The following is a 57497-nucleotide window of genomic DNA, read 5'->3' on the forward strand; positions in this document are numbered from 1 at the left end:
CTGCAAGGCTTGGGCCGATCAGCCCGAACGCTTCAAGCGTGATCCGCTCCAGCAAATGCCGGGACTAAACATCTAGGCGTCAGGCAACCTTGGCCATTTCCCGCAGTCGGAATTTCTGGATCTTGCCGGTCGAGGTCTTGGGGATTTCCGCGAAGATCACCGCCTTCGGCACCTTGAAGCGGGCAAGCAGCCCTCGGCAATGCTCGATGATCTCGGTCTCTGTCGCCGACTTGCCCGGTTTCAGTTCGACATAGGCGATGGGCACCTCGCCCCATTTGTCGTCTGCCTTGGCCACCACGCCGCACGAGGCAACGGATGGATGCTTGTAGAGCGCATCCTCGACCTCGATCGAGGAAATGTTCTCGCCGCCCGAGATGATGATGTCCTTGGAGCGGTCTTTGAGCTGGATATAGCCGTCGGGGTGCATGACGCCGAGATCGCCGGAGTGAAACCAGCCGCCGGTGAAGGCTTCGTCGCTCGCCTTGCGGTTCTTCAAATAGCCCTTCATGACGATGTTGCCGCGGAACATGACCTCGCCAATGGTTTCGCCGTCGGCCGGCGTCGTCCGCATCGTCTCGGGATCCATGACGGTCAGGCCCTCAAGTGCTGCATAGCGCACGCCCTGCCGTGCCTTCTTGGCGCTGCGCTCGCCCTTTGCCAGACCGTCCCATTCGCCGTGCCATTCATTGACGACCGCCGGGCCGTAGGTCTCGGTCAGGCCGTAGAGATGGGTGACGGCAAAGCCGGCATCGGCCATGCCCGACAGCACGGCTTCGGGCGGCGGTGCGGCCGCGGTGTTGAAGGTGACGGTCTGCGCGAAGGTGCGCTTGTCCTCGTCGCGGGCATTGATCAGTACCGACATGACCACCGGCGCGCCGCAGAGATGCGTGACGCCATGATCGGCGATGGCGTCGAAGATCGGCTTCGGCCGCACCCAGCGCAGGCAGACGTGGGTGCCGGCCTGCACGGCCAGCGTCCAGGGGAAGCACCAGCCGTTGCAGTGGAACATCGGCAGCGTCCACAGATAGACGGCGTGCTTGGCCATGCCGGCATGGATGGTGTTGGTGTAGGCCATCAGGGCGGCCCCGCGATGATGATAGACGACCCCCTTGGGATTGCCCGTCGTTCCGGACGTGTAATTGAGCGAGATGGCATCCCATTCATCATCGGGCATCGACCAGGCGAAATCTTCGTCACCGCCAGTGACAAGATCCTCATAGTCGAGCGCCCCGATGCGTTCGCCCTTCCGATAGGGTGCGTCGGCGGCGTAGTCGGGATCGTCGTAGTCGATGACCAGCGGCCTGACCTTGGCCAGTTCCAGGGCCTGTCCGACGACGCCAGAAAATTCGCGGTCGACGACGAGCACCTTTGTCTCGGCATGGTCGAGTTGGAAGGCGATCACAGCGGCATCGAGGCGCGTGTTCAGCGAATGCAGCACCGCCTTGGTCATCGGCACGCCGAAATGCGCCTCCAGCATCGGCGGCGTGTTCGACAGCATGACAGTGACGGTATCGCCCTTGCCGATGCCGCGCTTCTGCAGCGCCGAAGCGAGCTTCAGCGAGCGGTGCCAGAAATCGCGATAGCTGATGCGCTGGCTGCCATGGATGATGGCGATGTGGTTGGGGTAGGTTTTCGCCGCGCGCTCCAGATAGGTGAGCGGCGTCAGCGGCTGATGGTTGGCCGCGTTCTTGTCGAGATCCTGTTCGTAAGGATTGCCCATCCCGTTCTCCCCTTTTATCGAAGACTTCTAACCACAGGCTAGGCCCGCGTCACCACCAAGGATGCCACGTTAGAGCCCATTTGGCACAATGATCATCCAGATTCAGGGGCCGAGCAGGTATCCTGTACCTTCGCCCTGGTTTGACTTTTGTCGAGAGCCGTGAATAATGTCAGCCGAGGAGACGGCATGGCAATCCGACCGGCAGAACAGCTCATTCACAAGGCCGCCTGGCTCTACTATGCGCACGGTCTGCGACAGGACCAGGTTGCGAGCCAGCTTAACATTTCCCGTGCGTCGGTGGCCATGTACCTGCGCAAGGCGCGCGAGACCGGTATCGTCAACATCTCGACCTCGACGCAGTTGTTCACCGACGACGTGATGGCGCGCAAGCTCGAGGATGCGCTGGGTCTCGACGCCGTCTGGATCGCGCCGGAGAACGGCCATATCCCGGACCCATCGACCGACATCGCCGTGCTGGCGGCGAGCGTCTTTCTCGAACTGGTCAAGAAGGGCGACCGCATTGGTGTCGCCTGGGGCCGCACCGTCTACACGATCGCCGACATCATGTCCTATGCCGACCTGCAGGACGTCACCGTGGTGCAGCTCTGCGGCAATCTCGGCGCCCCCTATTCCTACCGGCCCGACCAGTGCACGATGGAAATCGCGCGGCGGCTCAACGCCAAGGGCCTCAATTTCTACGCGCCGCTGGTGCTGTCGACGGAAGAGCTGGCGCGCGCGCTGCGGGCCGAACCGGTGATCCGTGAGCAGCTGTCGGGAATCGGGGACTGCGACCTGGCGCTCTACTCGGTCGGCGCGGTCGACGCGGACAGCCATCTGGTCAAATGCGGTGCGCTGACATCGGGCGAGATGGCGGAGCTGCGCGACCAAGGTGCCGCCGGGGTCATTGCCGGACAGATCATCGACGCTGGGGGCAAGGTGCTCGACTGCAGCTATAACCGCCGGGTGATCTCGGCCGAACTTGCCTCGCTGCGCGCCATCACCAAGCGGCTGATGGTGGTGCAGGAGGACAGCAAGTTCGAACCGCTGCTCGCGGCGATCGCTGGGGGGCTTTGCACGCATCTGGTGGTCGGCGCCCATATGGCGCAGCGGCTGCTCGATCATGCCGGAGCGGCGCTACAAAAAGCATCCTGAGAAAACAACCTTTCGCCGGCGCATTGTCATCAAGGCGTCGCGGCATTCCTGTTTCACCACCAAAGCAACTGGACGAACCGAACATGAAGAATTTGTGGAACGACGACACGGCCGAGAAACTCGTTGCCGACTATGCCAAGAAGGGTGTCGGTCGCGACCTCGCCTTGCGTGTCTATACGACGCGGCTTTTGGGCGGCGTGCCGCAGTTGGTCCTGCATGGCGGCGGCAACACCTCCTGCAAGATCAAGGCGACCGACCTGGTCGGCGATGAATGGGATGTGCTGTGCGTCAAGGGCAGCGGCTGGGACATGGCGGTCATCGAGCCGCAGGGCCTACCGGCGGTCAAGATGGGCGCCCTGCTCAAGGCCCGCGCACTGGAAAAGCTCGCCGACGAGGACATGGTCGCGCTGCAGCGGGCGAACCTGATCGACCCCGCCTCGCCCAACCCATCGGTCGAGACGCTGCTGCATGCCTTCCTGCCGCACAAATTCGTCGACCACACCCATTCGACCGCCATCCTGGCCATCGTCGACCAGGAAGACTCGAAGCCGTTGGTGAAGACGGTGTTCGGGAGCAAGATGGGCTACGTGCCCTACATCATGCCCGGCTTCGATCTCGCCAAGGCGGCGGCCGACGTCTTCGATGCCGACCCGACGGTCGAGGGCCTGATCCTCGACAAGCATGGCATCTTCACCTTCGGCGACGATGCCAAGCAAGCCTATGACCGAATGATCCACTACGTGAATGTCGCAGAGGATTATGTGGCCAAGCACGCCAAGCCGAAGGCGGCAAAGGCCGCGCTGCCGGCAAGGCTCGCGACGCCGGCTTCCATCGCACCGATGCTGCGTGGTGCTGTTGCGTTTGCGCGCGGCGAAGGCCGCTTCGACCGCATGATCTCCGATTTCCGCACCTCAGACGCCATTGTCGATTTCATCAATTCGGCGGAGATCGCCGACTATGCGGGACGCGGCGTGTCGACGCCGGATCTGTCGATCCGCATCAAGACCGGTCCGATGGCGGTGCCGGCGCCCGACGCCGACAAGGCCGGCGACTACAAGGCCGTCATCAAGAGCCATGTCGACGCCTTCGCCAAGGATTACCGCGCCTATTTCGAGACCAATGACGCGCTCGACGACGTCAAGCGCACCATGCTCGACCCGATGCCACGGCTGACGCTGGTGCCGGGGCTCGGCATGTTCGGCCATGGCCGCACGCTGAAGGATGCCAGGATCGCGTCGGACGTCGGCGAGATGTGGATCGAGGCGGTGCGAGGCGCCGAAGCGGTCGGCCGCTTCCATCCGCTGTCCAAGGCCGACCTGTTCCCGCTCGAATACTGGTCGCTCGAACAGGCCAAGCTCGCCTCCAACAAGCCGAAGCCACTGACCGGCCAGGTGGTGCTGATCACCGGGGGTGCCGGCGCGATCGGCGCGGCGACGGCAAAACTGTTCGCCGACAATGGCGCCCATGCAGTCGTTGTCGATCTCGATGGCGACAAGGCCACCGATGCGGCGAAGAAGGCCGGCAACAATTCGATCGGTGTGGCCGCCGATATCACCGACCCAAGCCAAGTGCGTGCCGCCTTTGACAAGGCGGTCGCTGTCTTCGGCGGCGTCGACATTCTCGTCTCCAATGCGGGTGCGGCCTGGGAAGGCCGGATCGGCGAGCTTGACGACGCGCTGTTGCGCAAAAGCTTCGAGCTGAACTTCTTCGCCCACCAGTCGGTGGCGCAGAACGCGGTGCGCATCATGCTCGAACAGGGCACCGGCGGTGTGCTTCTGTTCAATACTTCCAAGCAGGCGGTCAACCCGGGCCCGAAATTCGGCGCCTATGGCGTGCCGAAGGCAGCGACGCTGTTCCTGTCCAGGCAGTATGCGCTCGACTACGGCGCCCACGGCATCCGTTCGAACGCGGTCAACGCCGACCGCATCCGCTCAGGCCTTTTGACCGACGCCATGATCGCCAGCCGCTCGGGCGCGCGCGGCGTGTCGGAGAAGGAATACATGTCCGGCAATCTGCTCGGCCAGGAAGTGACGGCGCAGGACGTGGCGCAAGCCTTCCTGCACCACGCGCTGGCCGAACGCACCACCGCCGACGTGACGACTGTCGATGGCGGCAACATCGCGGCGGCCATGAGGTAGGGCAATCACGTACAGCGCACGACAGTCGCTTGCATGAACACCATTTTGTAGCTACATTGTGGCTCGGATATCAAGGAGTCACAATATGGCAACGGATACGGTGGTGCGCGCTCGGATCGATACGGCGACAAAGGATCAAGCTACGGAAGCCTTGGCGGCCATGGGATTATCGGTTTCCGACGCCATTCGTCTACTGCTGGTCCGCGTCGCTGCCGACAAGGAATTTCCCTTTCCGGTGAAGGTGCCGAACGCGACCACTCGGAAGGCAATGGCCGAATTGGAAAAAGGCAAGGGCGAGCGTTTCGCCTCGGCCAATGAGTTGTTCAAGGATTTGGGCATCTGACGCCCGTTCGCTCCGGGCAATTCCGCAGGGATGTGAAGCGTATGGAGAAACGCGGCAAAGACCTTGCTAAGTTGCGCGAGCTGCTGGCCCTACTGGTCGCCGGGCAGGAACTGCCGGCGATTTACAAGGATCACCCTCTGAAAGGTGATTGGAGGGCTATCGTGACGCGCACGTGGAACCGGATTGGCTCTGATCTACCGCATTGCCGACGATGAACTGCGGCTTGCCCGCACCGGCTCCCACTCCGATTTATTCAACGAGTGAAACCAACAAAAAGCCGCCTGCAACAGGCGCTGCAAGCGGCTTTCGGTTCTAATTGTGAGCGAATCCAGGTATCGGATTTGGCCTACTTCGCGTTCGGGTTCGGCATCCAGGCGGGCATGGCGACATCGGCATGGGCGAACTGCGGCAGCTTGGCCGACAGGTCTTCCATGTTCTTGATGTCCTTGTCGATCAGCTCCTTCTGCGTGATCAGCGTCGGTGGCACGATGACGTTGTGGCCGGGATCCTCACCGGCGAGCAATTGCGCCAGCGCGCGCACCGAGACCTGGCCGACGACGGCCGGGTTGGTGGCGGCGGTTGCCGCCCAGGCGCTGTCGGACTCGCGCATCGCGGCGATATCGGACGTCGAAATGTCGGCCGAATAGATCTTGATGCCCTTGTTCAGGCCGGCTTCGTCGACAGCGATCTTCACGCCCTTGGCGAATTCGTCATAGGGGGCGAACATCACCTTGATGTCGGGGTGAGCCGACAGCACCGAGCGTGCCTGGTTGGCGACCGAGTTGGCGATCGGATTGTCCAGCGTGCCGAACATCGCGACTTCCTTGATGCCGGCATACTTCTTCTTCACGTCGACCCAGGTCTCGTTGCGGCGGTCGAGCGGCGCGATGCCGGCGACATAGACGTAACCGGCATTCCAGCTCTCGCCATTGTCCTTGACCGCCTGTTCAAGCGCCAGGCGCGCCAGATCCTTGTCGGACTGTTCGATCTGCGGGATCTTGGGATTTTCGACATTGACGTCGAAGGCCACCACCTTGATGCCGGCGTCGACCGCGCGCTGCGCGGCGTCTTTCATCGATTCCGTCAGGCCGTGCTGGATGATGATCCCCTGAACGCCAAGTGCGATGGCCTGGTCGACCATGTCCGATTGAAGCGCTGCATCCTGGCGGCTGTCGAGGACGCGCAGGTCGATGCCCAGCGCCTTCGACTGTGCCTCGACGCCCGAAAGATAGGCCTGGAAGAAGTCGCCGGTCGACAGGTAGCGCACCAGCGCGATCTTGACGCCGGGCTTGTCGAACGGCGCCGGCTTGTCGGCAGCCAGCGCGGGGACCTGCATCAGCATGGTTGCGCCGGCGAGCCCGAGCGCCACCTTCCCCAGAAGTCTTCTTGTGATGTTCACCTTGTTTTCCTCCACTCTTGTTGAACCCAAAATCCTGTCCGGTCTAAATTACCCCCTGCCCCTGCCCGACAGGGCAAAGGTGAAGACAAGGGCGACGACCAGAACCACGCCCTTGACGAAATCCTGCGTGTAGTAAGGCGCGTTCATCATCGTCAGGCCTTGCAGCAAGATGCCGACGAACAGCGCGCCGACAGCGGTGCCGAAGGCGTTCGGCTTGGCGGCGCCCAGCACCGCGTAGCCGATCAGCGCCGCGGCAACCGCATCGAGCAGCAGATTATTACCCGAGGCGATGTCGCCGCGTCCAAGCCGGGCGGCGAGCAAAATGCCGCCGATCGAGGCAAAAACTCCTGAAATAACGTAGGCCCAGATCTTGTATGCCTTGACAGGCGCGCCGGCGAGTTCGGCGGCGCGCTGGTTGGAGCCGACCGCATACATCATGCGGCCGAAACGGGTGTATTCGAGGAAGAACCAGATCAGCACGGCGAGCACCAGCAGCACCACGACCGACACCGGAATGAGGTTCGGAATGAAGAAGTCGAAGCGGTGGCGGCCGAGCGCCAGGAAGGCGTCGGAGAATTTGCCGTTGGCGACCGAGCCATCGGGCATGGTCATGCCGGTGGCGATCGAGCGGCCCTCCGTCGGGATGCGCTGCAGGCCGACGAGAAGGAACATCATACCGAGCGTCGCCAACAGATCGGGCACGCGCATATAGACGATCAGCCAGCCATTGATCAGGCCGACAATGGCGCCGATGAGCAGGCAGACGACGACCGCGACGACCACGTTTTGCTCCAGCACCACCATGACATAGGCGGCGGCCATCATGGCCGACGTGGCGACCGAACCGATCGAGAGATCAAAGCCGCCAACGACCAGCGTGGCCGTGACGCCCAGCGCCAGCACGCCGGTGATGGCGACCGACTGGAAGATGAAGACGGCACTTTGCGGCGAGACGAACCCGTCGGCCGCTATCGCGAAATAGGCGACCAGCCCGAACAGGAGGACGATGAATCCGTAACGGATGGCGTAGTCGCGAAGCGTCATTCAGCGCTTCCCCGCGCGGCGGCTATCTTCACCCAACTCGAACTCATGGTCTCTCCATTCCAATTCCCATTCGCCGCCACGCTCAGGCCGCGCTGTGCAGCGGTCCGCCGGCGACCTCGGCCAGCAGGCGATCGAGGTCGACATCGGCATTGCGGTGTTCGCCGACGATTGTGTGCTCCGACATCACCAGAATGCGATCGGCCGTCTCCAGCGCCTCGTCGATTTCGGTGACGAACAAAAGCGTCGCGCGGCCATTGGCGCTGGCTCTCAGCTTGGCGGCGATATCGCGCCTGGCCGAAATGTCGACCCCTTGGAATGGCTCGTCGAGAATGAACAGCGCCGCATCCTGCGCCATCCAGCGGGCGACCATCACCTTCTGCTGGTTGCCGCCGGACAGTGCCGACATCTCGTCCTTCTCGGAGCGGCAGACGATGCCCAGCTCCTCGATCTGCCGGCGCGCGGTGGCGCGTTCGCGGCGGCGCTTGAGCACGCTGAAGTTCGACATGCGCTTCAGGAACGGCAGGCTGATATTGCGCTCGATGTTGAAGCCGCCGACGATGCCGCTGGTGGCGCGGTCCTTGGCGACGAGGAACACGCCGGCGGCAATCGCATCGCCAGCCGAGCGCGGCATATAGGGCTTGCCGTTCATCGTCATGGTGCCGGCGAGCGGCTTGCGTACACCGAACAGCGTTTCGGCAAGTGCCGTCTTGCCGACACCGACGAGACCGGTGATGGCAACGACCTCGCCATCGCCAAGCGTCAGCGAGATTGGCCTGGCGCCGTTCGCGATGCGAAGGTTTTCGACCGTCAGAACCGGCTTAGCCGAACTCCTGGCAACGATCTGGTCGAGGCGGATCTTGCGGCCAAGCATGGCGTTGACGGCGCCTTCATAGTCGAGCGGCTTGGTGTCGAAGGCGCCCGAGACGATGCCATCGCGCATCGAGACGATGCGGTCGGCCAGCCGCCGGATGTCCGACATGCGGTGCGAGATATAGAGGATCGCCACGCCTTGCTCGCGCAGCCTGTCGACCAGCGCGAACAGCCGGTCGGCCTCGGCGCTGGAGAGCGACGAGGTCGGCTCGTCGAGGATCAGCACTTTCGGCTGGTGCGCCAGGGCACGCGCAATCGCCACCATCTGGCGATCGGCCAGCGAAAGATCGTTGACCCGCGCCTTCAGATCGATGGCCAATCCCATGCGGTCGGCAACCGCCTTGGCTTCGCGGCGCACGCGCACCGGATTGAACAGGGTCGGCACGCCCCGGCCGCTCAGCCTGTCGAGCGTCAGGTTGGTGGCGACATCGAGGTCGGCGACAACGCCATCGTTTATGTTCTGGTGTACGGTGACGACGCCGGCGCGGATCGCTTCCGCGGGCGTGTTCGGCGCGAAATCCTGGCCGGCCAGCGTCATGGTGCCGCCGCCGTTTTCGTAGACGCCGCTGACGATCTTGACGAGGGTGGATTTACCGGCGCCGTTGGCGCCCATCAGCACCGTCACTTCACCGGCGTGCAGGTCCAGCGAGACGCCGCCAAGCACCTCGTTGCGGCCAAAGGATTTCCTCAGTCCCTCTACGCGGAACACGGCATTCCCGACCATGCGTTCCTCCCTGACCGTGACGCTATGGTCTACATCGGCAATTGTCAACACGATTGACAATTGCCAGACAGCTTCCTAGCTTGGCCCAGCCGCTAAGGCTCCCCTATGATCGGAGCGCACAGGCGGGAGGGAGAAGAATGACCGGAGAATTGCCGTTCGAAGCACTGTCCGTGGAGACGCTTGCGATGCGCCTCGGCACCAACGAGGCGCTGTGCGCGAGGATCGGGAACGATACCAGCGCATGGAAGGTGCGCGAGGTTGGCGACGGCAATCTCAACCTGGTGTTCATCGTCGAGGGCGCCTTGGGCGCTGCCGTCGTCAAGCAGGCCCTGCCCTATGTCCGCCTCGTCGGCGACAGCTGGCCGCTGCCCTTGAAACGTTCGTTCTTCGAATACCACGCGCTGACGAGGCAGGAGGCGCGCGCGCCCGGCTCCGTGCCGGCGATCTACTATTTCGATGAAGGCCAGGCGCTGATCATCATGGAATATTTGGCGCCGCCGCACATCATTCTCAGGCGCGCCCTGATCGACGGTCGGCAGTTGCCGAACATCGCCAGGGATATCGGCCTGTTCATGGCCCGCACTTTGTTTCGCGGCTCCGACCTGTCGATGGTGACCAAGGACCGCAAGGCCGACCTGGCGCTGTTCGCCGACAATGTCGAGCTTTGCGACATCACCGAGAACCTGGTGTTCTCCGATCCTTATTTCGACGCCAAACTGAACCGGCATACCTCGCCGCAGCTCGACGCCCTCGTCGCCGAACTGCGCGCCGACCGAGACCTCAAGGTCGAGGCGCAGCGGCTGAAGCACTTCTTCGCCGCCAATGCCGAAACGCTGCTGCATGGCGACCTGCATTCCGGCTCGATCATGGTCACCGACCAGGAAACACGGATGATCGATCCGGAATTCGCCTTCTATGGTCCGATGGCTTTCGATGTCGGCATGCTGCTCGCCAATTTCTGGATGTCGTTCTTCTCGCAGCGCGGACAGGAGCAGAACGGCGAGCGCGATGCCATGCGCGCCTATCTGCTCGAGGTCACGACGGAGACCTGGGCCGTGTTCCGCGCCGAATTCTCGCATCTGTGGCGCACCGAGCGCACCGGCATGCTCTATCAAAAGAGCCTGTTCGAGGACCAGGGCGACATACTCGCCGCCGAGCAGGCGCTCGACCATGTGCTGCACCAGATCTGGACCGATCTGCTCGGCTTTGCCGGCATCGAGGTGCACCGGCGCATCCTTGGCCTCGCCCACAATGCCGATTTCGAGACCATTGCCGATGAAGATTTGCGCGCCAGTTGTGAGGCGAAGGCACTGAAATTCGGCCGCCACATCGCCGTCAACCGGCGGCAGATCCACAGCATCGACGAGGTCAACAAGCTAGCCGTGCTGATCGAACAGGAGAACGGAATTTGAACGTCGGCGATCGCCACTATCGGACCATCTGGCTGAGCGACGACGGGCGTTCGGTCGAAATCATCGACCAGCGCTGGCTGCCGCATGATTTCCGCATCGAGACAGTCGACACCGTCGCCGGCATCGCCACCGCCATCCGCGACATGTGGGTGCGCGGCGCGCCGCTGATCGGTGTCACCGCGGCCTATGGCGTCGCCATGCAGATGGCTGACGATGCGTCCGACCAGGCGCTCGATGCGGTATGGGAGACCTTGCACGAGACCCGCCCGACGGCGATCAACCTGCGCTGGGCGCTCGACGAGATGCGGCGTTTCCTCAAGCCACTTGCGCCGGAGCAGCGGGCCGCTGCCGCCTATCGGCGCGCCGGTGAAATCGCCGACGAGGACGTTGGGCTGAACCGCGCCATCGGCGAGAACGGACTTGCCATTATCAAAGCGATCGCCGCGCGCAAACAGCCTGGCGAGCCTGTCAACATTCTCACCCACTGCAATGCCGGCTGGCTGGCCACCGTCGATTACGGCACCGCCACCGCACCGATCTACCTGGCTGTCGAGGCCGACATTCCGGTCCATGTCTATGTCGACGAGACGCGGCCGCGCAACCAGGGCGCCCAGCTCACCGCGTGGGAGATGGCCGGCCATGGCGTGCCGCACACGCTGATCGTCGACAATGCGGGTGGCCATCTGATGCAGCGCGGCGCAATCGACATGGTCATCGTCGGCACCGACCGCACCACCGCCGACGGCGATGTCTGCAACAAGATCGGCACATATCTCAAGGCGCTGGCCGCCGCCGACAATGACGTGCCGTTCTATGTCGCCCTGCCCTCGCCGACCATCGACTGGACGGTACATGACGGGCTGGCCGAGATCCCGATCGAGCAGCGCTCGGCCGACGAAGTCTCCTTGGTATGGGGCAAGAACGCCGCCGGCGAGATCGCGCAGGTGCGCATCTCGCCGGAGGCGACGCCGGCGGCCAACCCGGCCTTCGACGTGACGCCGGCACGACTGGTGACCGGGCTGATCACCGAACGCGGTGTCGCCAAGGCATCGCGCGACGGCCTGAAGGCGATGTTCCCCGAACGGGGATAGCGCAAGCGCGGAATCCAAACTTCCCGGTTCAGGAAGCGCTGTTGCCCGCGATCTCCAGCGCGTTCACGAAATGCAGCGAGCGCTGCAGGGCGCGACGAATGATTGCCATGTCGACAGGTTCATTTCGTCGCTGGGGATCGCGGCGCTGCGGGCGCTCCAGGCGCAAGGGCAGTTCGATGCTGACCGGCAGCGTCGGGGGAAGCATCGCCCAGTACGGCTCGTAATCGATCGAGCCGTCGCCGACGGCACAGAATGCCCACCCCGAACCGGCACTAACAATGTCCTTCAAATGGGCATGGCCAACGGCTTGGAGAGCCGTCGCGATGTCTTCCGCAGGCTGCGTGGCCTCATCGCTGTAGGTGAAGACGTTGCCGGCGTCATGGTTCAGGCGGACATGCCGCGATCCGATTTCGCGGATGAAGCTCGCCCCGGATCGGGCGTTGCCAAGCAAATCGTCCTTGCCGTGACCGGGGTTCTCGAGTGCCAGGACGATACCAGCCTGTTCCAGTACCGGCAGAACAGCATCGATCGTCCGGCGGATACTCGCCCGGTTCGTCATTGGGCCGGCATTGGTGATCAGGAACGATGCGCCGAGACCGGAGACAAAGGCGACACGCCGCAACAGCGCGTCCACCGCATCAGGTCCCGACAGGTCGAGATGAGCCGAGACGGCATTGATGCCCAGCCCGGCACTGCCAGCCGTCTGGCGAAGCTTCGAGCCCTTGGTGTCGGTAAACATGCCTTCATCGAAATCGACATAGCCGCGAATGAAGGCCGGTTCGATATGGCTGGCACCAGCAGCCGCGATCTCCTCGATGGCCAATTCCATGGGATAGCCATCGAAGAGCGCGGTCGATACCGAGATTATCCGTGGCGTCGGAGGCAGCACTCAGGCTCCCTTGCCGTAGACGATCAGCTCGGAGGCTTCCTTCACCTTGGCCGGGGACAAGGCCTCGCGCCAGTCGTCGCGGACCACGACACCCTTGGCGAAACGCATCAGGCGCAGCGCCGCATCGGACGGCACCTTTGGAGAGAAGCCGAACCACATGGCGATCTCGACATTGAGGTGGCCAATCAGAAAGTCGAGCGCGGCCTTTCTGGGAATGCCATATTTGCGTTCGCATTCCTCGACGGCCTCGACCATGGTGTCGACGAAGGGCATGGCGATCATTTCGGAAAGGCCTGGCTCGAGGATTGCCAGTTGCTCGACGGTGACGCGGTGGCTGTCGATGATCGGCGACCACATCGCCTTGCACACCTCTTCACCAAGCGCATAGTCCTCCTCTGGGCCCTGCATCAGGGCGCAGACGATCGACTGCCTGGCAATGCCGCCGTGATAGTCGCGGCGGGCGGCCCATTCCGTCTCCTCGTTGAACAGGGGCGGATGGCAGGGATGGCCGACAAAATAGGTCAGATCGGGCCGATCCTTCGGCAAGTCGCCGGCGTAAGGTGCGGCGGCGTCGAGAATGAGAAGCATCGCGCCGCTGGCGAGCATCGGCGATATCTGCCGTGCGACCTGGCCGATGATATTGTCCGGCAGGGCCATGACCACGACCTTGGCGCCGGGGACGCCCTCTTCCATCGAGACGGCGCTGATGCCGGCCTCCGATAGCCGCTTGCGGCCGGCCTCGCCGACTTCCACGGCACGGACATCGTAGCCCGCTTCGATCAGCTTGCGCGCGACACGGAAGCCCATCTTGCCTCCCGCTCCAAGCAACGCCACGGATATCGTCATTCGCTTCTCTCCCAATTGCCTTGTGCGCCTCTAGCGCGCCGATTCAGCCGAACCCTGCGTAGCTTCGATCTCCGGATGTGCGGCGCCTGCCGCAGCCATCTTGCAGGCTGTGGAGATACGACCGGCCCATGCCGCATCCGCGCTGGACGGACATCCATGGAGGCGAGCGTTAGCACCAAAACGATATCATGTCATCACATGAGTTTTGGCGCTCAAAAAATTTTGCCCGATCCGGATAATCAGCCAGTCTCGCCGCCGGTCAGTTTCGAATACAGCTCATTGGCGCGGCCGATATGCTCGGCCATGGCGAGACTCGCGCCTTCCGGATCCCCGCTGGCGATCGCCTTGTAGATGCGTTCGTGCTCCTCGACCGTCAGGCGTTCGGCACCTTTCACCGCCACCAGGTCGCGCTTGAACCGCGATAGCCATTCGAGCATTCCCTTCGCCACCGCGGCTATCATGGAATTGCCGCTCATCTCGGCGATCACGGCGTGGAATTCCATGTCGGCGGCGACAAATCGCGTCTGGTCGCCCTTCGCATCGCGCAGGTGACGCAAGGTCTCGGCAAGTCGTTCCAGGCTCTTGGCCGTGGCGCGCCGCGTGGCTATCCGCACCAGGCCGGTTTCCAACAAGAGCCTGACTTCCTTGAGTTCTTCGAGGCCACGAGAGTTCGTCGCCAGCATCATGACCATCGCCGCGGAAACCTGATCGACGATCACCTCGGGCGTCGGATTGATGACGCGGGCACGTTCACCGTGGGAAATCTTGATGAGGCCCATCTGCTGCAGCGTCAGCATGGCTTCGCGGATCGACGGGCGCCCTACGCCGATCATCGTCATCAATTCCTTTTCCGACGGCAATTGAGAGCCTGGCGGAAATTCGGATGTCGAGATCGCCGCCATCAGCCGGTCAAGCACCTCTACATACAACTTCTTCTTCTGGACCGGTTCCATGCATCCCTCCGCGATCATTCCTCGGCATATCGATCCCGAGTCGCACCGGGAGGCAAGGCCCAGCGACCGATTGACATTACATATATGATGACCTAACGTCCACCCTGACCGGCGCCGATATGCCAAGCGACCGGCCAAAAGAGTTGCCGGAGCGAGCCGGCCTGATTGGCCAAGGCAAGAAAAAGACGAACCGGACAGGCCGCTCTCGCTCTCGTCAGCGCGATCAAATGAGTCCCGCTACAGGCTTGCCTATTTGGTATGCTGGTATAACATGTAGATGGTATGGTGTCTTTCCTAGGGCAGGACGCCGTTACGGAATGGCATGCAAGCCGACCATGCTGGCCGGTGTTTTTGGGAGGAAGTATCATGAAGTTTGCAATCGTGGCGGCGCTTGCCAGCGCCGCGCTGGGGAGCGTGTTCGTACTGCCGGCAATGGCGTCTCCGGACGCACCGGTGATCGCACTGACCAACGCCTATTACGGCAACACCTGGCGGCACCAGATGGTGGAGGCTTTCGAGGCCTCGGCCAAGGAAGCAAAGGCCGCTGGACAGATTTCCGACTACATCGTCATGAATGGCGACGGCTCGGTGGCGCAGCAGAACAGCCAGATCGCCGAACTGATCCTGAAGAAGGTCGACGTGCTTGCGGTCGATGCCGCCTCGGAAACCGCGGTCAACGGCATCATCGAGAAAGCCTGCAAGGCCGGCATCATCGTCGTGTCCTTCGATTCCGTCGCTTCGGCGCCCTGCAACTACCAGCTCAACTTCGATTTCAAGGGCTACAAGGCAACACAGGCCGAGGCCGTCTTCAAGATGCTCGGCGGCAAGGGCAACGTCATCCAGGTGCGCGGCGTCAAGGGCTCGGCTCCCGACAACGACATGTTCAACGCCCAGCAGTCGGTGCTGGCGAAATATCCCGATATCAAGGTTGTCGCCACAGTCTATGGCCAGGCGACCGCCTCGGTCGCGCAGGCAGCCATCGCCAATGTCCTGCCCTCGCTGCCGCATGTTGATGCGGTGCTCGGCCAAGGCGGCAGCGACGATGTCGGCATCGCCCAGGCCTTCGTCCAATATGGTGGCGACTATGCTGGCAAGATGCCGATCATCGAAGGCGGCGGCGGCACCGATTTCGTCAAATGGTGGGCCGACGAGAATACCAAGAACGGCTACCAGACGGTCTCGATGAACACGACGCCCGGCATCGGCGGCGCCGCGTTCTGGCTCGGACTGTCGCTGCTCAAGGGCGCCAAGGCACCCAAGATGATGATCATGCCGGTGGCGACGGTCGACGCCAGCAATCTCAAGGAGTATGCCAAGCTGCCGGGCGGCCAGATCATCAGCCCCAGCTATTCGCTCGACTGGGTCAAGCAGAACCTCTTGAGCAAGTAACGCGACCAGCACAATGGATCGGGCGCCGAAGGTCGCCCGGTCCATGGCCGTGAAGAAACGGAGGACGAATGTCCCATCTTGCCGTTGCCGATCAGAAGGGTGCCGCCATGGCGCCCGCCGCCTCGATCCGGCAGGAAATCGTCTCGCTTTCACAGATCACCAAAAGTTTCGGGCCGACGCTGGCGAATGCCGAGATCGACCTCGCCATTTCGGCCGGCGAGATCATCGGCCTCGTCGGCGGCAACGGCGCCGGCAAGTCGACGCTGATGCGCATTCTTTGCGGCACGATGTGGCCGACGCTGGGCTCGATCTCGTTCGCCGGCCAGGTGCTGAGCTTCGCCGGCTACGACACCGCGGAAGCGCAGCGGCGCGGCATCCGCATGGTGCACCAGGAACTGTCGCTGTGCGCCAACCTCTCCGTGGCCGAGAACTTCTTCCTGGAAACACCCGCGGACGCGGCGAGCCGGCCAGGCTGGCGGACGCTTTACAGGACCCGCGCGCGCTCGGCGCTGGATGCGGTGTTTCCCGGCAACGGCATCGATGTGGATGCCGAAATCGGCCAGCTCTCCATCGCCGAGCGGCAGATGGTCGAGATCGCCCGCGCCGCCGCCACTCCCGGCGTCAGGCTCATCGTTCTCGATGAACCGACCTCCTCGCTCGATCTCGATCGCTCCAAGCAGTTGCGGGCTTTCATCCGCGAGCGGGCCAAGGCGGGGCTGGCCTTCATCTTCATCAGCCACAAGCTGAAGGAAATCATCGACATCGCCACACAGGTGGTGGTGCTGCGCAATGGGCGCACCGCCTGGCGCGGCGACGTGGTGGACACTTCGATCGACCGCCTGGTGCAGCTCATGGGCGGCGACGCCAATCCGGTCCACCAGCACGGCGCTGCCGCCGTCGGCAGCGGGGGCGCGCTGGTGCGCCTGTCCGGAGACCTGACATCCGAGCTCGGCCGCGACATCGAGATCTTGCGCGGTGAAATCGTCGGACTGGCTGGGCTCGAGGGCAGCGGCCAGAAGGACCTGCTGCATGCCATCTTCAAGCCCGGAAAGGATGGCGCCGTCATCAGGACAGGCGAAGCCGGCTTCATTGCCGGCGACCGCCAGAAGGAAGGCGTATTTCCCCTCTGGAGCGTGCTGGGCAACATTTCCATCGGAAGCCTCGCTCGCCGGTCGGCGCTGGGCCTGGTCTCGGATCGGCTCAACCGCGAAACCGCGGCCGACGCCGCCGGCCGGCTACGGCTCGACGAAAGCCGCTTCGGGTCCAACATACTGGAGCTGAGCGGCGGCAACCAGCAGAAGGCGCTGGTGGCCCGCGCTCTCGTCGCCGATACGCCGGTCATCCTGCTCGACGATCCGACGCGCGGCGTCGACATCGCCACCAAGCAGGATTTCTACCGGCTCTGCAATGATATCGCGCGCAACGGACGAACACTTGTCTGGCACACGACCGAGGACGCGGAACTTTTGGCCTGCGACCGGGTGCTCGTCTTTGCCGGCTGTCGGATCGTCAAGGAACTGACCGGCGCGGCGATCACGGAGGCCGCGATCGTCGGGGCATCCTTCGTCCAGCAAGCGGACAAGCGCACCGAGGCCGCGCAAAGCAGTGCCGGTGCGGCCGGGCTTGCCCGCAGGCTGGTGAACGCGGCTCCCTTCATCGGCCTCGCCGCCGTGCTGGCGGTGATGATCTCGGCCAACCCGGCGGTCGCCTCGATCTTCGGGCTCGACCTGCTGCTGATGCCGGCGCTGTCTCTGGTGCTGGTGACGGCAGCGCAGATGTTCATCGTCGGCGGCAGCGAAATCGATCTCGGCGTCGGTGCCTTCGCCGGCCTGGTCAGCGTGCTCAGCGCCACGCTGCTCTACGATCAGCCGTGGCTCGGCGCACTGGCGCTTTTGGCGGCGGTCGCCGCCTATGCCGGNCGCTGCTCTACGATCAGCCGTGGCTCGGCGCACTGGCGCTTTTGGCGGCGGTCGCCGCCTATGCCGGTCTCGGCGGGCTGATCCAGGCGCGCAAGATCCCGGCCATCGTCGTGACGCTCGGCGCCTCCTTCATCTGGGTGGGGCTGGGCTATGCGCTGCAGCCGACGCCGGGCGGCGCCAGTCCTGAATGGCTGACGGCGCTGTTCGGCTGGTCTCTCGACTTCCTGCCAACGTCCATCATCCTCATCGTCGCGGTCGCCCTGGTGGTCTTGGTGATCGACCGGCTGCCGCTCGGCGTGGTGCTGCGCGGCTTCGGCAACAATCCCACGGCAATGATCCGATCGGGCTGGTCGCCGACGCGCTACGCGCTGGTGCGCTATCTCATCGCCGGGTTGTTCGCGGCCGCCGCAGGGCTGTCGCTGACGGCGATCAACACGGCGAGCGACATCAATTCCGGCAATTCCTTCACGCTGCTCAGCGTCGCCGCCGTGGTAATGGGCGGCTGCTCGCTGCTCGGCGGCATCGTCTCCCCGGTCGGCGCCATCGCCGGCGCGGTGACGCTGTCGCTGATCGGCGCGCTGCTCGGCACGCTCAATGTGAGCAGCGACTACAACGCCGCGACGCAAGGGCTGATCCTTATCGCGCTGTTGACGCTGCGTGGCCTGACCGCGGATCGCAGGAGCGAACAATGAACGCGCTGTCCGCCTTTACCTTCTGGGCGCAGAGGAACCGCTGGATCTGGGCGGCGATCGGGGTGCTGCTGCTGTGGCTGGTGCTCTCCGTGGTCACCAACCGGTTCAGCCTCTCCAGCCTGTCGGGCATTATTCTGTCGGCATCGTTCCTGACGGTCGTCGGCATCGGCCAGATGTTCGTCGTCACCACCGGGCGCGGCAACATCGACCTTTCCGTCGCCTCGGTGATCACGCTCAGCGCCTTCGTCGCGCTGTTGACCATCAAGGGCCAGGATGCCAACCTTGCCATTGGCGTCGTCGCCGCCGTCCTGCTCGGCCTCGCGGTCGGGCTGCTCAATTCGCTGCTCGTCGTCGGCCTCGGCATTCCGGCCATCATCGCCACGCTGGCGACAGGCTATGTGCTGGCAACCGCGACGCTCTTGTCGAACAAGGCAATCCCAGGCTTTGCCGTCAGCCCGGCGCTGAAGAGCCTGGCGACGGGCCGCATTTCGGGTGTTCCGATCATGGCCGTCATTGCCATCCTGGGCGTGATGGCCGCCTCCTTCGTGCTGCGCTACACAGTGTTCGGACAGGTCCTGTCAGCGGTCGGCCAGAATAGAACCGCCGCCCGGCTCGCTGCCATCAAGAACGGCCGGGTGATCGCGGCGGCCTTCATCATCTCGTCGGTGCTGGCCTCGCTGGATGGACTGCTGCTCGGCGCCTATATCGGCGGCGCTTTCCTCGAAATGGGCCAGCCCTATCTGCTGCAGTCGATCGCTGCTGTCGTGCTTGGCGGCACGCTGATCTTCGGCGGTTCGGCGACCGCGCTCGGCACCCTGTTTGCCAGCATCCTGCTGATCCTGATCGTCACCACCATGCAGATCATCGGGCTGCCTCCGGGCGCTCAGGATATCGTCCAGGGCATCGTCGTCATCTTCGTGCTGGCGCTGGCTGGCCGACAGGCCTTGGCGCGGCGCGCTTCCGTCGATGTCACGGACGGGGCGGCTGCAAAGACAGCACCAGGCGCGGCCACACCTCAGCCGAAGTGACCAACAGCAACCAAACGATTCCACTTGCCAAATTGTGGTAGAGTGATCATACCAGTATGTGAGATGACGATCGCGCGGCGGTCGCCTGTTTGATCAAGGAGCAAGGGCCAGATGACAACGATTGCACTGTTCGGTGCGGGCGGGAAAATGGGCTACCGCCTGGCAACCAATTTTCGCGGTTCAGACTACACGATCCGCCATGTCGAGATCAGCGAGGCCGGCAAGGAGCGCCTGAAGACCGGGCTGGGCATCGACACGGTCAGCGTCGACGAGGCGCTCAAGGGTGCCGAGGTCGTGATTCTGGCGGTGCCGGACACGCATATCGGCAAGGTCGCCACCGGCATCGAAAGCAAGCTTGCCCCAGGCACGATGGTGATCGTGCTGGATGCGGCAGCCCCCTTCGCCGGCCACCTGCCTGATCGTGCCGATCTTACCTATTTCGTCACCCATCCCTGCCATCCGCCGATCTTCAACGACGAGACCGACATGGCCGCCAAGAAGGACTTCTTCGGCGGTGTCAAGGCCAAGCAGCATTTCGTCAGCGCCCTGATGCAAGGGCCGGAGGAGGACTACGCCAAGGGCGAGAAGATCGCCCAGATCATCTGGGCACCTGTGATGCGCTCGCACCGCGTGACGGTCGAACAGATGGCGCTGCTGGAGCCGGGCCTTTCAGAGACGGTATGCGCCTCGCTGCTCGTCGTCATGAAGGAAGCCCTCGACGAGGTCGTGGCGCGCGGCGTCGACCGGCAGGCGGCGCTCGATTTCCTGCTCGGCCACATGAATGTGCTCGGCGCCGTCATCTTCGGCGAGACCAAGGGCGTGTTCTCCGATGCCTGCAACAAGGCGATCGAGTTCGGCAAGCCGGTGCTGATGCGCGACGACTGGAAGCGGGTCTTCGAACCGCAGGAGATCGCCGCCAGCATCCAGCGCATTACTTGAAATGGCGACTGCTCAGATACAGATCACCTGAATTAGTGGTTGACTCATCATACCAGTTGGCTTTAGCTGTTCGTGGGCTCGGATCGATCATGCTTCGCTGAAAATTCGAAGCCGGTGCGAGTGGAGGACGGCGGGGAGCGAGAGCAGTTCGGATGACAGCCGGCAAACGGCTTTGAACCCGGGCGGCACGCTGCCTGCATCGCCAAGACGAATTCAAATGCAGACGATGGCCTCGATCGATCGAGGCACGGTTTTTCAACGGGAGGACTTCATGAAACTTACACGCAGAATGACGCTTGCGGCTTTCGCCGGCGTATTGGCACTCGGCACCGCGGCACCGGCCTTTGCGGCCGACCTGATCGCCATCATCACCCCCTCGCACGACAATCCGTTCTTCAAGGCGGAGGCCGTCGGCGCCGAGGCAAAGGCCAAGGAACTTGGCTACGACACATTGGTGCTGGTCCATGATGACGACGCCAACAAGCAGTCCGAGCTGATCGACACCGCGATCGGCCGTGGCGCCAAGGCGATCATCCTCGACAATGCCGGCGCCGACGCCACCGTCGCCGCCGTGCAGAAGGCGAAGGACGCCGGCATTCCTTCCTTCCTGATCGACCGAGAGATCAACGCCACCGGCGTCGCCGTGGCGCAGATCGTCTCCAACAACTACCAGGGTGCCCAGCTCGGCGCGCAGGAATTCGTCAAGCTGATGGGCGAGAAGGGCAATTTCGTCGAGCTGGTCGGCAAGGAATCCGACACCAATGCCGGCATCCGCTCCAAGGGCTATCATGACGTCATCGATGACTATCCGGACCTGAAGATGGTCGCGCAGCAGTCGGCCAACTGGAGCCAGACGGAAGCCTATTCCAAGATGGAATCGATCCTGCAGGCCAATCCGGACATCAAGGGCGTCATCTCTGGCAACGACACGATGGCGATGGGTGCCTATGCGGCGCTTGCCGCGGCGAACCGCAAGGATGTCATCGTGGTCGGCTTCGACGGCTCGAACGACGTGCGCGACTCCATCACCTCCGGCGGCATCAAGGCCACGGTGCTGCAGCCGGCCTACGCCCAGGCGCAGATGGCGGTCGAGCAGGCCAACGACCTCATCAAGAACAAGAAGTCGCCCGAGAAGGAAAAGCAGCTGATGGACTGCGTTCTCGTCAATGGCGACAATGCCGCCAAGCTTGAGACATTCGCTCTGAAGAACTGAGCCGGCGCAACGCAAACAGCGAGGGGCGAGCCTAAGGTTCGTCCCTCGCCTTCATTTCACTGGGATGCTTGACCGCGATGCTGAACAAGCCGACCTGGCCAGTCAAGGCGATCTGGCCGATCCTTGCCCTGACCGCCAGCATTGGCCTCGGCGCCTGCAAAATCCTGCCGACGCCGTCGGCGAAAGGCGACGCCAACGCGTCGGCCTTCAACCCGGACAAGATGGTCGAAGACATCTGGGCTTCGAAGGTCATCCCTTATCTCAGTCAGAAGGCCGGGCCGTTCGCCGAAGTCCATGCGCTGGCGAAGACGGATCAGGCGGCGGCCGGCGCCAAATACGGCAACCCCAAGAAGCAGGCGAATTCGCCATGGACCTTCGCGGTCCGCGTCGAAGGCAAGATCGTCGCGGCCAACACGCAGTCCCGCGCGGGCACGATGGATATCGACGTAGACGGCGACGGCAAGGCGGATGCACGTGTCCAGATCGGACCGGCAATGCGCGGAACGGCGTTGCGCGACAGCCTCGATTTCGTCCAGTTCAACGATTTCACCAACCAGATCGACTTCGCCCAGTTCGGCAAGGCGTTCAACGCCCATGCCGACAAGGCCGTGCTTTCCAAGCTGCCGCGCGAGGCGCTGGAAGGCCGTACCGTCAAGGTGCTCGGCGCCTATACGATCGAGAGCGGCCAGGACCTGCCCTTGGTGACTCCGGCGGAGGCCGAGATCGGACCCAAGCCATGAGCACGGCGGCCGGTCACGAAATCATCCTGAAGCTGGAAGACGTCTCGAAGGTCTATGCCGGAACCGTCGCGGTCAAGCAGGCCAATTTCGAGGTGCGCAAGGGTGCGGTCAATGTTCTGGTCGGCGAAAACGGCGCCGGCAAATCGACATTGATGAAGATCATCGCCGGCGTCGAGCAGCCGACGGTCGGGCGTATCCTCCTCGACGGAAAAGAGGCCTCGTTCTCGTCCTCCGGTGACGCGGTGAACCGCGGCATCGGCATGGTGTTCCAGGAACTGAACCTGTTCGGCAACATGACCGTCGCCGAGAACATTTTCGCCACCCGAGAGATCACCAACCGGTTTCGCAAGATCGACCGCAAGGAGCAGGAAAGGCGCGCGGGCACATTCCTCGAGCGGCTCGAGGCCGGGATACGGCCGGATATGCTGGTCGAGGATCTGCGCATCGGCCAGCAGCAGCTTGTCGAGATCGCCAAGGCAGTTTCGCTCGACGCGCGCATCCTGATCATGGACGAGCCGACCTCGGCGCTGAGCGCCGCCGAAGTCGAGATCCTGTTCAAGGTGATCGCCGACCTCAAGTCGCGCGGTGTGGCGATCGTCTATATCTCACACCGGCTGGAGGAGCTGATCCGCATCGGCGACTACATCACCGTGCTGCGCGACGGCCGCATCACCGGCCAGGAGGAGATGAGAAACGTCGACACCCAGTGGATCGTGCGGCAGATGATCGGCTCGGACGCCAAGGATTTCGCCAAGGCCGACGACCATGCGCCGGGAGAGGAAATCTTCCGCGCCGAGGACATCTGCCTGCCGCGCGCCACCGGCGGACTGGCGGTCGACCACGTCTCGCTGTCGCTGCGCGCCGGCGAGATCCTGGGCATCTACGGGCTGATGGGCGCGGGGCGCAGCGAGTTGTTCGACTGCATCATGGGCCGCCACGGCCATGCCAGCGGCAATATCTTCATCGACAGCAAACAGGTCCGGGAACGCGATACGACGCGCCGCATCCGGCGGGGTCTGGCGCTGATCCCGGAGGACCGGCAGCGCGAGGGCCTGGTGTCGATCCTCTCCGTCGCCAGCAATTTGACGCTGGCAAGCCTGTCGCGTTTCGTGCGCCTGTTCCACATCCGCGGCGCCGCCGAACGGCAGGCCATGGCGCAGATGGTGCGGGAACTCGCGATCAAGGTCGCCGATCCGGCGCAGGAGGTTTCGTCGCTGTCCGGCGGCAACCAGCAGAAGGTGGTGATCGGCAAGGCGCTGCTCACCGGACCCAAGGTGCTTCTGATGGATGAGCCCAGCCGCGGCATCGATGTCGGCGCCAAGGCCGACGTCTTTCGCACCATGCGCAAACTGTCGCGCGATGGGCTCGGCATCCTCTTCGCCACGTCCGACCTCGACGAGGTGATGGCGCTGTCCGACCGGATCGCGGTGATGAGCAATGGCAAACTGACCGGCATGTTCGAGCGCGCCGAGGCGACCGAGGCCGCGATCGTCGCCGCATCGGCGCTCGGCCATGGACCTGTTCCCGCACATCCTGCCCCCGCAGATCTTGCCCCCATACATCTTGCCCCGCACATGGAGAGCAACGCCGATGACTGATATTCCGGCCAGGGCGGCTCATTCGTCGGCCGCCAGCGGTTCCGCACTGCTGACGCTGATGAAGCTCAGGACCTTCATCGCGCTTATTGCCGTGCTGGTGTTCTTCTCGATCGCGGCGCCGAACTTCCTGTCGGCGGCCAATCTGATCCTGATGGCCAAGCACGTGGCGCTCAACGCCTTCCTCGCCATGGGCATGACCTTCGTCATCATCACCGGCGGCATCGATCTTTCGGTCGGCTCGATCGTCGGCCTGTGCGGCATGGTGGCCGGCTATCTCGTGCTCAACGGCATCGACCTGCAGATCGGCTACACAATCTATTTCAACGTTTTCGAGATCGCCTTGATCACGCTGGCGGTCGGCATCCTGATCGGCGCCGTCAACGGATTGCTGATCACCAGATTGAACGTGGCGCCCTTCATCGCCACGCTCGGCGTGCTCTACGTGGCGCGCGGCCTGGCGCTGCTGTCCTCGGACGGGCGCACCTTCCCCAATCTGGTCGGCAAGCCGGAACTCGGCACCACCGGCTTCGGCTTCCTAGGCGCCGGCCGGCTCGTCGGCCTGCCGGTATCGATCTGGATCCTGATCGTGGTGGCGCTGGGTGCCGCCTATCTCGCCAGATACACCCCGCTCGGCCGCCACATCTTCGCCGTCGGCGGCAACGAGCGCGCGGCGCGGATCTCGGGCGTGCGCGTCAACATGGTCAAGATGTTCGTCTACATGTTCTCCGGTTTCTGCGCGGCGATCGTCGGCCTGATCATCTCGTCGGAGCTGATGGCTTCGCATCCGGCGACCGGCGAAAGCTTCGAGTTGAATGCCATCGCCGCGGCGGTGCTTGGCGGCACCTCGATGTCGGGCGGCCGCGGTACCATCGGCGGCACCATCGTCGGCGCCTTCGTCATCGGTATCCTGTCGGACGGGCTGGTGATGATGGGGGTGAGTTCCTTCTGGCAGATGGTGATCAAGGGCCTCGTCATCATCGTCGCGGTGGTCGTCGATCAGGCGCAGCGCCGGCTTCAGCAGCGCGTCACGCTGATGCAGATGGCAAAGGCGGGCTGATCATGGCTAAATTGCGTGGAGCGCTGATCGGCTGCGGCTTCTTCGCCGTCAACCAGATGCATGCCTGGCGCGACATCGAGGGCGCCTCGATCATCGCCATCTGCGACCGCGATCCGGAACGGCTCCGGATCGTCGGCGACCAGTTCGGCATCTCCAGGCGCTACACCGATGCGGCGGCGATGTTTGCAGGCGAGACACTCGACTTCGTCGACATCGCCACGACCGTCGGCAGCCACCGGCCGCTGGTCGAGTTGGCAGCCAGCCACCGCGTTCCGGTGATCTGCCAGAAACCGTTCGCGCCGAGCCTCGCCGACGCCAAGGCGATGGTCGCGGCCTGCGCCGCGGCCGGCGTGCCGCTGATGGTGCACGAGAACTTTCGCTGGCAATCGCCGATCCAGGCGGTGCGCGCAGTGCTCGACAGCGGCGAGATCGGCACCCCCTTCTTCGGACGCATCTCCTTTCGCTCCGCCTATGACGTGTTTTCCGGCCAGCCTTACCTGGCAACCGGAAAACGCTTCATCATCGAGGATCTCGGTATCCACATTCTCGACATCGCCCGTTTCCTGCTCGGCGACGTATTGAGCCTCACTGCCCGCATCGCGCGCATCAATCCCGCCATTGCCGGCGAGGATGTCGCCACGATGCTGATGGACCACGAAAGCGGTGCCACCTCGGTTGTGGATTGCAGCTACGCGACAAAGCTCGCCGTCGAGCCGTTTCCCGAAACACTGATCGAGATCGATGGCAGCGACGGCACGATCCGGCTGGCGCAGGCTTACCAACTCACCGTCACCGGCAAGAGCGGCACGACGGTCAAGGACATTTCGCCGCCGCTACTGCCCTGGGCATCGCGGCCATGGCACAACATCCAGGAAAGCGTGCTGGCGATCCAGCGGCACTGGGTCGACTGCCTTGTCGGCGGCAAGGAGCCGGCGACCTCGGGCGCCGACAATCTCAAGACGTTCGCGCTGGTCGAGGCTGCCTATGCCGGCGCCGCGAGCCGCGAACCGGTGCGGATGGACGAGCTGCTGAAATGAGCGTGGATGGCTTCCTCCTCTGCGGCACACGCGCGGCGGAAGCCAGACCGGTCCGGCTCAGCGCCGGCCCGCTCAGCGCCGATTTGGTCAACGGGAATTTGCGCAGCATCCGCCATGGCGGCACCGAGGTGCTGCGCGCCATCGCCTATATCGTGCGCGACCGCGACTGGGGCACCTACGAACCCGTGCTGGCGGACCTGACCATCGACCAGGGCGCCGATGCTTTCTGCGTCGGCTACACGGCAAGTTGCGCCGGACCGGGCGAAAGCCGGCTCGCCTTCCGCGCCACCATCAAGGGAGCGGCCGACGGCCGGCTGGTGTTCGACGTCAGCGCGCTGCCCGAAAGCGATTTCGAGACCAACCGCTGCGGCTTCTGCATCCTGCATCCGATCGCGGGGCTTGCCGGCAGCCCGGTGACCGTCGAGCATACCGACGGCAGCATGGTGGATACGACACTGCCCGACCTGATCGACCCCTGGCAGCCTTTCAAGGATTTGCGCGCCATCACGCATGCGGTGCGGCCCGGCCTCACCGCCGAGTGCCGGATGGAAGGCGACACATTCGAGATGGAGGACCAGCGCAACTGGTCCGATGCCTCCTACAAGACCTATGTGCGGCCGTTGGCGCTGCCCTGGCCCTATGTGCTGCCGGCGGGGGAACCTGTGCGCCAGACCGTCAGCCTGCGCATTGCGGGCGACGTCAGGCCTTCGGCCACGGCTTCGGGCAATGAACCGGTCCGCATCGAGCTTGGCGAAGCCGGACCAAGACTGCCCGATATCGGCGTGGTCATTTATCCCGAGGATGTGGAGGCAACGCTGGCGAACCTGCCGATGCTGTCGAAGCTCGGCCCGCAGCAGCTTTTGCTCCACTACGACCCGACGCGCGGCCACGGGCTGGAAGCCTTGCGCGCCCATGCCCGGCTTGCCGCCGCTTGCCCTGCGGCAACAACGCTGGAATGCGTTGTCGCCGGCGCCGGCGATCTCGATGCCGAACTCGCAGCGGTCGCCGACATGGTGCGCCAGGCGGGCCTGCGGCTCGACGCCGTCGCGGTATCGCCTTCGGTCGACCGGCAGTCGACGCCGCCGGGCAGTGCCTGGCCGGAATGCCCGCCGCTCGAGGATGTCTACGCCGCCGCGCGCCACGCCTTTCCCGATATTCGTCTCGGCGGCGGCATGTTCAGCTATTTCACCGAGCTCAACCGCAAGCGCGTTCCGGCCGGGCCGCTCGATTTCGTCACCCACTGCACCTGCCCGATCGTGCATGCGGCCGACGACCTCAGCGTGATGCAGTCGCTGGAGGCATTGCCGTTCATCACCCGGTCGGCGCGGGCGATCTTCGGCGACAAGCCCTACCGGATCGGGCCGTCGACCATCGCCATGCGGCAGAACCCCTATGGCGGCACGACGAAGGACAATTTTGACGGCCAGCGCATCGCCATGGCCAATCGCGACCCGCGTCATGCCGCCCAGTACGCCGCCGCATGGACGATCGGCTATGCCGCGCGCGTCGCGCCGGCCGGACTGGAGATGCTGACGCTGTCCGGCTTCACCGGGCCGTTCGGCGTGCTGGCGGCATCCGGGGAACCTGCCGCCGAGGGATCGCCGCGGCCGATCTTCCAGGCTATCTCCGCGCTTTGCGGATTGGCTGGGCTCGCGCACGTTGCCGCGAAAACAAGCGACGAGACGCGGGTGCTGGCGCTGGCCGGGCGCTCCACCTCGGGCGAGACCATCGCATGGCTGGCCAATCTGACGGCCGACGATGTGCAGGTCGACGCGTCCAAGCTTGGCGAGGGCCGTCTCGTCATGCCGCCCTACGCGATTGCCAGGATTGGTTAGGCTAGCCTACTTCTCGGAATTCATCACATAGAGCGCGCGCGAGCGCTCGAGATGCTTGATCATCGCTTTCTCGGCGCCGTCGGCATCCTTGTGCTCGATGCGGTCGATGATCTCCTCGTGCTCGGTCAGCGTGTACTTTTCCTTGCCGGTCCAGATCAGCATCTCGGTGTGGTATTCCTTCAGCCAGCCGAGCATCGCCTCGCTGACGGCGACATAGATCGGGTTGCCCGAAATCGCCGCGATCCGGCTGTGAAATTTCATGTCGGCGGAAATGAAGGCTTCCGAATTGCCGCGTGCGCCGCGCTGCTCGGCAACGGTTTCCTTGAGCTGCTGCACATCCTCGGCGGTGGCCCTTTCGGCGGCCTCCTTGACCATGCCGCGCTCGAAGAAGATGCGCGCGCTCTTCAGATGCTCGAGCGTGTCCTTCGATGAAGACAGGATGATCTTGGCCGCACCGTCAACCTGTCTGATGATCGACTTGGCGGTCAGCTGCAGCACCTTGGCCCGCTCGCCATGCGAGATGGCGACAAGGCCCATATTGCTCAGCGCCTGCATGGCCTCGCGGATCGCAGGCCGGCCGACCTCGAAGCGCTCCATCAATTCGCGCTCCGACGGCATGTCATCGCCCGGCTGCAATTCGCCGCTGGTGATCAGCCGCTTCAGCCTTGCAAAGACTTCGTCGGAAAGCTTGCGCCGGACGATCGGTTCCGAACGGTTCATCGCCGCGAATCACTCCCTTGCCCCGATTCCTGTGTAGCATTCCGGGCAGGACTATCGGAATGCCTGCCCTTAACCGACGCCCGTCGCGGCAGTCGGGATATTTGCTTGCAATACTTATGTACTCATTATACCAGATTTCATTCGCAACGAAACTTTTTTCGAACCCTTTCGACCGGCCAAATCCATCATGATCACCCTCACCTATCGCATCGAAACCTCAGGCAGCATAGAAGCCCTGGCGGCCAAGATCGCCAGCGACCAGTCGACCGGCACCTTCGTTGCGCTGCCCGGCGAGACCGAAGAGCTGAAGGCGCGCGTGGCGGCACGGGTGCTGGCGATCCGGCACCTGCCCGATGCAGAGCAGCCGTCCATTCCCGAGGCCGGCACCGGGCCTTTCAGGCGCGCCGACGTCGATATCGCCTTTCCGTTCGATGCCATCGGCACCGACCTCTCGGCGCTGATGACCATCGCGATCGGTGGCACCTATTCGATCAAGGGCCTGTCGGGCATCCGCGTCGTCGACATGAAGCTGCCGCAAGAATTCAGGGGCGCCCATCCGGGGCCGCAATTCGGCGTTGCCGGCAGCCGCAGGCTGACCGGTGTCGAGGGCCGTCCGATCATCGGCACCATCGTCAAGCCGGCGCTGGGCCTGCGACCGCACGAGACGGCCGCCATGGTCGGCGAACTGATCGCGGCCGGCGTCGATTTCATCAAGGACGATGAGAAGCTGATGAGCCCGGCCTACTCGCCGCTGGCGGAGCGGGTGAAGGCGGTCATGCCGCTGATCCTCGATCACGAGCAGAAGACCGGCAAGAAGGTGATGTATGCCTTCGGCATCTCGCATGCCGACCCGGACGAGGTGATGCGCAACCACGATATGGTGCTCAAGGCCGGCGGCAATTGCGCGGTCATCAACATCAACTCCATCGGCTTCGGCGGCATGGCCTACCTCAGAAAGCGCTCCGGCCTGGTGCTGCATGCCCACCGCAACGGCTGGGACATCCTGACCCGCCATCCCGGCCTCGGCATGGACTTCAAGGTCTGGCAGCAGTTCTGGCGGCTGCTCGGCGTCGACCAGTTCCAGATCAACGGCATCGCCTCGAAATACTGGGAGCCGGACGCATCTTTCATCGCCTCCTTCGAGGCGGTGACGACGCCGCTGTTCTCACCTGATGATTGCGCTCTGCCGGTCGCCGGTTCGGGCCAATGGGGCGGACAGGCGCCCGAGACCTACGAGCGCACCGGGCGCACGGTCGATCTGCTCTATCTCTGCGGCGGCGGCATCGTCAGCCATCCGGACGGCCCGGGTGCCGGCGTGCGCGCCGTCCAGCAGGCCTGGCAGGCCGCCGTCGAGGGTATTTCCTTGGCGGACTACGCAAGCAGCCATGTCGAACTGGCGCGCTCGATCGAGAAGTTCGGCGACGGCAAGGCCGCGTGAGCGAGGCCATGCACAACCTGCTGCTCAGCTACTATGGCGACGACCTCACCGGCTCGACCGACGTCATGGAGGCACTCGAACTCGGCGGCGTGCCGACGGTGCTGTTCATGCGCCAGCCCGACCAGCCCTTGCTGGAGCGATTTTCGCATTGCCGCGCCATGGGACTGGCGGGCACGAGCCGCAGCGAAACGCCGCAATGGATGGATGAAAACCTGGTGCCGGCCTTCGAGTGGCTAAGGGGGCTCAAGGCGGCGGTTTGCCACTACAAGATCTGCTCGACCTTCGATTCCAGCCCGACGATCGGCAGCATCGGCCGCGCCATAGAAATCGGCAGGGGTGTCTTCGGCCAGAAGGCCGTGCCGGTGGTTGTCGGGGCGCCGCAGCTCAAGCGCTATACAGCGTTCGGGAACCTCTTCGCTGCATTCCGCGGCGACTATTTCCGCATCGACCGGCACCCCGTCATGAGCCGGCATCCGGTGACGCCGATGAACGAGGCCGATCTGCTCCTCCATCTGTCTCGCCAGACCGGTCTCGCTTCCGGCCTTGTCGACCTGGCGGCATTGCAGGCCGACGATCTTCCACAACGGGTCGATCAGGCCTTGCAAAACAGGGCAATCGTCCTGTTCGACGTCGAGAGCCGCCAGACGCAGAAGCGCGTCGGCGAACAGGTCTGGCGCATGTGCGAACAAGGCCATGGTTTCGTCGTCGGATCCTCCGGCGTCGAATATGCGCTGCTTGCCGAATGGGCCGACAAAGGCATCGCCGCAGGGCACGTGTCCTTCACACCGCCCGGTCCGGTCGACCGGCTCGCCGTGGTCTCGGGCAGTGTGTCGCCGACCACGGAGAAGCAGATCCGTTTCGCGCTCGCGCACGGATTTGACGGCGTTCAGACGGACGCCATGCAGTTGGTCTCGGAGGGCGCCGGCGATGCGATCGAGCGCGCCGTCGCCAGCGGCCTGTCAAGCCTGGCGGCGGGGCGCAGCGTCATCCTCTACACCGCGCTTGGTCCACAGGCCGATCGCAGTGCCGAGATCGACCATATCGAAGGCGCACGCAACAGGCTGGGCCGGGCGCTAGGAACCATCCTGCGCCGGCTGGTGGCGACAGAGAAACTCAAGCGCGCGGTTATCGCCGGCGGCGACACGTCGAGCCACGCGCTGGGACAGTTGTCCATCGATGCGCTGACCGTGCGCATGCCGTTGCCACAATCGCCCGGCTCGCCGCTTTGTCTCGCCCATGGCGGCGGCGAGATTGACGGGCTCGAAATCGCATTGAAGGGCGGCCAGGTCGGCACCGACGCCTATTTCGAGACGATCCGGCTCGGAAGCTAAGACACGCTCGATGGCAGACTAAGCCACAGCCATGATCACGTGAGCCTGGATTTTGGCGGCGACCTCGCCGCTGCCATGCCTTTCCGCGATCGCGGCCGCGGCATGGTCGGTTGCGGCTTCGAGTTTTCCGGGGTCCCTGGCCTCGATCTCGCTGCGAAGAACCGTCCCCTGGCAATAGGCAACGGCCGGCAGGCGCGGTGAGGATGCACGGCTCTGTTCGGCTCTCGTCTCGATCACCACATGGGAGAAACCCGCGTCTTCCAGGTCGCGGCGGATCAGGGCCGTATCGTGATAGCCATGGGGCGTGCGCGCCAGAAAGCGCGGCGGATCATCCGGAAAAATCCTTGCGAGGGCATTCGTCACATCATCGGCAAATACGTTCTCCTCGATGCGATCCCAGACGTTGAACAGGAAGTGTCCGCCGGGCTTCAGCACCCGCCTCGCTTCGCGGTAGGCGGCTGAGCGGTTGGGAAAGAACATCGCGCCGAACTGGCAACAGACGACATCGAAGGCAGCATCCTCAAACGGCAGCGCCATGGCATCCGCCTGGCGCCATGTGATGCGACTGTCGAGAGCCTGTCGCGAAGCGGCGTAGTCGAGCATGGGCTGATTGAGGTCACTCACGACATAGCTTGCATCAGGGGACAGTTTTGGCGCCAATGCGCGCGTGACAACCCCGGTGCCCGCGGCGATTTCCAAGACCGCGCCGGGCGACAGGGCCGCTGCCCGCAGTGCCAGATCGGCGGCGAAAGGTTCGAAAATCAACGGCACCATATAGCGGTCGTAGTTTTCCGGGATCGAACCGGTAAAGGCCTTGTCCGTTTCCAACATTGCTATCCCCCGCCGTCGGTTTGAAACCTCGCGAGACCAGCATGCGATTGTCCCTCTGCGGCGCAATCGCTGGGAGCCGACCTGCTTCAGCCCTTATCTCTACCACGCCCGCGACCTGGTCGCGACAGGCTTGCGCTGGGCGTCAACGAGCCCAGACCTAGTATAGCGGCCGGCTCATATGTTGGGGCGTTGGCCATTGCGTGGTGACGCCGGGCTGCACCGGCCGCTCGAGATAGGTCGACAGCACCACATAGCTGCGCGTCGAGGTGACGCCAGGCGTTTCGTAAAGACGCGACAGCAATCCTTCGAGCGCCCTCGGATCCTCGGTACGCACCTTGAGCAGCACGCAGGTGTCGCCGGCGACCGTGTGGATCTCCTCGACTTCAGGATACTGCGAAACCGCCATCAGTTCCGGCGTCTTGCCCCAGCCCTTGGTATCGATATGCACGAAAGCGAGCAGCGGTTTCCGCACCGCATGGGGGTCGATGATCACAGCCGTGCCGCGAATGGCGCCGCTGCGCCGCAGGCGCTTGACCCGCTCATGGGCGGCGGGCGGCGAAAGGCCGACACGGTCACCCAGTTCGGCGTAGCTGACCGTGGCGTCCTCGACGAGAACGCCTAATATCTTTCGGTCGATTGCGTCGACATCACGGGGTGCTGGCCTGTTCTGCCGAATGCCATCTGTTTCTTCATCCATATCGACAATCCCGATTGCTACAGAATTTAATACGGCCATTATGTTGATATGTCGAACAGTGATCAAGCCACGACCTTCGCAGCCGACGCCAGGCCGCCGATCCCGGCGCTGGCCTATCTTTTGACCGGGTGCATCGCGGTTATCGGCTCGAACTCGCTGGTGCTGGGTCCGATTGCGCCGGCCGTGGCCGTGTCGTTCGCAACCAGCGTCCCGGCCGTCATGGTCGCTGCGGCCGCGTTTGGCCTGGGCACCTCGGCAAGCGCCCTGTTCCTGGCCCGCTATATCGACCGCCTCGGCGCACGCCGGATGCTGCAGGGGGCGTTGCTGCTGCTGGCGCTGGCACTTGTCGCGAGCGCGGCGGCGCCGACGGTGATCATGCTGGTCGCGGCACAGCTGCTGGCCGGCATCGCCGCCGGCATCGCCATGCCCGCGATCTATGCCAGTTCGGCGGCGATCGCGCCGCCCGGCCGCGAAAGCGGGACGATCGGCGTCGTGCTCACCGGATGGACGCTCAGCATGGTGGCCGGCGTTTCGCTGTCGGCCGTGCTTGCCGATCTCGTGCATTGGCGCGCCGTCTTCGCCGCTGTCGCGATCCTCGCGATGCTTGCACTGGCCGGCCTCACCATGACGTCACTGAGCGACACCAGGAAGAGCGGCCCGGCGCCAGCACCGCTGGCCGCGCTCGGCATTCCCGGCATTGTGCCGCTTCTCGTCGCCTGCGCGGCCTTCATGACCGCCTTCTACGGCGTCTACGGCTATCTTGGCGACCACCTTCACAGTGGGCTGGGCAAGCCGGTGAGCGCCAACGGTTGGGCCGCTCTCGCCTACGGCATCGGTTTCGGCATGGCTGCTCTACTCGATGGCGTGATCGATCGCCTCGGCGCCCGTCGCGTCATGCCGTACGCCTATCTGCTTGTCGCCATCGTCTACGTCGCCATTGCCGCGACGAGCGACAGTTTCGGGTTGACCATAGCCATGGTCGCGGTGTGGGGACTTGCCAATCATTTCGGGTTGAATGTGCTGGTGATGCGCCTCTCCGCGCTCGATCCCTCGCGGCGCGGCACGATCATGGGCCTGAACAGCGCGGTGACCTATCTGGCGGTCTTTGTCGGCACAACCGGCTTTGGCCCGCTCTATGCCACCTTCGGTTTTGCCACCTGCGCTATGATCGCGGCATTGCTCATGCTGGTTGCCGCCTCGGCGGCGGCATGGCGCACGCGCCACTCGAGCAGCACCTGATGGGCCAGCGCGTTGGCGCGGTTGACAGCCGCGCCCTGCCCTTTCATACAAAGCCGTTAATGTTCTCAGGGCGGGGTGAAAGTCCCCACCGGCGGTAAAGGTTTCGACCAAAGCCCGCGAGCGCTTTCCAGTCCACGCGCCAATGCGTGGATTCCTAGGTGCTAGAGCGTCCTTTACGCGTCCAAGAGGACGCGTGGCGCTCTAGTGGAAAGGTCAGCAGATCCGGTCTGATTCCGGAGCCGACGGTATAGTCCGGATGAAAGAGAACGAACGAAAGACGGACCGCCCCGGCGGGCCGGATTTTGTATCGTGCGTCCTGATTCTGGTTCGAAACGGAAGGATGGACCCATGAATCAGCATTCCCACAAAGACTATGAAACTGTTCGCATCGCCGTCGTTCGCGCGCGGTGGCATGCCGATATCGTCGACCAGTGCGTTGCGGCCTTCGAGGCGGAGCTTTCCGCGCTTGGCGACGGACGCTTTGCCGTCGATGTCTTCGACGTGCCCGGCGCCTACGAGATCCCGCTGCACGCCAAGACCCTGGCCCAGACCGGCCGCTACGCGGCGATCCTGGGCGTGGCTTTCGTCGTCAATGGCGGCATCTACCGGCATGAGTTCGTCGCCGGCGCCGTCATCGACGGCATGATGAACGTGCAGCTGTCGACCGGCGTGCCGGTGCTTTCGGCGGTGCTCACGCCGCACAATTATCACGACGGCGCCGAGCATCACCGCTTCTTCTTCGAGCACTTCACCGTCAAGGGCAAGGAAGCGGCCAATGCCTGCGTCCAGATCCTGGCGGCCCGGGAAAAGATCGCGGCATGAAATGTTCGCGGCCGGGTGGAAATCGCGATAACACCCGGTAGTATTTGCGAAATGCCGAATTCGGGAGGATGCCGGTGCAGACCAAGAAGATCATCAATGACGGCAACCGTTCCGTCGACGAGATGCTCGAAGGGATCCTCGCCGCGCATCCTCGCCATCTCAGGAGCGCGGATGGCAGCCCGCGCTCGATCGTCGCCCGCGACGGGCCGCGGCCCGGCAAGGTCGGGCTGGTGATCGGCGGCGGCTCGGGCCACGAGCCGACCTTTCTCGGCTTTGTCGGCAAGGGATTGGCGGACGCGGCGGCCATCGGCAATGTCTTTGCCTCGCCACCACCCGATCCGATCCTCGAATGCGCCAAGGCGGTGAGCGGCGGCGCCGGCGTCTTGTTCATGTATGGCAACTATGCCGGCGACGTGATGAATTTCGACATGGCGGCCGAGATGGCAGCGATGGAAGACATCGAGGTCCGCACCGTGCTGACCACCGACGACGTCGCTTCGGCACCGCGCGATCAGCGGGACAAGCGCCGCGGCGTCGCCGGCAATTTCTTCATCTTCAAGGCAGCCGGCGCCGCATGCGACCGGATGCTCTCCTTCGACGAATGCGAGCGCATCGCGCGCAAGGCCAACGACCGCACCTTCACCATGGGCGTGGCGCTGTCGCCCTGCTCGCTGCCGCAGACAAGGCGGCCGAATTTCGAGATCGGCGCCGACGAAATGGAGATCGGCATGGGCATCCACGGCGAACCCGGCATCGCGCGCGGCAAGCTCCGGACCGCCGATGAGATCACCGACGAGATGCTGGACAGGATCCTCGCCGAGATGTCGCCGTCGCGCGGCGACAAGATCGCGGTGCTGGTCAATTCGCTCGGCTCGACGCCGCTGATGGAGCTCTACATCATGAACCGCCGGGTCAAGCAAAGGCTCGATGACGTCGGTGTTTCCATCCACGCGACCTGGGTGGGCAATTATTGTACATCGCTGGAAATGGCCGGCGCATCGGTGACCTTGATGCATCTCGACGGCGAGCTGCAGACCATGCTCGACCACCCTTGCGACTGCGCCATGTTCCGCGCCGGCTGACGAAAGAGCGATCCGTGACCATCGATGCCGCCGACCTGAAAAGAATGTTCGATGAGATCGCAACGGCGATCGAGGCCGACAAGGACCGGCTCTGCCGGCTCGACGGTGTCATTGGCGACGCCGATCACGGCATCGCCATGGCGCTTGGTTTCGGCGCCGTGCGCGATGCGCTGGCATCGCTCGACCTCGCCGCTGTCGAGCCGACCGCGCTGCTCAACGGCGCGGCGAAGTCGTTCCTCAATGCGGTCGGCGCTTCCTCAGGCCCGCTCTATGCGACGGCCTTCATGCGTGCGGCTGCCGCCGTCAAGGGCAAGGCGACGCTGACGGACGCCGAATTCATCGCCCTGTTCCAGGCCATGGCACAGGGCATCAAGGATCGCGGCAAGGCCGAACCTGGCGAAAAGACGATGATCGATGCCTGGCAGCCAGCGGCCGAAGCGGCCGGGGCCGCGCATGCTGCCGGCAAGACGCTGTCCGAAAGCCTGGCCGCCGCCCTTGCCGCGGCTGAGTCTGGTGCTGAAGCGACCAAGGACATGGTCGCGACCAAGGGCCGCTCGGCCCGGCTCGGTGAACGCTCGCTCGGGCACATGGACCCGGGTGCGGCGTCCGTAGTCACCGTCATCGCTGCGATGACGAAGGCTTTGGCTTAAGCCTTAGCCGCATCGAGCCTGTTGATCGCCTGGACATTGCCGGCCGACGGCCCCTTCTCGTCGAACTCGGAAGCCAGCCACGTGTCGACGATCGCCTTGGCCAGTTCCGGGCCGATGACGCGCGCGCCCATGGTGATGATCTGCGCGTTGTTGGATTTGGCGGCGCGTTCGGCCGAATAGGTGTCGTGGGTGAGTGCGGCGCGGATGCCCGGCACCTTGTTGGCCGAAATCGAAACGCCGATGCCTGTGCCGCAGAACAGGATGCCGCGATCGTTGTCGCCGTCGACGATCGTCTGGGCGAGCTTTTGCGACAGGTCGGCGTAGTAGCCGGCCTGGCTGAGATCGCTGACGGTGAGCCCGGGCTTGGTCGCCAAATGTGCGGCGATGACATCGAGCAGCGGCTTGCCGGCGCTGTCGGCTCCAATGGCTATTTTCATGATCGTGTCCTTTCTTGACTGGATGCGTTTGATTTCAGATCGCGGCCGAGGCGCGGCCGAGGATGTCGATGTAGCCTTGCGCCTGCCAGGCGGAGCGGCCGATGAAGAGACCGTCGACATTCGGCTGGCCGATCAGTTCGGCGGCATTGCCGGGATTGACGCTGCCGCCGTAGAGCACCGGCGGGATGGACGGCAGCAGGCCCCCGGCCACGGTCTTGATCAGTCCCTGCTGCTTGTCGGCATAGTCGGAGCTGGCCGGAATGCCCTTGTCGCCGATCGCCCAGACCGGCTCGTAGGCGAACAGGATCTTCGCGCCCTTCCCTTCCTCTTCGAGGAATTGCAGCGCCCCCTCGACTTGCCTGGCCAGCACCGCATCGGCCTCGCCGCTTTCGCGCTCGGCCAGCGTCTCGCCGACGCAGATCAGCGGGATCAATCCGTGTTTTACGGCCGCCGCCGTCTTCAGACCGACGGTGCGATCGGTCTCGCCAAAATGCTCGCGCCGTTCGCTGTGGCCGAGTTCGACCAGATCGAGCCCGCAATCGGTCAGCATCACAGGTGAAATCTCGCCGGTCCAGGCGCCGGCATCGGCCCAATGCATGTTCTGGGCGCCGATTTTGACCCGCGTCGAGGACAGCGCCTGCCTGACCTCCCGAACCGCCGTGAATGGCGGGATGACGAAGGGTTGGATGCGGTCATCGAAACCAGGGACGAACCCGGCCAGGATCGCGGCGAATTCCATCGCCTCGGTGAGCGTCTTGTTCATCTTCCAGCTTGTACCGACCCAGTAAACCACGCTTGCCGCTCCTTGCCTTCTGTTTGACCACGAACTCCCGAAGAGAGCTCCGCTTTCGGGATCATGGTCCCTTGTCGATCACCGTCAGCGAAACGCCGCCGGCCGCCAATGTCTCGCGCATTCCAGTCCCCGGCTCGCGTCCGGTGAAGACGGCGTCGAACGCGCTGAGATCCGTCAGGAAATGCAGCGCCGTGCGGCCGAACTTGCCGTGATCGACCAGCAGATATTTGCGGGTGGCGGCCGCCATCATCAGCCGCTTGGACTGCACCACCTCCTGGTCCTGATGGAAGGCGGAAACGCCGTGGATGGCCGATGACGACAGGAAGGCGACGTCGGCGCGCAGCGATTTGAGCGAGGCCTCGGCAAGCAGGCCGAAAAAGCCGTGGAACTTCTTGCTGTACTGCCCGCCGAGCGCGATGAGATTGATGCCTCCGGCGCCGGCCAGTTCCTGGATGACGGCCAGATTGTTGGAGATCACCGTCAGCGGCCGCAAATCGGCAAGATGCCGCGCAATGCCGCCCGCGGTCGAGCCGTCGTCGATGATCACCGTCTGGCCGGGTTCGATCATGGCGACCGCGGCTGCCGCCAGGCGCTGTTTTTCCTCGGTCGCCTGCTTCTGCCGGTAGCGGAAATCGCTTTCGAAGAGGCTGCTCGGCTGGATCGAGGCACCGCCGCGCACCTTGCGCAGGAAGCCGCTTTCCTCAAGTTCGTCGAGGTCGCGGTGCACGGTCATCTTCGAGATGCCAAAGCGCAAGGCGAGATCGTCGACGCTCGCCGCGCCGGCGTCCATCAGGAAATCCATGATGCCTTGCCGCCTGGTATCGCTCTTCATCGCAGCAGACCGCCGAACGGTGCTCTTTGATCGAGCCCAAAAGATAACAGGTATCGCCGCAAAAGTATCACGAATTTTGTTATAATGAGATATTTTCTTGGGATATATCCACGGCTTTCATCACGGCGCTGTAACAAGAATTGCAGCGGGGACGATCTCTGGCGGTTGCGGTCGCGCCGAAATCCGGCCAGAAGCATCGATGGGCTGAACGATGCGCGGACAGCCCGCAACCACAGGTTCGAAACCAGATACGGGAGACTAATCGTTGGCTCGCATCACACTGAGACAATTGCTCGATCACGCCGCCGAATATGGCTATGGCGTGCCGGCCTTCAACATGAACAACATGGAACAGGGCCTCGCCATCATGGAGGCGGCGGAAGAGACCAAATCGCCTGTCATCCTGCAGGCAAGCCGCGGTGCGCGTGCCTATGCCAATGACGTGGTGCTGGCCAAGCTGATCGATGCGCTGGTCGAAATCCATCCCGACATCCCGGTCTGCATGCATCTCGACCATGGCAACAACGAAGCCACCTGCGTCACCGCGATCCAGCATGGTTTCACCTCGGTGATGATGGACGGTTCGCTGAAGGAAGACGGCAAGTCGCCGGCCGACTACGCCTATAATTCCGGCATCACCAAGCGCGTCGTCGACATGGCGCATTGGGGCGGCGTTTCCGTCGAAGGCGAGATCGGCGTGCTCGGCTCGCTCGAGAGCGGCGGCGGCGAGCAGGAAGACGGCCACGGCGTCGAAGGCGCGATCAGCCACGACCAGCTGTTGACCGATCCGGTGCAGGCCGAACAGTTCGTGCGCGACACCCATGTCGATGCACTGGCGGTGGCCATGGGCACCAGCCACGGCGCCTATAAATTCTCGCGCAAGCCCGATGGCGCGGTGCTGGCCATGAACGTCATCGAGGAGATCCATCGCCGCCTGCCGAACATGCATCTGGTCATGCACGGCTCGTCCTCGGTGCCGGAGGACCTGCAGGAGATCATCAACAAATATGGCGGCCAGATGAAGCCGACCTGGGGCGTGCCGGTGGAAGAGATCCAGCGCGGCATCAAGCACGGCGTGCGCAAGATCAACATCGACACCGACAACCGCATGGCGCTGACCGGCGCCATCCGCAAGGTGCTGACCGAGAACCCGAGCGAGTTCGATCCGCGCAAATATTTGACGCCGGCGATGGCTGCCATGCGCAAGCTCTGCAAGGAGCGCTTCGAGCAGTTCGGCACCGCCGGCAACGCACCGAAGATCAAGCCGCTGCCGGTCTCGGAAATGGCCAAGCGCTACAAGTCGGGCAGCCTCGATCCGAAATTCGGCTGAGTACTATCCGACCGGGACGATCCGGTTCAACGGGCGGGCGCCTATCGGCTCCCGCCCGTTTTCTATCCGGCCTTCGGCACGAGGCCGGACCTGCCTGTCTCGATGAAGGGCGCCCAGTAGTCGACCGATTCCCGGATCATGGCGACGACCTGGTGATCGACCGGCTCGCGTTCACGGAACGACAGTTCGAGGCAGATCTCATTGTCCGTGCCGCCGCCACGCCGCACCGTCTCCAGCAGTTTTTCCGGCGTGATGCGACCGTCCTTGTTGTAAGCCGCTGTGAACGGCCAGTGACCGCCCTTGTTCATCGACGACTGCTTGATGTGGATGATCGGCGACTTCCTGGGAAAGGCTTCGGCCCAGGCATAGGGATCGATGTCGGCCGGATTGCTTGAGGTGACGTCGCCATGGTCGATGTCGACCATCATCTCCAGCGGAATGGCCATGCCGGCGGCATCGATCGCGCTTTGCAACTGCCGGCAGTTCTCGATAGTGTGGCCGAATTCGCGGCCGACCGACATCGGCTCCCAGAACAGGTAGGTCAGCCCGGCCGCGCGGGCGTGTTCGGCGACCTCGCGCCAGCACTCCAGTGCGGTGTCGAACAGCCACGCGCGGCGCTCCGGGTCGTCGAAGTCGCGATGGGTGAAGATGGCGAACTGCGTGCCCATGCCGCTGGCGCCAAGCTCGGCGGAGATGTCGGCGAAGGTCTTGAACCAGTCGACATAGTAGCGGCGCACATCCGCGTCGGGATGGCCGAAATGGTTGAGCCGGCCGTAAGGGCCGGTCATGCCCGAAGTGACGCGCACGCCGGTGCGGGACAGCGCGCCGCGAAACAGCCGGATGAATTTGGCGATCGTCGCCGCCGGCCAGCCCGGGTTGACGAATTCATGCGTGAGCTGAACGTCCCTGATGCCGATGTCGTAGGCAATCGTATCGATCAGGTCGTCCGGCTCGGCGAAGCGGTTGACCAGCGGATTGGTGTTGAGGGAGAGCGTGAAGGCCAAGGTCGCGATCCCTCCTCAGCGCTGTCGCGGGACATTGGCGATGACGGACATCAGCCTGCCCTCGCCAGCCGGTTCGCACACCAATGCTCGAAGGTCGCCCTTTCCTCGGCGGACAGATGCAGGCCATGCTTGGTGCGCCGCTCCAGGATATCAGCCGGGGTTGCCGCCCACTCCTGTTCGAAGAGATAGTTGGCCTCGCGTTCGAAGAAATCCTTGCCGAAGCATCGCCCCAATCCGGCGATCGATCCCGTGGCACCGACCAGAAGACGGGTCCTGGTGCCGTAGAGCCGCCCATAATGCTTGATCAGCGATGCCGGCATCCACGGATACTCACGGCCAAGGTCGCCGAGGAACTGTTCGAAATCGGCGTTGGCGATGTCGCCGCCGGGCAAATGTTCTTTCGCCGTCCAGGGCTTGCCCATCCGGGGAAAGAACGGGGCTATCCTGTCCAGCGCATGCTCGGCAAGCTTGCGGAAGGTGGTGATCTTGCCACCGAAGACCGAAAGCAGCGGCGCCTGCGCGTCGGGCGCATCGAGTTCGAAAATATAGTCGCGGGTGACCGCGCTCGGGTTGTCGGCATTGTCGTCATAGAGCGGCCTGACGCCGGAGAACGAATAGACGACATCGCTGCGCGCGAGGCCGCGCTTGAAATAGCGGTTGACCACCCTGATCAGGTAATCGATCTCGCTCTCATCCGCCGTCACGTCCTCGGGCCGCCCCTCGTAGGGAATGTCGGTGGTGCCGATCAAGGCGAGATCGTTCTGATAGGGGTTGATGAAGATCACGCGCTTGTCGCTGTTCTGGACGAGATAGGCGTGGCGTCCCTCCCAGAATTTGGGCACGACGATGTGGCTACCCTTGACCAGTCTGACGTTGCGCTTCGAGTTCTGACCGGCCACGCGGTTGACGATGTCGTTGACCCAAGGGCCGGCGGCGTTGATCAGGGCGCGTGCCCGAACCGTCGTCCTGGCGCCGGTCCTGCCATCCCGCATCTCGACGACCCAGAGGCCGTTCTCTCGGCGGGCGGCGGTGCAGGCGGTGCGGGTGAAAATCTTCGCTCCGCGCTCGGCGGCGTCGAGCGCATTGATGACGACGAGGCGGGCATCGTCGACCCAGCAGTCGGAATATTCGAAGCCGCGCTTGAAGCTGTCGTTGATCGGCGCACCTTCGGGCGCTGTGCGCAAGTCGAGCGTGCGGGTCGCCGGCAATCGCTTGCGGCCGCCGAGATGGTCGTAGAGGAACAGGCCGAGCCGCACCAGCCAAGCCGGCCGGTCGTCGGGGCTGTGCGGCAGCACGAAGCGCATCGGCCAGATGATGTGCGGCGCCGATTCCAGCAGCACCTCGCGCTCGATCAGCGCCTCGCGCACCAGGCGGAATTCATAGTATTCGAGGTAGCGCAGGCCGCCATGGACGAGCTTGCCCGAGCGCGAGCTGGTGCCTTCTGCGAGATCGTCCTTTTCGCACAGGATGACGGAAAGGCCGCGGCCCGCCGCATCGCGCGCGATGCCGGCGCCGTTGACGCCGCCGCCGACGACGAAGAGGTCGACGATTTCGCTGCCGCCGCTCATCCCGCTCTGGCCCCGATGCCGGATTGGTCTCCCATGACCGCCACCCTCAGCACGGATTGACGGGAGGCAGGCCGGCGATGTAGCGGCGCACCTCTTCGGCGGCCTGCTCGGCGGCATAGGTCACGGTGCGCACCGAGGCGCCTGCGATATGCGGCGTCAGCGTCACGTTGGGAAGCTGCAGCAGGGGCCAGTCCGATGGCACCGGCTCGACCGCGAACGTCTCCAGCATGGCGCTGGCGATCTGCCCCGAAACCAGCGCCTCGTAGAGCGCGTCATAATCGACCAGCGGCCCGCGCGCGGTGTTGACGAAGATCACGCCGGGCTTCATCCGCGCGATGGTGTGTTTGCCGATCAGGCCGCGCGTCTCCTCGGTCACCCTGGGATGCAGCGTGACCACATCGGAGCGGGACAGGAGATCATCGAGCCCAACCAGTTCGACGCCGGCATTGCGATCCTCCGCGCTCAACTGCACATAGGGGTCGCTGACCAGGACGTGGCAGCCGAAGGCACGCAGCAGGCGGACCACCTTGGTGCCAATATTGCCATAGCCGACGACGCCGACGGTCATTTCGCCGAGTTCTCGGCCGGTGCGGTCGGCACGGTAGAGATCGCCGCGCCATTCTCCCTTGCGCAAGGCCTCATGGCCGACCCTGATCAGCCGCGTCTCGGCCAGGATGGCGCCGATGGTGAACTCGGCGACGGCAGTGGCGTTGCGGCCGGGCACGTTGACCACGGTGATGCCGTGATCCCTCGCCGCGGCCATGTCGATGTTGATCGGGCCGCCGCGCGAGACCGCAATCAGCTTGAGCCCCGGCAGGCGCCGCATCATGTCCTCCGACAAGGGCGCGAGTTGGGTGACGAGGATCTCGGCATCGCCGATGAAATCGACGACCTCGTCGGGATGGCCGAAATATTCCTTGACCTTGTCGAGGCCGAGGGCCGGATTGCCGAACTCCATCGGCTCGTCGGGCCAGGCCGTCTGCAATGTGCGGATATCGAGGTCGCCACTCGCGACATTCTCGATTTTGGCGCGAAACACCTCAGGGAGCATGAAGTTGTCGCCAATGATCGCTATTTTCCTGGCCATACTCGACTTCTCAATTTGCCTGCACTGAAGCCATCGCGCGCCAGACCGGCCGCAGCGCCTGGTGCGCCAACATGTAGGATGGGGTCATCTTGTCGTAGATCGCGGCGAGATCGCGGTCGCTCGGCTCCGCCTCGCCAAGCAACGGCGTCACCCATTCGCCAACGCACGCGTCCATCGACGGGTAGAGCCCGACGCCGACCGCGGCGATCATCGCCGCACCCGCGGCACCCGCCTCCTCACGCGCGCTGGTGCGAATGTCGGCGCCCAAAGCAGCTCCCAGTATCTTGCGCAGCGCCGGGCTTCTGGCGGCGCCACCGGTGAGGCGGACTTCGCGCGGCAGTGGCCCCATGGCGGCGTAGCAGTCGCGCGCGGCGAACGCCAACCCCTCGAAGACGGCGCGGACGAGGTCGGCATAGCCGTGCCGCGAGGAAATGCCGACGAAGCCTGCCCTGGCATTGGCATCGACGAACGGCCCGCGCTCACCGGCTTCCGACACATAGGGCTGGTAGAGCAGCGAGGCCGGCTGCGAGGCCGTGATCCAGGCATCGACCAGCGCGATCATCTCGCCATTGCTGCGGGTAATGCCTTGCGAGGCGAGGATGCCCGAGGCGAGCCCAAGGACCCAATCGATGTTGAGCGTCGCCGCCATGTTCGACTGCATCTGGGCGAACACGCCGGGCGCCGGCATCGCCATCGTGTAGCCGGTCGCCGCTTCGTTGAGCTGCACGTCGTCGGGGGTTTCGGCCAGCCGCATGTGCATGCCGGTGGAGCCGATGATCGAGCAGCCGGGCTTGCGCTCGCGGTCGAGCAGGCCGGCGCCGAGCGCCGTGCAGACGACGTCGACATAGCCGAGCACCACCGGCGTGCCGGCCAGCATCCCGGTGGCGTCCGCCGCCGCCTGTGACAGGCCGGTGCTGTGCCTTGTGCCGTCGACGATCGGCGGCAGCAGGTGCCTGAGATCGGTAACGCCGAGCACGTCGAGCACCTCGTCGCTGTAGTCGCGGGTGTGGAAGTCGCCGAAGGTGAAGGTTCCCTCGGACGGATCGGTGGCGCGCTCGCCGGTGAGCTTGAAATAGAGCCAGTCCTTGCAGTGGAACGCGGTTGCCGCCTTGCCGAGCATTTCGGGCATGTTGCGCTTCATGAACACGAACTGTGAGCCCTGCTGGCAAGCGGCGAGCCCGCTGCCGGTCTTTTCGAAGCGCAGCCGATCCTCGGGACGCGCGCGGATTTCCTCGACGATTGCCGCCGCGCGCGCGTCGAGCCAGAGCCAGCCCTTCGCCACCGGCTCGCCCTTGCCGTCGATCAGCCAGGTGCCGTCGCCCTGCCCGGTCACCGCGATCGCCACGGTCCGGCTGGCGAGATTGGGCACCTTGTCGGCGAGCTGGCGCAGGGTTGTGGCGGCATCGCTCCATGTTCGCGTCAAATCCTGTTCGGCGCCGCCACCCGGCAACGTCTCATAGTGGTTCGGCAGCGCGGCGGCGGCGATCTGCCGGCCCGCCGTGTCGAAGGCGATGGATTTGATGATCGACGTGCCGGCATCGATGCCGATCAGGACATCACCCATCACGCAAGCTCCCTGCCGTGCGAAATGGCCTCGCCGCTCGCCTGATCGAAGACGTGCAGGTTCCCGGGATCTATGCTGACGTTGATCGGCGCACCCAGATCCAAGCGCGTGCGGTCATGTTCGACGAGGACCAGCGAACCGCCAGCAAAGTCGGCGGCGATATGGGTCTGGTCGCCGAGCCATTGGTTGGCCGAGACCCTGGCGGGAACTCCCTCCTTCGAGCGCCGCACGGCGTAGGGCCTGATGCCGATAACGACCCGCTCGCGGCTCAGCAGTTGATCGCGGACCGGAGCGCTGAAGGCGTCCTTGTCGTAGTCGAGCGACAGGCCGTCGGGCAGCCGCAGGCTGATGCGGCCGGCAGTGGCGCCGACATAGGCCTCGAAGACGTTCATCGGCGGTTCGCCGACGAAAGTGCCGGTGAACAGGTTCGCCGGACGCTCCTTGATCTGGTCGGGCGTGTCGAACTGCTGCAGCACCCCGCCCTCCATCACCGCGATGCGGTCGGCAAGCGCATTGGCCTCGGTCTGGTCGTGGGTGACCAGGATCGCGGTCAGGCCGCGCTCCTTGATGAAGTGCTTGATGCGGCCGCGCAGCACGGCGCGAAGCTGCGGTTCGAGCTGCCCCATCGGCTCATCCAGCAGATGCAGGTCGGCCTCCCGGATCAGCGCCCTGCCAAGGCTGGCGCGCTGCTGCTGGCCGCCGGAGATGGAGCTCGGATAGCGCTCCAGTATGTCCTCGATCTCGAGCAACTTGGCGATGCTGGCCACCTTGGCATCGACCTCGCTCTTCGGCAGCCTCGCCGCCTTGAGCGCGAAAGCCATGTTCTCCCGCACGGTCAGCGGCGGATAAAGCGAATAGCCCTCGAAGGCCATCGCCACGTTGCGCCTGACCGGCGGCAGAGTATGCACCTGCCGGCCACCGACCGAGATCGCACCGCGCGACACCTCCTCGAAGCCGGCGATCATGCGCAGCGTCGAGGTCTTGCCGCAACCCGAAGAGCCAAGCAGGGCGACGATCTCGCCCTTGCCGATTTCCATCGTCAGCTTCTTGACGGCATGAACGCCCCGGTCGATCGGACCATAGAATTTGTCGACACCGGAAATGGTGAGTGCGGTCGGGCTCATGCCGCTTCTCCGCTGCGCAAATTGAGGACGTTCTTGGAGCCGATGCGGTCGCCGCTCGCCTGATCGAACAGCAAGGCGCTCTTGCCGTCGACAGCGATGTGGGCCTTGCCTTCGCTGCGGCCCGGCGTTCCGGCCGGACGCGAGACCAGGATCTCGCGGCCGCGCACGGTGCGCACCAGCGTGACGATCTTTTCGTTGAGCGGCGTCTCGGCCTCGACCGTCACCGGAATGGCGCCGGTCACGCCTTCCTCGACGAAGCCAAGCGCTTCGGGCCGCAGGCCGATCACGCAGTCACGGCCGACCGCCGTTTCATAGGCCCCGGCCAGATGGACCTGGACGTTGGACAGGCCGACATAGATGCCCTTGGCGTCGCGCGCGGGCTTGACGTCGAGCAGGTTGATGGTGGGATCGCCGAACAGCCGCGCGATCTCGATATTGGCCGGCTCGCGATAGATCTGCTCGGGCGTGCCGAGCTGCCTGATGACGCCTTGCGACATCACCGCGATGCGGTCGCCGAGCGCCATGGCTTCCTTGTAGTCCTGGGTGACGTAGACGACGGTGGCACCGCGATCGGCGAGCAGCCGCGGCAGTTCGAGGCGCATCTCGAAGCGAAGCTTGGCGTCGACATTGCGCAAGGGATCGTCGAGCAGCAGAAGCGGCGGCGAGCCGACCAAAGCGCGGGCAAGCGCCGTGCGCTGCTTCTGGCCGTTGGAGAGCGCACGCGGCTTATGGGAAAGCACATGGCCGATCTTCAACAGCTTGGCGACGCTCTCGACGCCGGCCTTGATCGTGCCTTGCGACGAACGCTTGGCCGCCAGCGGCGTGGCGATGTTGTCGAAGGCGGTCATATGCGGAAACAGTGCGAAATTCTGGAACGCCATGCCGACGCCGCGGAACTCCGCATCGACGTCGGTCATGTCGTCGCCGCCGATGAATATCTTGCCTTCGTCCGGGTCGATGACGCCGGCAACCAGCCGCAGCAGCACCGTCTTACCGGCGCCCGAGGGGCCGAACAGGACGAGGGTTTCGCCGTCGGCAACCGTGAGCGACAGATTGTCGAGCACGGTCTGGCTCTTGTAGCGCTTGACGACATTTTTAAGTTCGAGGCTGGCCATATCTATCCTTTCACCGCGCCAAGTGACAGGCCTTCGACGAGATAGCGCTGCGCATAAAGCGCAAGCGCCAGCGTCGGCGTGATCGAGAGCACGATGGCCGCCGAAATCTGGCCGTACTGGATGCCCGAGGAAGTGATGAAGGCAAGCGCGCCGACCGTCACCGGCTGCTTGTCTGCCGAGGCCAGCACCAGCGCGAAGACGAAATTGTTCCAGGCGAAGATGAAGGCGAGCAGGCCGGCGGCGGCTATGCCGGGGCCGGCGAGCGGCAGCGCGATCTTGCGGAAGGTGGCGAACCAGGAATGGCCGCCGATGCGATAGGCATATTCGATGTCGGCCGGAATATCCTCGAAATAGCCGCGCACGATCCACAGGATCAGCGGCAGGCAGATCAGCTGGTAGACCCAGATCAGCCCGATATAGGTGTTGGCGAGCCCCAGCTTCTGGAAATAGAGGGTGAGCGGCAGGAGCACCAGCAGCGCCGGCGCGAACTTGAACGACAGCAGCGTGAAGGCGATGTCCTCCGAGCCGCGAAATTTGTGCCGCGCAAAGGCGTAGGCCGCCGGCACGCCGAGCAGCAGCGAGACCGCGACGGATGTCACCGACAGGAACACCGAATTCCACAAATTGCGCATGAAGGCGATGTCGAGCGTGCCTGCGGCGGTCATCAGCTTGCCGGTGATCAGCGCGGTGTAGTTGGCGAGCGTCGGCTCGAAGATCAGCTGCGGGGGAATGCGCAGGATGGTCTCGTTGGTCTGGAACGACATCATGAAGATCCAGACGATCGGGAACATGAAGAAGATCACGACCAGCGTCAGCGCCACGCCGCGCAGGATGCGTTCGAGAAGCGAGGTGTGTTCCATCGCCGCCTCCTATGCCTGTCCACGGGCGCGTTCGCGCAGCCGCAGCCAGTTCTTGATGAAGATGTTGGAGAGGAAATAGGTGATCGCCCAAAGGATGATCATCAGCGCCGCCGAACGGCCGACATTGGTCGACTGGAAGAAATTGAGATAGGCCTCGACCTGGAAGACGGTCAGCGTGTCGCCCGGTCCGCCCTGCGTCATCGCATAGATGATATCGAACTGCTGGATGGAATCGAGCAGCCGGAACAATGTCGCCGTCAGGATGTAGGGCGTCAGCATCGGCAGCGTGATGCGGAAGAAGACGAAGCTCCGCGGCACGCCATCGAGCGCGGCTGCCTCGAAAGGCTGCGTCGGAAGGCTGCGCAGGCCGGCAAGCAGCAGGATCATGATGAACGGCGTGTAGACCCAGATGTCGACGAGCACGACGGTGAAGAGTGCCGTCGACGGCGAGGAGGCCCAGCGGAAATCCTGCAGCCCGATCAGGCTGGCGAGATAGCTCAGCACGCCGAAGCCGGGATTGGTCATCAGCTTCCACATCAGCGCGGCAAGCGCGGGTGCCGTCATCAGCGGCATCAAGAGCATGATCGAGATGAAATTATTCAGCGTCGAGCGCTTCTGCAGCAGCAGGGCGATGGCAAGGCCCAGAAGCAGCTCCAGCACGACGGTGGTGCCGGCATAGAGCAGCGAGACCTTGAGCGTGTTCCAGAACTTCGGGTCGGTGAAGAAGGAGATGTAGTTGTCGCCCCAGTTGAACTGGCGCGCCCAGGGCTGGCTCAGCCGGTAGCGCTGGAACGAATAGACCACCGAGGTCAAGAACGGGATCAGGATGCCGATGCAGACGAGCAAGGCCGGCAGGCTGAGCACATACGGCAGCACCCTTTTGCTGATCCTGAAGCCGGATGGCTTGGGCCTTTGCGATACCACCGCAGTCATCGAGCTGCTCCGTTGTTACTGTCGCTTCGCCCCTGCCGGCCGCCCAAGGGAGCAAGGCGACCGGTCGGGCGAAATGGCGGGCTTTTTCTCGAGCATCGGATTTTCCCAAAGCCGGATTCCACTTTTGGGTCCGATGCTCGCTTTTTCTCGAGCATCGGATTTTCCCAAAACCGGATTCCACTTTTGGGTCCGATGCTCAAGGCACCGCATCGCAAACAAAAAAAGTGTTATGAGGGCCGGCCTGCCGAGCAGGCCGGTCCTCGTTGCGACTTAACCGAGACCGGCTTCCTTGAGCTGGCCGTTGATGCTTTCGGCCAGCTTGTCGAGGCCTTCGTCGACCGGCACCTCCTTGGACACCATCTTCTGCAGCGTTGCCGCCCATTCGGTGGTGAGGTCGAAGAACAGCGGCTGCGCGGTGAACTTGATGCTGGCGCCCGGCGCCGAAGCGTCGAACATTTCGACGTAGCCGGGATAGCTCTTGTTCAGCTTCTCGCGGAACATCTCGTCCTTCCAGACCGACTGGCGGACCGGATTGACGAAGTCCATCTTGGTGGCGCCGAACAGCCCATGCTCCGGCCCCGAGGCCCATTGCATGAAGTACCAGGTAGCGTCCTTGTCCTTCGAGAAGTTGGACATCGACAGCGACCAGATCCAGATGTTCGGCGTCGGCGCCTTGGCGTCCGGGTTGGCTTTGAAGGAGGCGAAGGCAAGCTTCCCGGCCATCTTGTTGTCGCCGCCGTTCATGAAGTAGCCGAGGATGTCGGCGTCGAAGATCATGGCCGAGGCGCCGGCGCCAAGATCGGTTCCGACCTGATACCAGGTGTAGGTCGACCAGTCCTTGGGGCCGCTCTCCTGGATCATCTGAACCCACTGCTTGTGGAAAGCCTTGGATTGCGCGGTGTTCATGGCGGCCGACAATTTGCCGTCGGCCGACACATTCAGGTCCTTCTGGTCGAAGTTGGCGTAGGCCGACAGGAAGCCCGGATGGATCGTCGCCCAGGAGCGCGAGCCGCGTACGCCGATGCCGTAGACGCCGCCGCCGACATCCTTGGTGAGCTTGGCCGCGGCGGCCACCATCTCGTCCATGTTGCCGGGGACCTTGACGCCCGCCTTGTCGAACATTCCCTTGTTATAGGTGATGTTGTTCTGCTCGAAGCCCCACGGAATGCACCACTGCTTGGCGTCCTCCGAACCCAGCGCGCCGCCCGGCTTGCCGTTCCAGGCACAGGAATTCCTGACGCCGGGCAGGAAGTCGTCCCAGGCATAGTTCGGGTTGGTCTTGGCCGGGTCCTTGATCCATTCGTTGAGGTCGGTGATCCAGCCAGCGGGACCATAGGTCCAGGTCATGTAGGCGCCGGTCATGAAGGCATCGTATTCGGGCGAGCTTGCCGACAGTGCCGCCGTGACCTTGTCGAAATAGACGTCTTCGGGGAACACGTCATAGACGACGTTCATGCCGGTCAGCTGCTTGAAGTTCTCCAGATCGGCGATCATGGCATCGGCATAGGGATGCTTGTTGAGCAGGAGCTTGATGGTCTTGCCCTTGTGCGCCTGCCAGTCGAAGTCGGCGGCGAGCGCCCGGGTCTGCCCCAGATTGAGCAGCGTGCCGGCGGTGCCGGCGGCAAGGCCCATCGCACCCAGGCCCTTGATCAGTCCGCGACGGTCGACTTGTCCGCGCAGGAAGGCGTCAATGAGGTCTTTCTCTTTCTCATGCATTTCGTCTTCTCCTCCACAGGGTAGGTTCAACTGAACGGTTGCCGGCTACCCGACCGGCGTCTCTTCCACGAGCGATCGTGCCGTCCGCTCGTCGGTTATCAGGCCCTTGAGATAGCGGCCTTCCAGCACCGCCTTGATGGCACGAACCTTGATCTTGCCGCCGGCGACGGCGACGATCCGGCGGCTGGCAATGTCCTCACGCGCCAAAGCCAGTGCCCGGTTGGAAACGGTCGTCGCCACCGCATTGCCGGCGCCGTCGAAGAAATGGCCAAGCAATTCGCCGACGCCGCCATTGCGGCGGATCTCCTCCATCTCGCCTTTCTCGATCATGCCGGTGGCGACAAGGGACGCCTCGCGTTCGGCCGTACCGACACCGGCAAACAACAGGTCGGCGGATCTGGCGAGATCGAAGACCTCGCTGATGCCCTTCTGGCCGAGCAGGACAGTCCGGTCTTCGGCCGTATTGGCGAACATCGGCACCGGCATCACATAGGCTTCGGCGCCGGTGCGCTCGGCGAGGCGGTGGATGACATCATGCGGATTGGCCGAGAATTTCCGCGTCAGGCCGCCAAGCAGCGAGACGAAGCGAATCCGGTCGGTCGAGGTGCGCGGCAGATATTCGACGCAGGCGGCCAGCGTGCGGCCATGGCCGACGCCGATCAGCGCCTGCTCGCCACGTTCGATCTCGCGCTTGAGGAACTGCGCGCCGGCGATGCCGAGCGCCTTGAGCGGCAGATCCTCGGCGTCAAAATCAGGAACGACTTCGCAGTAGTCGAGGCCGTAGCGGCGGGACAGTTCGTCCTCGAGCTCGACGCATTCCGAAACTTCGCCGTCGATATAGACCTTCACCAGCCCTTCCTGGTTGGCCTTGGTGATGAGGCGATGGGCCTTGAGACTGGTCAGCCCCAGGCGCTTGGCAACCTCGGACTGGGTCATGCCGCCGGCGTAATGAAGCCACGCGGCGCGCGCCGCCATGCTGCTTTCATCGTCGCGCAGGAGACCGTTGCCGAACCCTACCATTTCCACCCTATGATATTTTTATCAGTTGCTGCAAAATTTTTCACAAGGCTTCGCCAGAGTCAAGCTGCGTCGTTCAAATCGTAGCGGCGTGGTTTGCCGGGCCGCCCGGGCGTCCCGCCGGAACCTCAGGAGCGAGAAAAGGTTTTAGATCGACATCCCGGTGTCGCGGCATGCCTGGAAGGCACGGGCCCAGGAAGGCACGGGCCAGAAGGCACGGGGCCAGGAAGGAGCATGTCATGAACAAGGATCGTGGCAGGGAAGGACCGGTTTTTTCCGGAGAAAATGCACGGCAAGGCGAAATCATCCTGCGCACGCGCACGCAGCGCATCATCTTCATCGCCGGCCTGGTCGGCATCGTCGTGCTGGCATTGGTGCTGACTTTCGCCCTCCGGTGACCGGTGCGCGAGGTGTTGACTGAGGGCGGGAAGCATCCCGCCGCAAGGAACCAACAATGTTCGAGCCGTTTTGCTGCGATATGCCGCTTCACCCGACCTGGCCCGATCTCGCCGCACGCCTGTTGCTCACCATGGCCGCCGGTTTCCTGATCGGCCTGAACAGGGAAGCGCGCGGCCACACCGCCGGGCTTCGGACGACGATCCTTGTCGGCCTTGCGGCCGCGATCGCCATGATCCAGGCCAACCTGCTGCTCGACACGACGGGCAAGGGAGCGGACTTCTTCGCCCGCATGGATGTGCTGCGTCTTCCGCTCGGCGTCCTGACGGGCGTCGGCTTCATCGGCGGCGGCGCCATCCTTCGCCGCGGCGATCTTGTGACCGGCGTAACCACCGCCGCCACGATGTGGATCATGACAATGATAGGATTGGCGTTTGGCGGCGGCCAGTTCGGCCTTGCGGGAGTTGCGACCCTGTTGACCCTTTTCACGCTTCAGGCGCTGAAATGGGTCGACCTCAGGATTGCGCGCAACCACCATGCGATCCTGTCGGTCTCCTGGGCGCATGGATCCCCGCCCGACCTTCAGGAGATGGTGCGACCGCTTGGCTATGGCGCGCGTCTCGCCATGATGGAGCACGATCCCGGCCGCGACCGCTTCGTGTACTCGTTCAATATCGAGTGGAAACAGCCCGATGCGATCGAACCGGCGACGGAAATCCTGGAGCTGGTCGCCCGGCAATGCGAGGTCGAGCGGTTTGAACTGATCGGCGAGAAGGCGTCCTGAGCGGCCGAGCGTTGCTGGCCGACGCGCCTACGCGCCGGCCGGGGAACCGTCTACCTCGGCGCGAACCAGCTTGATGTCGGCGCCTGCCGCCCATGCGCCGACATCTTCCCGTCGCAAGGCCGCCGCCATCATGTCTGGAAACAGATCCGGCGTGCAAGCGAAGACCGGGATGCCGATTGCCGACACCGACTCGGCCATGTTGGGGTCATAACCCGGCCTGCCCTGGTCGGTCAGCGCCAGCAGCACCACGACATTGACGCCTGAGCGGATGAGTGCCGCCAGTCGCTGCAGCAATTCCTGGCCGTTGCCGCCCTCATAGAGGTCGGTGATCAGCACCATATGCGACTTGGTCGGCCGCTCGATGCGATCAGCGCAATAGGCGACGGCCTGGTTGATGTCGGTGCCGCCGCCGAGCTGCACGCCGAACAGGACTTCGACGGGGTCGCTGAGCTCCTCGGTCAAGTCGACGATGGCCGTGTCGAAGCAGACCAGCTTGGTCCGCACCACCGGCAAGGAGGCCATCACGGCGGCGAATATCGATGCGTAGATCACCGAGCTTGCCATCGAGCCCGACTGGTCGACGCACAGCACCACCTCATCCAGATCGACCAGCCTTCGCTGCTTGCGCATGAAGCCGACCAGCTTCTCAGGGACGATGGTTTTGTGCTCGGGCTGATAATGACGGAGATTGGCCGAAATGGTGCGCGGCCAGTCGATGTCGCGCTGGCGCGGACGGTTGGTGCGCTGCGACCGGTCGAGTGCGCCACGGATAGCCTCGGCGGTCTTCTGTTCCAGCCGCTGCATCAGCTTGGCGACGATTTCGGCAATGATCGTTCGCGCAATGTCCTTGGTCTTGGACGGCATGACCGAGCGCAGCGAGATCAGGTCGGCGACGAGGTTGACATCGGCCTCGATCGCCTTGAGGAACTCCGGCTCCATCAGCATCTGCTTCAGGTTGAGCCGTTCGAAGGCATCCTTTTGAACGATCTGCACGACCTGCGCGGGAAAGAACGATCTGATATCGCCCATCCATTGCGCCACTCGTGGTGCCGATCGGCCAAGCCCGCCGCGGCGCTTGCGCGGATCGGCAGCCGTATCGCCAGCGCCATCGCCATAGAGTGCATCGAGCGCTGCCGACAGCCGCTTGTCGGTGTCGGACAGCGCTGACGAGGTTTCGTCATCGGCACCGATCGCCAGGCGCCAGCGGCGCTCCCGTCCGTCGACGGCAGGTTCGTTTTCGCCGATATCAGCCTCGTCATCCATTGCCGTTCCCGCTCATCAGCAAAGGCCCAAGCCGTTCCAGATGCCGGCGCCAGGCCTCACCACCATCTGGCGTCGGCGTCAGCCCTGCCGGCAGGCGTCTGACACGGCCGAGCACCGCTTCGATCAGCCGCCGCCGCTCCATCGAGTCCAGATGGGAAAAGACCCGGCGCAACAGTGGCAGATGCGCAATGAAGGCGTCTTCATCGAGGGATTTGAGCCAGGTATCGACTGCGCCGCGCAGGCTTTCGTCATAGATCAGCCGTTGACCGGCGGTGCTGAAGAACCCCTCGAAGAAACCCGCGGCCTCGATGACCGGCGTGCCCGGCGACAGGCGCTTCGCGATCAGGGCGGCCGCCGCATCGGCGGACAGATGGCCGGCCTCGTAGAGCAGATGCGCGGCACAGCCCGCCACCAGTGCGGTCGATCGCGATCCGTCCAGCACGGCTGCCAGCCCACCGCGCCAGGCGTCCAGAACGTCCTGTCCAGGTTCGACCAGCTTGATTGCCTCATCGGCCCTGCGCATCGCGCCGACCAAGGCCGTCGAAGCCTGGGCATCGAGATCGCGGGCGGCATAGGGAAGCGCGATGGCGCCTTCGACGATCAGCCGCTCCAGCAAGCCGGACAAGCGTGCGGTTTCGGTCTTGCGGGCTTCACCGTAGCGGATGATATCTGCAAGCGGCGGCACCGATGCCAGGATTTCGAGGCATTCGCTGCTGTGCGCCGCGCGTTCCTCCAGTGCCGCCAAACCGGCGATCGAGGCCTCCGACAGGTTTGCCGTGATGGCGCCTTGAACCAGTCCCGCCAGCGCATCGAGCGAGGTCGCCGCGCCGATCATCCGGATCAGCCGGCCGTTAGCGGCTTTTTCGATGGTCGGGCCATGGACCAGGTTCTCGACCAGGCGAACGGCATATTCCGGCTCCCATGACAGGGACCAGCGCTCGCGAAAGGTGCCGCGGCTGCGGCCGCTGTCGGTCAGTTTTCCCCAATGCACGCCAAGCACATTCAGCCGGTGCAGCAAGGTCGAGCGAAACAGCCCGCTTTCGCTGCGCAAGTCTACCGACAGTTCGCGCTCCAGCGCCTCGGGCTTCAGCCGCGCGGCCTTCTGATTGCGCTGCAGGTCCTCGATCAGCGGCGCCAGCGGTGTATCCGGCGGAATTTCACCGACATCGGCGCCCAAAAGCAGCTCGGCTTCGACCAGCGCCCACAATACCGCTTCGCCGTTGAACAGGGCAGCGATTGCCGCGTCGCGCAATTCTTCGAAACCAGGCTTTGGCCGGTCGCGAATCACGGCCAGCGTGCGGGCCAGCCTTTCGGCTTCGATCAGCGACGCGGTCGAGACCATGTGCCCCTTCGCTCTCAGCACCGCCGCGATCATGGCAAGCCACAGGGTCGCCGCGTCATGCCGGCCGCGGGTGCGCCACAGATGCTTGCACCAGCCGGGAGCGACGACACCGGCGCCATAACCGAAGCCGAGCGCCAGACGCGGGCCCGTCCACGGCGCCCAGGTCATCGTGCTTTTGCGCCGGGCAAGCCCTTTGAGCAGGGCGTGATCCTCCTTCTGCGGGCGCGTCGCCTGCAGTGCCGGCACATGGAAGGCGCCGCAGACGACAGCGATCGGTCCGTCGAATTCCTTGCGCGCGGCAGCGATTTCAAGCCGCATATACGCCTCGCGTCTTGCCTCGAATTCGGCAAGCGGACCTTCCCCCTCGCGCAGCGTCGTCATCGCGTCGGCTATTGCCGCGAAAATTGGACCGGGTTGCGGGTTCTGCTCGATGATATCGGACCACCAGCTCTCGCCATCCTCGTAGCCGGCGGCTTGCGCCAGCGTGCCGATCGGGTCACGCAAATGCGGTGCAAGCTCGGTCTCGACCTCGGCCTTCGTCTCATCGGTATCGGCCTCTTCCTTGGCCTCAGCCGGTGCGACCCGGGCCGAGGACGGCAAGTCGATGAAGCGAACTGTCGCGTTGTTGGCGACCGCCCAGAGCGTCGCCTGATATTCTGGCGAGAACTCGGCGAAGGGCCAGAAGCTGGTCGAGGCCGGATCGTCTTCGGGATAACAAAGCAGTGCCACCGGCGGCTGCATTTCGGGGCGGGCGAGCAATGGCAGCAGCGCCGAAGCGTCAGCCGGCCCCTCGATCAGCACGGCGACCGGTTTCAACTCTTGCAACGCCTGCACCAGGCTCGCGGCGGAGCCGGGGCCGTGATGGCGGATGCCGAAATAGGAAACGTCGCCTATTGCCATGGCGTCAGATCGCGGCGTTCAATGCCGCGTAATAGCAGGCATAATCCGGCCGCTTCTTGAGCACGGTCTCCAGATATTCCTCAAGCACAAGCTTGTCCTGCACCGGGTCTTTCACGATCGCACCGACAAGGCTGGCGGCGAGCCCTTCAGCGCCAAGCTTACCGCTGTCGAACCAGGCCGCCTGGCTGAGGCCGCCGACCAAGGTCGCGATCGCTTCGGCCGTGGATAGCGAGCCGGACGGCGTCTTCAACGTCACCTTGCCGTCCGATGTCGCGCCGGAGCGAAGCTCGCGGAAAATGGTCAGCACGCGGGCGATCTCCTCGCCGACATTTTTCGGCACCGGCAGGTCGAGACCGCCTGCCATCTCGCCGACGCGCTTGGAGACGATCGCCACTTCCTCCGCCATGTCTTCCGGCAGGGGCAGCACGACGACATTGAAGCGGCGCTTCAGCGCCGAGGACAGTTCGTTGACACCCTTGTCGCGGTTGTTGGCGGTGGCGATGATGTTGAAACCGCGCTGGGCATAGATCGAGGTGTTGAGTTCGGGGATCGGCATCATCTTTTCGGACAGCACGGTGATCAGCGTGTCCTGCA

Annotated in this window: 50 protein-coding genes, 1 pseudogene and 1 riboswitch (1 of these 52 running past the window's edge); of the genes and pseudogenes, 25 read left to right on the forward strand and 26 right to left on the reverse strand. The window is 64.0% G+C overall.

Features of this window, described 5'->3' with window-relative positions:
* Positions 1-79: 79 nt before the first annotated feature.
* Entirely contained in the window at positions 80-1720 is a 1641-nt protein-coding gene (locus X741_RS158455; RefSeq protein ID WP_023776985.1) for an acyl-CoA synthetase, read from the reverse strand.
* A 186-nt stretch (positions 1721-1906) separates the two neighbouring features.
* On the opposite strand from X741_RS158455, the gene X741_RS158450 reads away from it, so the two are divergent.
* The 4 genes from X741_RS158450 (at position 1907) to X741_RS1000000168085 (ending at position 5568) form a co-directional block, all read left to right on the forward strand.
* Positions 1907-2872 carry a sugar-binding transcriptional regulator gene (locus tag X741_RS158450; RefSeq protein WP_023776986.1) on the forward strand — a complete coding sequence of 322 codons (966 nt, stop codon included), beginning with the start codon at positions 1907-1909 and terminating at the stop codon, positions 2870-2872.
* Positions 2873-2955: 83 nt separating this feature from the next.
* Complete coding sequence (locus X741_RS158445; protein WP_023776987.1) at positions 2956-5010, forward strand: bifunctional aldolase/short-chain dehydrogenase; 2055 nt, start codon at positions 2956-2958, stop codon at positions 5008-5010.
* An 85-nt stretch (positions 5011-5095) separates the two neighbouring features.
* Positions 5096-5353 (forward strand): type II toxin-antitoxin system RelB/DinJ family antitoxin, encoded by a 258-nt coding sequence (locus tag X741_RS158440; protein WP_023764621.1) that lies wholly within the window; start codon positions 5096-5098, stop codon positions 5351-5353.
* Positions 5354-5394: 41 nt separating this feature from the next.
* Positions 5395-5568 carry a type II toxin-antitoxin system YafQ family toxin gene (locus X741_RS1000000168085; protein WP_348625673.1) on the forward strand — a complete coding sequence of 58 codons (174 nt, stop codon included), beginning with the start codon at positions 5395-5397 and terminating at the stop codon, positions 5566-5568.
* Between the two features lie 131 nt (positions 5569-5699).
* Here X741_RS1000000168085 and X741_RS158435 read toward each other — a convergent pair whose 3' ends face one another.
* From X741_RS158435 to X741_RS158425, 3 genes are all read right to left on the reverse strand, one after another.
* On the reverse strand, positions 5700-6752 hold the full coding sequence (locus X741_RS158435; protein ID WP_023764623.1) for a substrate-binding domain-containing protein: 1053 nt from the start codon (positions 6750-6752) through the stop codon (positions 5700-5702).
* A gap of 48 nt (positions 6753-6800) precedes the next feature.
* Complete coding sequence (locus tag X741_RS158430; protein WP_023776988.1) at positions 6801-7796, reverse strand: ABC transporter permease; 996 nt, start codon at positions 7794-7796, stop codon at positions 6801-6803.
* Between the two features lie 82 nt (positions 7797-7878).
* Positions 7879-9390 (reverse strand): sugar ABC transporter ATP-binding protein, encoded by a 1512-nt coding sequence (locus X741_RS158425; protein WP_023776989.1) that lies wholly within the window; start codon positions 9388-9390, stop codon positions 7879-7881.
* A 137-nt stretch (positions 9391-9527) separates the two neighbouring features.
* On the opposite strand from X741_RS158425, the gene mtnK reads away from it, so the two are divergent.
* On the forward strand, positions 9528-10802 hold the full coding sequence (gene mtnK, locus X741_RS158420; protein WP_023776990.1) for an S-methyl-5-thioribose kinase: 1275 nt from the start codon (positions 9528-9530) through the stop codon (positions 10800-10802).
* The gene (gene mtnA, locus X741_RS158415) at positions 10799-11893 is read left to right on the forward strand and encodes an S-methyl-5-thioribose-1-phosphate isomerase (RefSeq protein WP_023776991.1); all 1095 of its coding nucleotides are present in this window, start codon (positions 10799-10801) and stop codon (positions 11891-11893) included. Before mtnK ends, mtnA begins: the two co-directional genes overlap by 4 nt.
* 28 nt (positions 11894-11921) lie before the next feature.
* Here mtnA and X741_RS158410 read toward each other — a convergent pair whose 3' ends face one another.
* From X741_RS158410 to nanR, 3 genes are all read right to left on the reverse strand, one after another.
* The gene (locus X741_RS158410; RefSeq protein WP_245272671.1) at positions 11922-12782 is read right to left on the reverse strand and encodes a sugar phosphate isomerase/epimerase; all 861 of its coding nucleotides are present in this window, start codon (positions 12780-12782) and stop codon (positions 11922-11924) included.
* The gene (locus X741_RS158405; protein WP_023776993.1) at positions 12783-13628 is read right to left on the reverse strand and encodes a phosphogluconate dehydrogenase C-terminal domain-containing protein; all 846 of its coding nucleotides are present in this window, start codon (positions 13626-13628) and stop codon (positions 12783-12785) included.
* A gap of 239 nt (positions 13629-13867) precedes the next feature.
* Complete coding sequence (gene nanR, locus X741_RS158400) at positions 13868-14581, reverse strand: transcriptional regulator NanR (protein WP_023776994.1); 714 nt, start codon at positions 14579-14581, stop codon at positions 13868-13870.
* A gap of 366 nt (positions 14582-14947) precedes the next feature.
* On the opposite strand from nanR, the gene X741_RS158395 reads away from it, so the two are divergent.
* From X741_RS158395 to X741_RS158355, 10 genes and pseudogenes are all read left to right on the forward strand, one after another.
* Complete coding sequence (locus tag X741_RS158395; RefSeq protein WP_023776995.1) at positions 14948-15970, forward strand: ABC transporter substrate-binding protein; 1023 nt, start codon at positions 14948-14950, stop codon at positions 15968-15970.
* 68 nt (positions 15971-16038) lie between these two features.
* Positions 16039-18581, forward strand: a pseudogene (locus X741_RS01000000166410) (ATP-binding cassette domain-containing protein).
* Positions 18578-19609, forward strand: coding sequence for an ABC transporter permease (locus X741_RS158390; protein ID WP_023776996.1), 1032 nt, complete (start codon positions 18578-18580; stop codon positions 19607-19609). Before X741_RS01000000166410 ends, X741_RS158390 begins: the two are co-directional and overlap by 4 nt.
* Before the next feature lie 111 nt (positions 19610-19720).
* Complete coding sequence (locus X741_RS158385) at positions 19721-20548, forward strand: phosphogluconate dehydrogenase C-terminal domain-containing protein (protein ID WP_023776997.1); 828 nt, start codon at positions 19721-19723, stop codon at positions 20546-20548.
* Between the two features lie 271 nt (positions 20549-20819).
* The gene (locus X741_RS158380; protein WP_013896812.1) at positions 20820-21761 is read left to right on the forward strand and encodes a D-ribose ABC transporter substrate-binding protein; all 942 of its coding nucleotides are present in this window, start codon (positions 20820-20822) and stop codon (positions 21759-21761) included.
* Between the two features lie 77 nt (positions 21762-21838).
* Entirely contained in the window at positions 21839-22501 is a 663-nt protein-coding gene (locus tag X741_RS158375; RefSeq protein WP_023776998.1) for a DUF2291 family protein, read from the forward strand.
* Positions 22498-24099, forward strand: a complete 1602-nt coding sequence (locus tag X741_RS158370) for a sugar ABC transporter ATP-binding protein (RefSeq protein ID WP_023776999.1) — start codon at positions 22498-22500, stop codon at positions 24097-24099. The genes X741_RS158375 and X741_RS158370 overlap by 4 nt, the downstream gene beginning before the upstream one ends.
* Positions 24092-25156 (forward strand): ABC transporter permease, encoded by a 1065-nt coding sequence (locus X741_RS158365; RefSeq protein ID WP_013896815.1) that lies wholly within the window; start codon positions 24092-24094, stop codon positions 25154-25156. The genes X741_RS158370 and X741_RS158365 overlap by 8 nt, the downstream gene beginning before the upstream one ends.
* A 2-nt stretch (positions 25157-25158) precedes the next feature.
* Positions 25159-26193 (forward strand): Gfo/Idh/MocA family oxidoreductase, encoded by a 1035-nt coding sequence (locus X741_RS158360; protein ID WP_023777000.1) that lies wholly within the window; start codon positions 25159-25161, stop codon positions 26191-26193.
* Positions 26190-28028, forward strand: coding sequence for a hypothetical protein (locus X741_RS158355; RefSeq protein WP_023777001.1), 1839 nt, complete (start codon positions 26190-26192; stop codon positions 28026-28028). Before X741_RS158360 ends, X741_RS158355 begins: the two co-directional genes overlap by 4 nt.
* A gap of 6 nt (positions 28029-28034) precedes the next feature.
* Here X741_RS158355 and X741_RS158350 read toward each other — a convergent pair whose 3' ends face one another.
* Positions 28035-28748 (reverse strand): transcriptional regulator NanR, encoded by a 714-nt coding sequence (locus X741_RS158350; RefSeq protein ID WP_013896818.1) that lies wholly within the window; start codon positions 28746-28748, stop codon positions 28035-28037.
* 187 nt (positions 28749-28935) lie between these two features.
* Between X741_RS158350 and oiaX the strand changes: the two genes are divergently transcribed.
* Together oiaX and X741_RS158340 are read left to right on the forward strand one after the other, a co-directional pair.
* On the forward strand, positions 28936-30186 hold the full coding sequence (gene oiaX / locus X741_RS158345) for a 3-oxo-isoapionate-4-phosphate decarboxylase OiaX (protein ID WP_023777002.1): 1251 nt from the start codon (positions 28936-28938) through the stop codon (positions 30184-30186).
* A gap of 8 nt (positions 30187-30194) precedes the next feature.
* Entirely contained in the window at positions 30195-31517 is a 1323-nt protein-coding gene (locus X741_RS158340; protein ID WP_023777003.1) for a four-carbon acid sugar kinase family protein, read from the forward strand.
* Between the two features lie 18 nt (positions 31518-31535).
* On the opposite strand, the gene X741_RS158335 is transcribed toward X741_RS158340, so the two are convergent.
* Together X741_RS158335 and X741_RS158330 are read right to left on the reverse strand one after the other, a co-directional pair.
* The gene (locus tag X741_RS158335) at positions 31536-32348 is read right to left on the reverse strand and encodes a class I SAM-dependent methyltransferase (protein ID WP_023777004.1); all 813 of its coding nucleotides are present in this window, start codon (positions 32346-32348) and stop codon (positions 31536-31538) included.
* Between the two features lie 157 nt (positions 32349-32505).
* The gene (locus X741_RS158330) at positions 32506-33045 is read right to left on the reverse strand and encodes an Lrp/AsnC family transcriptional regulator (protein ID WP_023777005.1); all 540 of its coding nucleotides are present in this window, start codon (positions 33043-33045) and stop codon (positions 32506-32508) included.
* 48 nt (positions 33046-33093) lie between these two features.
* Here X741_RS158330 and X741_RS158325 point away from each other — a divergent pair, with 48 nt between their 5' ends.
* The 4 genes from X741_RS158325 to dhaL all read left to right on the forward strand — a co-directional run bounded on the left by X741_RS158325 (position 33094) and on the right by dhaL (position 36838).
* Positions 33094-34284, forward strand: coding sequence for an MFS transporter (locus X741_RS158325; protein ID WP_023777006.1), 1191 nt, complete (start codon positions 33094-33096; stop codon positions 34282-34284).
* A gap of 57 nt (positions 34285-34341) precedes the next feature.
* Positions 34342-34556, forward strand: a riboswitch (FMN riboswitch).
* Between the two features lie 76 nt (positions 34557-34632).
* Complete coding sequence (locus X741_RS158320; RefSeq protein ID WP_023777007.1) at positions 34633-35106, forward strand: 6,7-dimethyl-8-ribityllumazine synthase; 474 nt, start codon at positions 34633-34635, stop codon at positions 35104-35106.
* A 68-nt stretch (positions 35107-35174) separates the two neighbouring features.
* Entirely contained in the window at positions 35175-36188 is a 1014-nt protein-coding gene (locus tag X741_RS158315) for a dihydroxyacetone kinase subunit DhaK (protein ID WP_198023943.1), read from the forward strand.
* A gap of 14 nt (positions 36189-36202) precedes the next feature.
* Positions 36203-36838 carry a dihydroxyacetone kinase subunit DhaL gene (gene dhaL / locus X741_RS158310; RefSeq protein WP_023777009.1) on the forward strand — a complete coding sequence of 212 codons (636 nt, stop codon included), beginning with the start codon at positions 36203-36205 and terminating at the stop codon, positions 36836-36838.
* Here the strand turns inward: dhaL and X741_RS158305 are convergent.
* From X741_RS158305 to X741_RS158295, 3 genes are all read right to left on the reverse strand, one after another.
* Complete coding sequence (locus X741_RS158305; protein ID WP_023777010.1) at positions 36835-37275, reverse strand: RpiB/LacA/LacB family sugar-phosphate isomerase; 441 nt, start codon at positions 37273-37275, stop codon at positions 36835-36837. The genes dhaL and X741_RS158305 overlap by 4 nt on opposite strands.
* Positions 37276-37309: 34 nt before the next feature.
* Positions 37310-38068, reverse strand: a complete 759-nt coding sequence (locus tag X741_RS158300) for a triose-phosphate isomerase (RefSeq protein WP_023777011.1) — start codon at positions 38066-38068, stop codon at positions 37310-37312.
* A 61-nt stretch (positions 38069-38129) separates the two neighbouring features.
* Positions 38130-38900, reverse strand: coding sequence for a DeoR/GlpR family DNA-binding transcription regulator (locus X741_RS158295; protein WP_023777012.1), 771 nt, complete (start codon positions 38898-38900; stop codon positions 38130-38132).
* A 265-nt stretch (positions 38901-39165) separates the two neighbouring features.
* Between X741_RS158295 and fba the strand changes: the two genes are divergently transcribed.
* Positions 39166-40230, forward strand: coding sequence for a class II fructose-bisphosphate aldolase (gene fba, locus X741_RS158290; protein ID WP_023764812.1), 1065 nt, complete (start codon positions 39166-39168; stop codon positions 40228-40230).
* Positions 40231-40292: 62 nt separating this feature from the next.
* Here fba and X741_RS158285 read toward each other — a convergent pair whose 3' ends face one another.
* The 10 genes from X741_RS158285 to X741_RS158240 all read right to left on the reverse strand — a co-directional run bounded on the left by X741_RS158285 (position 40293) and on the right by X741_RS158240 (position 52221).
* Positions 40293-41234, reverse strand: coding sequence for a TIM barrel protein (locus X741_RS158285; protein ID WP_023777013.1), 942 nt, complete (start codon positions 41232-41234; stop codon positions 40293-40295).
* A gap of 50 nt (positions 41235-41284) precedes the next feature.
* Positions 41285-42802: a glycerol-3-phosphate dehydrogenase gene (locus X741_RS158280; RefSeq protein ID WP_023777014.1), complete on the reverse strand. Its 1518-nt coding sequence runs from the start codon at positions 42800-42802 to the stop codon at positions 41285-41287.
* A 46-nt stretch (positions 42803-42848) separates the two neighbouring features.
* Positions 42849-43889, reverse strand: coding sequence for a 2-hydroxyacid dehydrogenase (locus X741_RS158275; RefSeq protein ID WP_023777015.1), 1041 nt, complete (start codon positions 43887-43889; stop codon positions 42849-42851).
* A 10-nt stretch (positions 43890-43899) separates the two neighbouring features.
* The gene (locus tag X741_RS158270) at positions 43900-45453 is read right to left on the reverse strand and encodes an FGGY-family carbohydrate kinase (protein ID WP_023777016.1); all 1554 of its coding nucleotides are present in this window, start codon (positions 45451-45453) and stop codon (positions 43900-43902) included.
* On the reverse strand, positions 45453-46577 hold the full coding sequence (locus X741_RS158265; protein WP_023777017.1) for an ABC transporter ATP-binding protein: 1125 nt from the start codon (positions 46575-46577) through the stop codon (positions 45453-45455). Before X741_RS158265 ends, X741_RS158270 begins: the two co-directional genes overlap by 1 nt.
* A complete protein-coding gene (locus X741_RS158260; RefSeq protein WP_023777018.1) occupies positions 46574-47692 on the reverse strand; it encodes an ABC transporter ATP-binding protein in 1119 nt (372 codons plus the stop codon). The genes X741_RS158265 and X741_RS158260 overlap by 4 nt, the downstream gene beginning before the upstream one ends.
* A 2-nt stretch (positions 47693-47694) precedes the next feature.
* Positions 47695-48552, reverse strand: a complete 858-nt coding sequence (locus X741_RS158255) for a carbohydrate ABC transporter permease (RefSeq protein ID WP_013896836.1) — start codon at positions 48550-48552, stop codon at positions 47695-47697.
* 9 nt (positions 48553-48561) lie between these two features.
* A complete protein-coding gene (locus X741_RS158250; protein ID WP_023777019.1) occupies positions 48562-49485 on the reverse strand; it encodes a sugar ABC transporter permease in 924 nt (307 codons plus the stop codon).
* Positions 49486-49755: 270 nt separating this feature from the next.
* Positions 49756-51201, reverse strand: a complete 1446-nt coding sequence (locus X741_RS158245) for an extracellular solute-binding protein (protein ID WP_013896838.1) — start codon at positions 51199-51201, stop codon at positions 49756-49758.
* Positions 51202-51246: 45 nt separating this feature from the next.
* Positions 51247-52221, reverse strand: a complete 975-nt coding sequence (locus X741_RS158240; RefSeq protein WP_023764803.1) for a sugar-binding transcriptional regulator — start codon at positions 52219-52221, stop codon at positions 51247-51249.
* A gap of 236 nt (positions 52222-52457) precedes the next feature.
* Here X741_RS158240 and X741_RS158235 point away from each other — a divergent pair, with 236 nt between their 5' ends.
* A complete protein-coding gene (locus X741_RS158235) occupies positions 52458-52616 on the forward strand; it encodes a hypothetical protein (protein ID WP_023777020.1) in 159 nt (52 codons plus the stop codon).
* A gap of 56 nt (positions 52617-52672) precedes the next feature.
* Positions 52673-53398 (forward strand): MgtC/SapB family protein, encoded by a 726-nt coding sequence (locus X741_RS158230; protein WP_023777021.1) that lies wholly within the window; start codon positions 52673-52675, stop codon positions 53396-53398.
* 27 nt (positions 53399-53425) lie between these two features.
* On the opposite strand, the gene X741_RS158225 is transcribed toward X741_RS158230, so the two are convergent.
* The 3 genes in view from X741_RS158225 to X741_RS158215 are tightly spaced (at most 4 nt apart) and all read right to left on the reverse strand, a layout consistent with a single transcriptional unit that may run on beyond the window.
* On the reverse strand, positions 53426-54661 hold the full coding sequence (locus tag X741_RS158225) for a VWA domain-containing protein (protein WP_023777022.1): 1236 nt from the start codon (positions 54659-54661) through the stop codon (positions 53426-53428).
* The gene (locus tag X741_RS158220) at positions 54654-56903 is read right to left on the reverse strand and encodes a DUF5682 family protein (RefSeq protein ID WP_023777023.1); all 2250 of its coding nucleotides are present in this window, start codon (positions 56901-56903) and stop codon (positions 54654-54656) included. Before X741_RS158220 ends, X741_RS158225 begins: the two co-directional genes overlap by 8 nt.
* A gap of 4 nt (positions 56904-56907) precedes the next feature.
* Positions 56908-57497, reverse strand: partial view of an AAA family ATPase gene (locus X741_RS158215; protein ID WP_023777024.1) — the 3' portion only. Its footprint extends 490 nt past the window's final position; 590 of the gene's 1080 nt are visible here — the last part of the coding sequence; the start codon falls outside the window, past its right edge; the stop codon is at positions 56908-56910.

It is taken from the genome of Mesorhizobium sp. LNHC221B00, assembly GCF_000502935.1.
In the GTDB taxonomy this organism is placed as follows: Bacteria; Pseudomonadota; Alphaproteobacteria; order Rhizobiales; family Rhizobiaceae; genus Mesorhizobium; species Mesorhizobium opportunistum.

What these genes read in the sequence shown, in the direction of transcription:
- X741_RS158455 (WP_023776985.1), bottom strand. Translation starts at nt 1,720, where the DNA reads ATGGGCAATCCTTACGAACAGGATCTCGACAAGAACGCGGCCAACCAT.
- X741_RS158450 (WP_023776986.1), top strand. Translation starts at nt 1,907, where the DNA reads ATGGCAATCCGACCGGCAGAACAGCTCATTCACAAGGCCGCCTGGCTC.
- X741_RS158445 (WP_023776987.1), top strand. Translation starts at nt 2,956, where the DNA reads ATGAAGAATTTGTGGAACGACGACACGGCCGAGAAACTCGTTGCCGAC.
- X741_RS158440 (WP_023764621.1), top strand. Translation starts at nt 5,096, where the DNA reads ATGGCAACGGATACGGTGGTGCGCGCTCGGATCGATACGGCGACAAAG.
- X741_RS1000000168085 (WP_348625673.1), top strand. Translation starts at nt 5,395, where the DNA reads ATGGAGAAACGCGGCAAAGACCTTGCTAAGTTGCGCGAGCTGCTGGCC.
- X741_RS158430 (WP_023776988.1), bottom strand. Translation starts at nt 7,796, where the DNA reads ATGACGCTTCGCGACTACGCCATCCGTTACGGATTCATCGTCCTCCTG.
- X741_RS158425 (WP_023776989.1), bottom strand. Translation starts at nt 9,390, where the DNA reads ATGGTCGGGAATGCCGTGTTCCGCGTAGAGGGACTGAGGAAATCCTTT.
- mtnK (WP_023776990.1), top strand. Translation starts at nt 9,528, where the DNA reads ATGACCGGAGAATTGCCGTTCGAAGCACTGTCCGTGGAGACGCTTGCG.
- X741_RS158405 (WP_023776993.1), bottom strand. Translation starts at nt 13,628, where the DNA reads ATGACGATATCCGTGGCGTTGCTTGGAGCGGGAGGCAAGATGGGCTTC.
- nanR (WP_023776994.1), bottom strand. Translation starts at nt 14,581, where the DNA reads ATGGAACCGGTCCAGAAGAAGAAGTTGTATGTAGAGGTGCTTGACCGG.
- X741_RS158395 (WP_023776995.1), top strand. Translation starts at nt 14,948, where the DNA reads ATGAAGTTTGCAATCGTGGCGGCGCTTGCCAGCGCCGCGCTGGGGAGC.
- X741_RS158390 (WP_023776996.1), top strand. Translation starts at nt 18,578, where the DNA reads ATGAACGCGCTGTCCGCCTTTACCTTCTGGGCGCAGAGGAACCGCTGG.
- X741_RS158385 (WP_023776997.1), top strand. Translation starts at nt 19,721, where the DNA reads ATGACAACGATTGCACTGTTCGGTGCGGGCGGGAAAATGGGCTACCGC.
- X741_RS158380 (WP_013896812.1), top strand. Translation starts at nt 20,820, where the DNA reads ATGAAACTTACACGCAGAATGACGCTTGCGGCTTTCGCCGGCGTATTG.
- X741_RS158375 (WP_023776998.1), top strand. Translation starts at nt 21,839, where the DNA reads ATGCTGAACAAGCCGACCTGGCCAGTCAAGGCGATCTGGCCGATCCTT.
- X741_RS158370 (WP_023776999.1), top strand. Translation starts at nt 22,498, where the DNA reads ATGAGCACGGCGGCCGGTCACGAAATCATCCTGAAGCTGGAAGACGTC.
- X741_RS158365 (WP_013896815.1), top strand. Translation starts at nt 24,092, where the DNA reads ATGACTGATATTCCGGCCAGGGCGGCTCATTCGTCGGCCGCCAGCGGT.
- X741_RS158360 (WP_023777000.1), top strand. Translation starts at nt 25,159, where the DNA reads ATGGCTAAATTGCGTGGAGCGCTGATCGGCTGCGGCTTCTTCGCCGTC.
- X741_RS158355 (WP_023777001.1), top strand. Translation starts at nt 26,190, where the DNA reads ATGAGCGTGGATGGCTTCCTCCTCTGCGGCACACGCGCGGCGGAAGCC.
- X741_RS158350 (WP_013896818.1), bottom strand. Translation starts at nt 28,748, where the DNA reads ATGAACCGTTCGGAACCGATCGTCCGGCGCAAGCTTTCCGACGAAGTC.
- oiaX (WP_023777002.1), top strand. Translation starts at nt 28,936, where the DNA reads ATGATCACCCTCACCTATCGCATCGAAACCTCAGGCAGCATAGAAGCC.
- X741_RS158340 (WP_023777003.1), top strand. Translation starts at nt 30,195, where the DNA reads ATGCACAACCTGCTGCTCAGCTACTATGGCGACGACCTCACCGGCTCG.
- X741_RS158335 (WP_023777004.1), bottom strand. Translation starts at nt 32,348, where the DNA reads ATGTTGGAAACGGACAAGGCCTTTACCGGTTCGATCCCGGAAAACTAC.
- X741_RS158330 (WP_023777005.1), bottom strand. Translation starts at nt 33,045, where the DNA reads ATGGATGAAGAAACAGATGGCATTCGGCAGAACAGGCCAGCACCCCGT.
- X741_RS158325 (WP_023777006.1), top strand. Translation starts at nt 33,094, where the DNA reads ATGTCGAACAGTGATCAAGCCACGACCTTCGCAGCCGACGCCAGGCCG.
- X741_RS158320 (WP_023777007.1), top strand. Translation starts at nt 34,633, where the DNA reads ATGAATCAGCATTCCCACAAAGACTATGAAACTGTTCGCATCGCCGTC.
- X741_RS158315 (WP_198023943.1), top strand. Translation starts at nt 35,175, where the DNA reads ATGCCGGTGCAGACCAAGAAGATCATCAATGACGGCAACCGTTCCGTC.
- X741_RS158305 (WP_023777010.1), bottom strand. Translation starts at nt 37,275, where the DNA reads ATGAAAATAGCCATTGGAGCCGACAGCGCCGGCAAGCCGCTGCTCGAT.
- X741_RS158295 (WP_023777012.1), bottom strand. Translation starts at nt 38,900, where the DNA reads ATGAAGAGCGATACCAGGCGGCAAGGCATCATGGATTTCCTGATGGAC.
- X741_RS158280 (WP_023777014.1), bottom strand. Translation starts at nt 42,802, where the DNA reads ATGAGCGGCGGCAGCGAAATCGTCGACCTCTTCGTCGTCGGCGGCGGC.
- X741_RS158275 (WP_023777015.1), bottom strand. Translation starts at nt 43,889, where the DNA reads ATGGCCAGGAAAATAGCGATCATTGGCGACAACTTCATGCTCCCTGAG.
- X741_RS158270 (WP_023777016.1), bottom strand. Translation starts at nt 45,453, where the DNA reads ATGGGTGATGTCCTGATCGGCATCGATGCCGGCACGTCGATCATCAAA.
- X741_RS158265 (WP_023777017.1), bottom strand. Translation starts at nt 46,577, where the DNA reads ATGAGCCCGACCGCACTCACCATTTCCGGTGTCGACAAATTCTATGGT.
- X741_RS158260 (WP_023777018.1), bottom strand. Translation starts at nt 47,692, where the DNA reads ATGGCCAGCCTCGAACTTAAAAATGTCGTCAAGCGCTACAAGAGCCAG.
- X741_RS158255 (WP_013896836.1), bottom strand. Translation starts at nt 48,552, where the DNA reads ATGGAACACACCTCGCTTCTCGAACGCATCCTGCGCGGCGTGGCGCTG.
- X741_RS158250 (WP_023777019.1), bottom strand. Translation starts at nt 49,485, where the DNA reads ATGACTGCGGTGGTATCGCAAAGGCCCAAGCCATCCGGCTTCAGGATC.
- X741_RS158245 (WP_013896838.1), bottom strand. Translation starts at nt 51,201, where the DNA reads ATGCATGAGAAAGAGAAAGACCTCATTGACGCCTTCCTGCGCGGACAA.
- X741_RS158240 (WP_023764803.1), bottom strand. Translation starts at nt 52,221, where the DNA reads ATGGTAGGGTTCGGCAACGGTCTCCTGCGCGACGATGAAAGCAGCATG.
- X741_RS158235 (WP_023777020.1), top strand. Translation starts at nt 52,458, where the DNA reads ATGAACAAGGATCGTGGCAGGGAAGGACCGGTTTTTTCCGGAGAAAAT.
- X741_RS158230 (WP_023777021.1), top strand. Translation starts at nt 52,673, where the DNA reads ATGTTCGAGCCGTTTTGCTGCGATATGCCGCTTCACCCGACCTGGCCC.
- X741_RS158225 (WP_023777022.1), bottom strand. Translation starts at nt 54,661, where the DNA reads ATGGATGACGAGGCTGATATCGGCGAAAACGAACCTGCCGTCGACGGA.
- X741_RS158220 (WP_023777023.1), bottom strand. Translation starts at nt 56,903, where the DNA reads ATGGCAATAGGCGACGTTTCCTATTTCGGCATCCGCCATCACGGCCCC.